The 47,683-nt window shown below is 75.6% G+C and carries 39 protein-coding genes and 1 pseudogene; 17 read left to right on the forward strand and 23 right to left on the reverse strand.

Annotated elements, in window-relative coordinates:
* The 3 genes from ABD353_RS18415 to ABD353_RS18425 all read right to left on the reverse strand — a co-directional run.
* The coding region (locus ABD353_RS18415) for a PAS domain-containing protein (RefSeq protein WP_344624713.1) at window positions 1-722 on the reverse strand (722 nt) is incomplete at its 3' end.
* Window positions 723-854: 132 nt separating this feature from the next.
* Window positions 855-1,370 carry a hypothetical protein gene (locus ABD353_RS18420; protein WP_344624714.1) on the reverse strand — a complete coding sequence of 172 codons (516 nt, stop codon included), beginning with the start codon at window positions 1,368-1,370 and terminating at the stop codon, window positions 855-857.
* Window positions 1,371-1,446: 76 nt separating this feature from the next.
* The gene (locus ABD353_RS18425; RefSeq protein ID WP_344624715.1) at window positions 1,447-2,964 is read right to left on the reverse strand and encodes an alkaline phosphatase; all 1,518 of its coding nucleotides are present in this window, start codon (window positions 2,962-2,964) and stop codon (window positions 1,447-1,449) included.
* Window positions 2,965-3,510: 546 nt separating this feature from the next.
* Here ABD353_RS18425 and ABD353_RS18435 point away from each other — a divergent pair.
* The 6 genes from ABD353_RS18435 (at window position 3,511) to ABD353_RS18460 (ending at window position 8,757) form a co-directional block, all read left to right on the forward strand.
* Window positions 3,511-3,804, forward strand: a complete 294-nt coding sequence (locus ABD353_RS18435) for a hypothetical protein (RefSeq protein ID WP_344624716.1) — start codon at window positions 3,511-3,513, stop codon at window positions 3,802-3,804.
* Between the two features lie 123 nt (window positions 3,805-3,927).
* Window positions 3,928-4,143 (forward strand): helix-turn-helix domain-containing protein, encoded by a 216-nt coding sequence (locus ABD353_RS18440; protein WP_344624717.1) that lies wholly within the window; start codon window positions 3,928-3,930, stop codon window positions 4,141-4,143.
* A 133-nt stretch (window positions 4,144-4,276) separates the two neighbouring features.
* The gene (gene gadC, locus ABD353_RS18445; protein WP_425555187.1) at window positions 4,277-5,758 is read left to right on the forward strand and encodes a glutamate/gamma-aminobutyrate antiporter GadC; all 1,482 of its coding nucleotides are present in this window, start codon (window positions 4,277-4,279) and stop codon (window positions 5,756-5,758) included.
* Window positions 5,755-6,195, forward strand: a complete 441-nt coding sequence (locus ABD353_RS18450; RefSeq protein ID WP_344624718.1) for a hypothetical protein — start codon at window positions 5,755-5,757, stop codon at window positions 6,193-6,195. The genes gadC and ABD353_RS18450 overlap by 4 nt, the downstream gene beginning before the upstream one ends.
* A gap of 59 nt (window positions 6,196-6,254) precedes the next feature.
* Window positions 6,255-7,610, forward strand: a complete 1,356-nt coding sequence (locus tag ABD353_RS18455; protein ID WP_344624719.1) for a dipeptidase — start codon at window positions 6,255-6,257, stop codon at window positions 7,608-7,610.
* Between the two features lie 25 nt (window positions 7,611-7,635).
* Window positions 7,636-8,757 (forward strand): M24 family metallopeptidase, encoded by a 1,122-nt coding sequence (locus tag ABD353_RS18460; protein WP_344624720.1) that lies wholly within the window; start codon window positions 7,636-7,638, stop codon window positions 8,755-8,757.
* Window positions 8,758-8,870: 113 nt separating this feature from the next.
* Here the strand turns inward: ABD353_RS18460 and ABD353_RS18465 are convergent, their stop codons facing one another.
* The gene (locus ABD353_RS18465) at window positions 8,871-9,497 is read right to left on the reverse strand and encodes a LuxR C-terminal-related transcriptional regulator (protein WP_344624721.1); all 627 of its coding nucleotides are present in this window, start codon (window positions 9,495-9,497) and stop codon (window positions 8,871-8,873) included.
* 218 nt (window positions 9,498-9,715) lie between these two features.
* Between ABD353_RS18465 and ABD353_RS18470 the strand changes: the two genes are divergently transcribed.
* Complete coding sequence (locus ABD353_RS18470) at window positions 9,716-11,452, forward strand: PP2C family protein-serine/threonine phosphatase (protein WP_344624722.1); 1,737 nt, start codon at window positions 9,716-9,718, stop codon at window positions 11,450-11,452.
* 10 nt (window positions 11,453-11,462) lie between these two features.
* Here the strand turns inward: ABD353_RS18470 and ABD353_RS40455 are convergent, their stop codons facing one another.
* Entirely contained in the window at window positions 11,463-13,364 is a 1,902-nt protein-coding gene (locus tag ABD353_RS40455) for a SpoIIE family protein phosphatase (RefSeq protein WP_425555188.1), read from the reverse strand.
* Window positions 13,365-13,531: 167 nt separating this feature from the next.
* Between ABD353_RS40455 and ABD353_RS18485 the strand changes: the two genes are divergently transcribed.
* A complete protein-coding gene (locus ABD353_RS18485; RefSeq protein ID WP_344624723.1) occupies window positions 13,532-13,756 on the forward strand; it encodes a hypothetical protein in 225 nt (74 codons plus the stop codon).
* On the opposite strand, the gene ABD353_RS18490 is transcribed toward ABD353_RS18485, so the two are convergent.
* Window positions 13,735-14,553, reverse strand: a complete 819-nt coding sequence (locus ABD353_RS18490; protein WP_344624724.1) for a peptidoglycan recognition protein family protein — start codon at window positions 14,551-14,553, stop codon at window positions 13,735-13,737. The genes ABD353_RS18485 and ABD353_RS18490 overlap by 22 nt on opposite strands.
* Before the next feature lie 331 nt (window positions 14,554-14,884).
* On the opposite strand from ABD353_RS18490, the gene ABD353_RS18495 reads away from it, so the two are divergent.
* From ABD353_RS18495 to ABD353_RS18505, 3 genes are all read left to right on the forward strand, one after another.
* The gene (locus ABD353_RS18495; RefSeq protein WP_344624725.1) at window positions 14,885-15,880 is read left to right on the forward strand and encodes an endonuclease/exonuclease/phosphatase family protein; all 996 of its coding nucleotides are present in this window, start codon (window positions 14,885-14,887) and stop codon (window positions 15,878-15,880) included.
* 87 nt (window positions 15,881-15,967) lie between these two features.
* Window positions 15,968-16,897 carry an NAD(P)-dependent oxidoreductase gene (locus ABD353_RS18500; RefSeq protein ID WP_344624726.1) on the forward strand — a complete coding sequence of 310 codons (930 nt, stop codon included), beginning with the start codon at window positions 15,968-15,970 and terminating at the stop codon, window positions 16,895-16,897.
* 105 nt (window positions 16,898-17,002) lie between these two features.
* The gene (locus tag ABD353_RS18505) at window positions 17,003-18,484 is read left to right on the forward strand and encodes a S28 family serine protease (protein ID WP_344624727.1); all 1,482 of its coding nucleotides are present in this window, start codon (window positions 17,003-17,005) and stop codon (window positions 18,482-18,484) included.
* A 27-nt stretch (window positions 18,485-18,511) separates the two neighbouring features.
* Here ABD353_RS18505 and ABD353_RS18510 read toward each other — a convergent pair whose 3' ends face one another.
* Entirely contained in the window at window positions 18,512-19,240 is a 729-nt protein-coding gene (locus tag ABD353_RS18510; RefSeq protein ID WP_344624728.1) for a helix-turn-helix domain-containing protein, read from the reverse strand.
* A gap of 210 nt (window positions 19,241-19,450) precedes the next feature.
* Here ABD353_RS18510 and ABD353_RS18515 point away from each other — a divergent pair, with 210 nt between their 5' ends.
* Window positions 19,451-21,838 carry a glycoside hydrolase family 65 protein gene (locus tag ABD353_RS18515; protein WP_344624729.1) on the forward strand — a complete coding sequence of 796 codons (2,388 nt, stop codon included), beginning with the start codon at window positions 19,451-19,453 and terminating at the stop codon, window positions 21,836-21,838.
* A 36-nt stretch (window positions 21,839-21,874) separates the two neighbouring features.
* On the opposite strand, the gene ABD353_RS18520 is transcribed toward ABD353_RS18515, so the two are convergent.
* The 5 genes from ABD353_RS18520 to nhaA all read right to left on the reverse strand — a co-directional run bounded on the left by ABD353_RS18520 (window position 21,875) and on the right by nhaA (window position 27,881).
* A complete protein-coding gene (locus ABD353_RS18520) occupies window positions 21,875-22,726 on the reverse strand; it encodes a YhjD/YihY/BrkB family envelope integrity protein (protein WP_344624730.1) in 852 nt (283 codons plus the stop codon).
* Window positions 22,727-22,839: 113 nt separating this feature from the next.
* Window positions 22,840-23,865, reverse strand: coding sequence for a YihY/virulence factor BrkB family protein (locus tag ABD353_RS18525; protein ID WP_425555189.1), 1,026 nt, complete (start codon window positions 23,863-23,865; stop codon window positions 22,840-22,842).
* Between the two features lie 49 nt (window positions 23,866-23,914).
* A complete protein-coding gene (locus ABD353_RS18530) occupies window positions 23,915-24,280 on the reverse strand; it encodes a hypothetical protein (RefSeq protein WP_344624731.1) in 366 nt (121 codons plus the stop codon).
* A gap of 105 nt (window positions 24,281-24,385) precedes the next feature.
* The gene (locus ABD353_RS18535; protein ID WP_425555190.1) at window positions 24,386-25,882 is read right to left on the reverse strand and encodes an MFS transporter; all 1,497 of its coding nucleotides are present in this window, start codon (window positions 25,880-25,882) and stop codon (window positions 24,386-24,388) included.
* 169 nt (window positions 25,883-26,051) lie between these two features.
* Window positions 26,052-27,881: a Na+/H+ antiporter NhaA gene (gene nhaA / locus ABD353_RS18540; protein ID WP_344624751.1), complete on the reverse strand. Its 1,830-nt coding sequence runs from the start codon at window positions 27,879-27,881 to the stop codon at window positions 26,052-26,054.
* A gap of 299 nt (window positions 27,882-28,180) precedes the next feature.
* Between nhaA and ABD353_RS18545 the strand changes: the two genes are divergently transcribed.
* Window positions 28,181-28,972, forward strand: coding sequence for a hypothetical protein (locus ABD353_RS18545; RefSeq protein ID WP_344624732.1), 792 nt, complete (start codon window positions 28,181-28,183; stop codon window positions 28,970-28,972).
* 94 nt (window positions 28,973-29,066) lie between these two features.
* On the forward strand, window positions 29,067-29,249 hold the full coding sequence (locus ABD353_RS18550) for an antitoxin (protein WP_344624733.1): 183 nt from the start codon (window positions 29,067-29,069) through the stop codon (window positions 29,247-29,249).
* Between the two features lie 156 nt (window positions 29,250-29,405).
* On the opposite strand, the gene ABD353_RS18555 is transcribed toward ABD353_RS18550, so the two are convergent.
* The 3 genes from ABD353_RS18555 to ABD353_RS18565 form a co-directional block, all read right to left on the reverse strand.
* On the reverse strand, window positions 29,406-30,227 hold the full coding sequence (locus ABD353_RS18555; protein ID WP_344624734.1) for an SDR family oxidoreductase: 822 nt from the start codon (window positions 30,225-30,227) through the stop codon (window positions 29,406-29,408).
* Between the two features lie 491 nt (window positions 30,228-30,718).
* Window positions 30,719-31,618: an NAD(+)/NADH kinase gene (locus ABD353_RS18560; RefSeq protein WP_344624735.1), complete on the reverse strand. Its 900-nt coding sequence runs from the start codon at window positions 31,616-31,618 to the stop codon at window positions 30,719-30,721.
* Window positions 31,615-32,667 carry an SPFH domain-containing protein gene (locus ABD353_RS18565; RefSeq protein WP_344624736.1) on the reverse strand — a complete coding sequence of 351 codons (1,053 nt, stop codon included), beginning with the start codon at window positions 32,665-32,667 and terminating at the stop codon, window positions 31,615-31,617. The genes ABD353_RS18560 and ABD353_RS18565 overlap by 4 nt, the downstream gene beginning before the upstream one ends.
* A 239-nt stretch (window positions 32,668-32,906) precedes the next feature.
* Between ABD353_RS18565 and ABD353_RS18570 the strand changes: the two genes are divergently transcribed.
* Window positions 32,907-33,278: a hypothetical protein gene (locus tag ABD353_RS18570; RefSeq protein ID WP_344624737.1), complete on the forward strand. Its 372-nt coding sequence runs from the start codon at window positions 32,907-32,909 to the stop codon at window positions 33,276-33,278.
* 30 nt (window positions 33,279-33,308) lie between these two features.
* Here the strand turns inward: ABD353_RS18570 and ABD353_RS18575 are convergent, their stop codons facing one another.
* The 8 genes from ABD353_RS18575 to ABD353_RS18610 form a co-directional block, all read right to left on the reverse strand.
* Window positions 33,309-34,841 (reverse strand): serine/threonine-protein kinase, encoded by a 1,533-nt coding sequence (locus ABD353_RS18575; protein ID WP_344624738.1) that lies wholly within the window; start codon window positions 34,839-34,841, stop codon window positions 33,309-33,311.
* Between the two features lie 18 nt (window positions 34,842-34,859).
* The gene (locus ABD353_RS18580) at window positions 34,860-35,627 is read right to left on the reverse strand and encodes a serine/threonine protein kinase (protein ID WP_344624739.1); all 768 of its coding nucleotides are present in this window, start codon (window positions 35,625-35,627) and stop codon (window positions 34,860-34,862) included.
* Between the two features lie 262 nt (window positions 35,628-35,889).
* Window positions 35,890-37,119: a PP2C family protein-serine/threonine phosphatase gene (locus tag ABD353_RS18585; protein ID WP_344624740.1), complete on the reverse strand. Its 1,230-nt coding sequence runs from the start codon at window positions 37,117-37,119 to the stop codon at window positions 35,890-35,892.
* A 209-nt stretch (window positions 37,120-37,328) separates the two neighbouring features.
* Entirely contained in the window at window positions 37,329-40,412 is a 3,084-nt protein-coding gene (locus ABD353_RS18590; RefSeq protein ID WP_344624741.1) for an ATP-binding protein, read from the reverse strand.
* 45 nt (window positions 40,413-40,457) lie between these two features.
* Window positions 40,458-41,054: a DUF1349 domain-containing protein gene (locus ABD353_RS18595; RefSeq protein ID WP_344624742.1), complete on the reverse strand. Its 597-nt coding sequence runs from the start codon at window positions 41,052-41,054 to the stop codon at window positions 40,458-40,460.
* A gap of 139 nt (window positions 41,055-41,193) precedes the next feature.
* On the reverse strand, window positions 41,194-41,538 hold the full coding sequence (locus ABD353_RS18600) for a DUF6480 family protein (RefSeq protein WP_344624743.1): 345 nt from the start codon (window positions 41,536-41,538) through the stop codon (window positions 41,194-41,196).
* A 213-nt stretch (window positions 41,539-41,751) separates the two neighbouring features.
* Entirely contained in the window at window positions 41,752-43,716 is a 1,965-nt protein-coding gene (locus ABD353_RS18605; protein ID WP_344624744.1) for a serine/threonine-protein kinase, read from the reverse strand.
* Between the two features lie 303 nt (window positions 43,717-44,019).
* Complete coding sequence (locus ABD353_RS18610; protein WP_344624745.1) at window positions 44,020-44,982, reverse strand: NAD-dependent epimerase/dehydratase family protein; 963 nt, start codon at window positions 44,980-44,982, stop codon at window positions 44,020-44,022.
* Between the two features lie 200 nt (window positions 44,983-45,182).
* Between ABD353_RS18610 and ABD353_RS18615 the strand changes: the two genes are divergently transcribed.
* Window positions 45,183-45,890: a TetR/AcrR family transcriptional regulator gene (locus ABD353_RS18615; protein ID WP_344624746.1), complete on the forward strand. Its 708-nt coding sequence runs from the start codon at window positions 45,183-45,185 to the stop codon at window positions 45,888-45,890.
* A 1,101-nt stretch (window positions 45,891-46,991) separates the two neighbouring features.
* Window positions 46,992-47,683, forward strand: a pseudogene (locus ABD353_RS18620) (M4 family metallopeptidase); the annotation flags it as partial.

Below are 47,683 nucleotides of genomic sequence, written 5' to 3' on the forward strand. Positions count from 1 at the left end.
CCCCCGCGGGCGACGCCGCGGACGCCGCCGTCGGGGCCCTTGAGCGGGTAGAGGACGGTCGTCCAGGCGTGCGCGCCGGCCTCGCCGGGGGTGCGGAAGAGGTGGTCGGCGCGGACGGTCTCGCCGCCGGCGAGCACCCGGTTCATCAGGGCGGCGAGCCGGGCGTGCGGCAGTCCGGACCAGCGGTCGGCGGTCTCCGCCATGAGCAGGCCGACGGGTTCGCCGCCCTCGCCCATCATCCGCAGCACCTCGTCGTTGGCGCCGACCAGGCGGGTCTCCCGGTCGTACACGCCGACGGCGATCGGCAGCTGGCTGAAAGCCCATTCGCGCAGTTCCCGGTGGCCGGTGGTGGCGGGTTCGGCGGCGGCGTCCGGGTCGGGGGCGACGGCGGGTTCGGCGGTGACCGTCCAGGCGGTGCCGGTGGCGGTGTGCAGCGGGGTGGCGCGCAGGTCGGCGGTGACGGGGCGGCCGTCCCGGTGGAGCAGGGCGAGCCGGCCGTGCCACTCGGTGCCGCGGGCGAGTGCGCGCAGCGCCGCGGCGGGCGGCGGGGCGGCGAGCAGGTCTCCGGCGGGGAGGCCGAGAGCCTGTTCGGGGCGGTGGCCGAGCAGGCGTCGGGCGCCGGGGCTCCAGGCGGTCAGCCGGCCGTCGGGGCCGACGACGGCCGCAGCGTTCCCCGGCGGGGAGCCGCGATCACTCTCCGCTGAGCCGCCTGTCTCGTCCATCGGTGCTCTTCTCGCCGTCGCCGGGGCCGCCGGCCTCGCCCGTGCGGGGCCGGGCCCGCGCGTGCACCCTCCAGCATGGCCCGCGGGCGGGGCGGGCTCAAACGGTGCCGGGTGCCCGGCGCGGCGGGGCGGCTACTCGTTGACGAGCACGGGCAGTGACAGGACGGCGGCGGCGGGGGTGCCGGTGAGGTGGTCCGCGCCGACGGTGAGGTCGATGCCCTCGCGGCCGGCGTGCGGGCCGTCGTGCCGGCCGGAGGCCTCCTCCTCTTCCTGGTAGTGGAAGGCGCCGGTGCCGACCAGGGTGCCCTTGGCGTCGTAGAAGGCGGCGCGGAGTTCGAGGGCGAGGACGTCGCTGACGTCGGAGGTGACGGTGAGGTGGCCGGTGACGGCCCTGCCGCCGTCCAGCCGCAGGCCGGTGAGGCGGACGCGGTCGGTGAACGGGCCGTCCTCGACGCGGACCTCGCCGGGGGCGGGCGGTGTGGCGAGGACGGCGGCGGGCGCGGCGGCCTGCTTGGGCGCGGGCAGCGCGACGGAGGGCACCGGGGCCGGCTGCGGGTCGTCCGCGGGCGCAGCGGAGCAGCCGGCGAGCAGGCCGAGGGTGAGGGCGGCCAGGGCAGGGCGGGCGAGGGCGCCGAGGCGGGGGTGCATGGGGCTCCTGGGTGTCGGCGGGGCCGGGAGGATCGTGCCTCCCGGCCCCGGTTCCGGCGTGGGGCGGTGCGGCAGGTCAGTGCCGCGGGGCCTTCCGGAAGAGCGCGCTGTACATCTTCCCGTACAGCGAGGTGTTGTCCTGGCTGGCGGCGAAGCGGTCGCCGCCCGGGCCGTAGGCGAAGATCGGCACGTCGGCGCCGGTGTGGTTGCCGGACAGGTAGGTCAGCCAGAGGCTGGCGTCGGCGGTGCCGTCCTTGACGCCGGCCGGGTCGTCGGGGGTGCGGAAGGTCGCCGGGGCGAAGTTCTTCGGGTCGCCGGCGCCTGCGCCGTTGACGATGCCGCTGGAGCGGGCCGGGTCCTTGGCGCCGCTGGTGGGACGGCTGGGCAGGCTGTTGTTGGCGGGGTTGCCGGCGTCGGTGTTGGCCGGCGGGGCGGCCGCCTCGGCGTTGGTGTAGGAGCCCTTCTCGATGATGTTGAAGCCGGCGCACTCGTGGTCGGCGGTGACGATCACGAGGGTGTGGCCGTCCTTCTTGGCGAAGTCCACGGCGGCGGCGACCGCGTCGTCGAAGGCCTTGACCTCGCCGAGGGTCTGGGCGGCGTCGTTGGCGTGCGAGCGCTTGTCGATCTGGGCGCCCTCGACCTGCAGGAAGAAGCCCTTGTGGTTGTTCTTGCCGAGCAGCGAGACGGCCTTGTTCGTCATCTCGGCGAGGGTGGGCTCCTGGCGCTGCGGGGCGTCGGCGGGCAGCCCGGCCTTGGCCTGCTCGACCGTCAGGTTGCCGCGGTTGAACAGGCCGACGACCTTGCGGCCCTTGGCGGCGGCGAGGTCGGTCCTGGTCGCGACCTTCTGGGTGGCGGCGGTCTGCGCGGGCAGCGCCGGGTCGCCGAAGCTGCCGAGCACCTGGTAGCCCTGGGCCTGGAGGGCCTTCTGGTCGTCCGGCTCGAAGCGGGCGAGGCCGCCGCCGAGGACGACGTCGGCGGTGCCGTTGCGGGCGATCTGCTCGGCGATCGGGGTGATCAGGGTGTGGTCCGCCGGGGCGGACTCGTAGCTGCCGTCGGCCTTCTTCGGCAGGCAGGCCGCGTCGGAGTAGACCGGGCCCTGGCAGCCGCGCAGCAGGGCGTGGCTGAACTGGGCGGCCGGGGTGGCGTCGGTGATCTCCGCGGTGGAGACGTTGCCGGTGGCGAAGCCGGCCGCGTGGGCCTGCTCCATCAGGGTGGCGACCTTCTTCTCGTAGGCGTCCACGCCGATCGCCGCGTTGTAGGTCTTCACACCGGAGGACCAGGCGGTGGCGGAGCTGGCGGAGTCGGTGACCAGGGCCGGCCGGGTGCTGTCCTTCTCGACGGCGTGGGTCGCCACAGCGCCGGTGAAGGGCAGCTTCTCCATGTTCAGGCGGCCGGCGGCACCGTAGTAGCGCTCGCGGCCGGCGGTGACGTGCGTGCGGCCCATGCCGTCGCCGAGCAGGTAGATGACGTTGCGGATGTCCGCGCGGTGCTCGTTCCGCTCGGCCGGCTCGGAGTGGGCGCTGACCGCCGCACCGCCGACCAGGCTGCCCGAGAGTGCCAGCACGGTGGCGGCCTTCAAGGCCTTGCGCTGCATCAGGGTGTCTCCTCGACACATCGGCGCGCCCGGCAGATCGGTGCCGCGGCGCGCACCCGGGAACGACCCCGGGCGGTGTGAAGATAGGAGCACGAAGTGAACCGCGTACGCAGTGGACATGACGTACGGTCGAACACCTGACGCGCGGTCAAGATCCTTCCGTTTCCGATACCGCCGGCGGGTGTCCCGTCCGTCCGGTGACACCCGCCCCGGCGGGCCGCCGGCCCCGCGGCTCGGTCGGTGAAAACACAGCACAGCACGGCCCCGAGTTCGGCGTTCTGCCGCTGCTAGATCTCTGCGGACAGGATCGCCTGCGAGCCGTGGAAGGTGCCGGGCCACTGGTGCAGTTCGACCGACACGCCCGCCTGCAGCAGGCGCAGCCCGTAGGCGAGGGCCTCGTCGCGGTTGGGTCGAACTCCGCGGTGGCAATGTAGGCGGACGGCAGTCCGGACAGGTCGGCGGCCCGCGCGTGCGCGGCGTACGGGGTCGCCGGCCGGGAGCCCAGGTAGTGCCGCCAGTGGCTGGAGCGCCCCGGCCCGCACCACGATGGCCGATCCCGCCCTCGTCGAACTGACCGTCAGCCCGCACAGCGACGAGGCGGACCGGGCCCGGGCCCTGCGCCTGCTGGGCTTCGCCGCCGACCGGCCGGTGCACGCCCTCGCCGTCCGCTCGGAGCTCCCGCTCGACCGGATCGGCACCGCGCTCTGCCCGGCCCACCCGGTGAAGGCCGCGCCGCTCGCGGGTGTCGGCGTCGTCCTCGCCGCCGCCGTCGACCCGGCGCGGATCCCGGCGGGCGTCCGTGCGGGCATCGGCTGCGCGGGCAGCCCGGACGCCTCCTGACGGCAGGCCCGCACCGCGCTGCGCTTCACCACCCCGCGCGAACCGGTCGTCCGCCACGCCGACCTGGGCGCGCTCGCCCTGCTGGCCGAGACGCCCGCGGACGCCCTGCGCGAAAACCCCGACGTGGCGGCCGTCGCCCGGGTCGCCGCCTGCCCGGACGACCTGGAGACCCTGGACGCCTACTGCGCCACCGGTTCGCTGCGCCGCGCGACGGAGTTCCTGCACCTGCACCACGGCAGCGTCGCCCGCCGGGTCGAGCAGATCGGGCGGGCCCTGGGCATCGACCTCGGCGGGCCGGCCGGTCGGCTCCGGGCACGGCCCGTCCCCATGCTGCCCTGACGGGGCCGCCGCCGCCCGTACTGCGCGGCCGTCCGGGAAGGGTCGTCACACGAACGGGCCGAGCCGGATGCGCCGGCCGGGGCGGCCACGAAGGGTGAGGGAGCAGCCCGGCGCTGCCGGAAGGAGAGTGCACATGAGCACGATGGACGTCCCGGCCGGCGAGGGCGGCCGGCAGGTCACCGGGGCGGCTCCCGCCGTACAGCAGGCGGTGTCGGCGCCGCGGATGACCTGGCTGACGCTGGCCCTGATGACGACCAGTTCGGTGGCGAGCCTGCGGGCCGCGCCCACCATGGCGGTGTACGGCCTGGCCTGCGTGTTCCTCTACATCGTCCCGGCGATCGTCTTCCTGCTGCCGACGGCGCTGGTCTCCGCGGAGCTCGCCTCCGGCTGGACGGGCGGGGTCTACAACTGGGTGGCCCAGGGGCTGTCGAAGCCGCTGGGCTTCCTCGCGGTCTGGTGCCAGTTCGCGATGACGATCTTCTACTACCCGAGCCTGCTGGCCTACGTGGCCTCGACCATCGCGTACGTGATCGATCCGGCGCTGGCCAACAGCGGCCTCTACACCGCCATCGTGATCATGGTGCTGTACTGGACCGGCGTCTGGGTGTCCTCCCGCGGGACGGGCGCGGTCGCCGGCCTCGCCTCCTGGGGCCTGGTGATCGGCACCCTCATCCCGGGCACGCTGCTGGTCGTGCTCGGCCTGGTCTTCCTCGGCCAGGGCAACCCCTCGGCCGCGCCGATGAACGCCAGTCACATCTTCCCGGCCTGGACGGGCCTGGCCAGCCTGGTGCTGATCGTCAACAACTTCCTCAGCTACTCGGGCATGGAGATGAACGCCGTCCACGTCTCCTCGCTGAAGGACCCGCCGAAGGAGTTCCCGAAGTCGATGTTCCTGGCGATGGGCCTGGTACTGCTGATCTTCATCCTGCCGGCGCTGGCGATCAGCTGGGTGGTGCCCGCCGACCAGCTCAGCCTGACGGCCGGCGTGATGCAGGCCTTCGACGCGTTCTTCCAGTACTTCGACATCGGCTGGCTCACCCCGGTGATCGCGGTCGGCCTGGTCGCCGCCTCGCTGGGCGGCATGCTGACCTGGCTGGCCGGCCCGTCCAAGGGCCTGCTGCTGATCTCCCGCCAGGAGGGCTACCTGCCGCCGTTCCTGCAGAAGCTCAATGCGCACGGCGTGCAGCAGAACATCCTGGTCACCCAGGGCGTGGTCACCACCGCCATCGCCCTGATGTACGCCTTCATCCCGAGCGTCTCCAGCGCGTACTGGATCTTCTCGGTGATCACCACCCAGGTGTACCTGATCATGTATCTGCTGATGTTCCTCGCGGCGATCCGGCTGCGCCGCAACCAGCCCGACCACCCGCGCGGCTACCGGGCCCCGGCGCTCGTCGTGCTCTGCGTGACCGGCTTCGCGGCCTCCGCCGCAGCCATGGTCATCGGCTTCGTGCCGTCCTCGCAGTTCAGCGGCGGCAGCGTCTGGTCGTACGTCCTGATCGTCGGCGGCGGCCTGCTGCTGCTCGGCCTGATCATCCCGCTCGCCTTCCTGAAGACCCGCAAGCCGAGCTGGCGCCAGCCGGAGGCCGCCGCCGCCGAAGGAGGTGCGGCATGAGCCCGACCCGGATGGCCTCCGAGCACCGCTGGATCTACATCGGCGCGATCGTGCTGCTGCTCGCCATGCTGGTGATCGGCCTGATCACCTACACCCAGCAGCACGCCACCAACGAGTCCTACCGCAAGGCGCAGCAGCTCTCCGACGAGCTGGTCGCGGCCGGCTACCGGGCCGTGCCGGACCAGGAGCAGATCGCGAAGACGCTGGGTACCGACGGCGGCGCGGTCTGCGAGGACCCGGCCGGCACGCTGAACAACGCGCTGTGGAAGGTCAACCTGGCGAACGGCGCGGCCGGGCCCGGCCAGCGCCCGATCGTCGCCAACGCCAGGTCCGTCGAGGCCGAGGCGATCGTCCTGAACGTGTACTGCCCGGACAAGCTGGAGGACTTCCGCGACAAGCTCGACGACCTCGACACCGCCAAGACCGTCAACACCTGACCCGGCCGGCCGTGCCGCCCACCCCGGCGGCGCGGCCCGCCCGCGCCCCGGGAGCCGCCATGTCCGACCCCGCCGACGACCTCGCCGGGCGGATCTCCGCCCTGATGCCCCGCGCCCTGGCCGACCTCGCCGAGCTGGTCGCGATCCCCTCGGTCGCCGACCCCCGCCAGTACCCGCCGGAGCACTGCCGGAGGGCCGCCGAGTGGGTCGCCGCCGCCTTCGCCGACGCGGGCCTGCACGACGTGCACCTCGCCGAGACGCCCGACGGCAGCCACGCCGTGATCGGCCACCGCCCGCCGCCGCCCGGCGCCCCGACCGTGCTGCTGTACTGCCACTACGACGTGCAGCCGCCGCTGGACGACGCCGCCTGGACCTCGCCGCCCTTCGAGCTGACCGAGCGCGAGGGCCGGCTGTACGGGCGCGGCGCCGCCGACTGCAAGGGCAACGTCGTCATGCACCTCACCGCGCTGCGGGCGCTCGGCGAGGACGTCCCGGTCGGCATCAAGTTCGTCGCCGAGGGCTCCGAGGAGCAGGGCACCGGCGGCCTGGAGGCGTACGTGCGGCAGCACACCGACGAGCTGCACGCCGACGCCCTGCTGATCTGCGACACCGGCAACGCCGAGGTCGGGGTGCCCACCGCCACCACCAGCCTGCGCGGCCTCGCCAACGTGGTCGTCACCGTGCGGACGCTGGCCGGCGACCTGCACTCCGGCATGTTCGGCGGGCCCGCCCCGGACGCGCTCGCCGCGCTGATCCGCATCCTCGACTCGCTGCGTGACACCGCCGGCGGCACCCGGATCAAGGGCCTGGACGGCAACGGGACCTGGCCGGGCGTCGGCTACGACGAGCAGCAGTTCCGCCGCGACGCCGGGGTGCTGGAGGGCGTCGCGCTGACCGGCTCCGGCACGGTCGCCGACCGGCTGTGGGCCCGGCCCGCGGTCACCGTCCTCGGCATCGACTGCCCGCCGGTGGTCGGCTCGGCCGCCGCGGTGCCCGCCACCGCCCGCGCCCGGGTGAGCCTGCGGGTGCCGCCCGGCACCGACCCGCAGGCGGCCCGCGACGCGCTCGCCGCCCACCTCACCGACGCCGCGCCCTGGGGCGCCGCGGTCGAGGTCGAGACCGAGGGCACCGGCTCGCCGTTCCGCGCCGCCACGAACGGCAGGGCGTACGCGGCACTCGACCGGGCGATGCGGCGGGCCTACGGCAAGCCGGTCTCCTTCCTCGGCCAGGGCGGCTCCATCCCGCTGTGCAACGTGCTCGCCGACACCTACCGCGAGGCGGAGATCGTCCTGATGGGCGTCGAGGAGCCGCGCTGCCTCATCCACGCTCCGAACGAGAGCGTCGATCCGTCCGAGATCGAGCACATGGCCCTTGTCGAGGCCCTGTTCCTGCGGTACTACGCAGACCGTTCCTGACCGTCCCTCCGGAGAGGCCGCCGCCATGCCCGCACCGTTCACCACCGAGGACTTCACCCGCCGGATGGCGCTGGCGGTCGAGACCGCCGCCCTGGCCGGACTCTCCGGACTGGTCGTCACCCCCGGCCCCGACCTCGTCTACCTGACGGGCTACCGGCCGACCGCCCTGACCGAGCGGCTGACCGCACTGCTGCTCACCCCCGACACCGAACCCGTGCTGGTGGTTCCGCGACTGGAACGGCCTGACGCCGAGGCCGCCCCCGGCGCCGCCGCCGTCCGGTTCACCGACTGGACGGACGGCACCGACCCCTACCGCGAGGCGGTCGCGCCCGTCCTGGACCCGGCCGGGTGCTACGGCATCTCCGACTCGGCCTGGGCGCTGCACCTACTGGCCCTCCAGGAGGCGCTGCCGGACAGCCGGTACGCCTCGCTGACCCAGGCCCTGCCGATGCTGCGGGCCGTCAAGGACCCTGACGAGCTGGAGCGGCTCGCCGCGGCCGGCGGCGCCGCGGACGCCACCTACCGGCGGATCCTGGAGGTGCCGTTCGCCGGCCGCACCGAGAACGAGGTCGCCGCCGACCTCGCCGCGCTGCTGCTCGAGTACGGGCACAGCCAGGTCGACTTCACCGTCGTCGGCTCCGGCCCGAACGGCGCCAACCCGCACCACGAGGCCGACGACCGGGTGATCCAGGAGGGCGACACCGTCGTCCTCGACTTCGGCGGCCTCAAGGACGGCTACGGCTCCGACACCACCCGCACGGTGCACGTCGGGGAGGATGCACCGGACGAGGTCACGGAGGTCCACGAGGTGGTGCGGCTCGCCCAGCAGGCCGCCTTCGAGGCCGTCCGGCCGGGTGTGGAGTGCCAGGAGATCGACCGGGCCGCCCGGGCCGTCATCACCGAGGCCGGGTACGGCGAGTACTTCATCCACCGCACCGGCCACGGCATCGGCCTCACCACGCACGAGCCGCCGTACATGGTCGAGGGCGAGAAGCAGCAGCTGGTGCCGGGCATGTGCTTCTCCATCGAGCCGGGCATCTACCTCCCCGGCCGCTTCGGGGTCCGCATCGAGGACATCGTCACCGTCACCCCGCACGGCGGCCGCCGCTTCAACAACACCCCGCACGACCTGGGCACCGTCGCCTGACGGCCCGGCTCCGGGATGCCTCACGGGGGCGCGTCCTCGGAGGTCGTCGACGCCCCACAAGGGGCGCCCGTACGCCCCCATGACCACGGGCCTCAGGCCTCAGGCCTCAGGCCTCAGGCGGGATCGTGCGGGTCGCCCGGGAGGATGTCGTGGGCGAGGGCGAAACGGGTCAGGTCGACGCGGCGGCGGGAGCCGACCTTGTCGCGGAGGCGGTCCAGGTGGGAGTGGACGGTGTGCTCGCTGATGCCCAGCCGCCGGGCGATGCCGTGGTCGGTCTCGCCGCCGGCGAGCAGCGCGAGGATCTGCCGTTCCCGGTCGGTGACCCGGGCCTCGGCCTCCGGCCAGGGGCGGACGGCGAGATCGGCGGAGACGTAGGAGCAGCCGGCGGCGACCAGGCGGATCGCGGCGAGCAGTTCGATCTCGCCCGCCTGCCGGCTGAGGCATCCGCGGGCGCCGGCCTGCATCGGCGGCAGCACGTCGCGCTGCGAGTCGGAGCACAGCACCAGCACGGCCAGGCCGCGGCCGGCGAGCCGGTGGGCGACCTCGGCGAGCTCGCCGGGCGGTAACTTCAGGTCGAGCAGGACGACGTCGCCCGCTTCGAGGTCGGCCTCGGCCTCGTGCACCGACGCCGCACCGACCGCGCAGACCAGGTCCTCCGCGGCGTCCACGGCCTGGGCCAGGCCGCGCCGGAAGAGCGGACAGTCACCGATGACGGCGACACGTCTCAGGTCTGTGCTCATGGGTGGTCCTCGGCCGGGGCGGCGCACGGTCACGCCGCGGCGCGGGGCCGCGGCTCGCCCGCACAGCTCCAGTGTTCGCCCTGACCGGCGGCCCGGCACCCGGAACCGGGCCGGGTGGTCCCGCGCGGGCCGGGCCGGGCCGGGGCGGCATTGGATGCGCCCGGCTCCGGCCCGCGTGATCCTGGGCAGTGGGGTGCCGACACGGCCGAGGAGGCGCGTTGCACGCGGAGGCTTCGGGCCGGGACGCCGCCGACGACGCCTCGACCGCGGCGCGGGACTCGATCGACCGGGCGGCGGCCGCGCTGGCCACGGGCGGCGAGGAACTGCTGCGGCACGTCCTGACGGACGCCCCGGTCGGCCTCGCGCTGGTCGGCCCGGACCTGCGCTGGCGCTGGGCGAACCCGGCGTTCTGCCGCACCGCGGCGGTCGGCCCGGAGCGGCTGCTCGGCGGGGCGGCCGCCGAGGCCGCGCTCGCCGCCGCGGCGCCCGCACTGGACGCGGTCCTGGTCGACGGCAGCCCGCGCGAACCGTCCGCCGGGCACCCCGCGGTGCCCCGGCTGCGGCTGCGCGCCCGGCGGCTGGTGATCGGCGGCCGGACGGCCGGGCTGGTGCTCGCCGCGCTCGGCCCGGCCGAGGAGCCTCGGCCGCCGGCGACCGGACCGGACCTGCCGCACGAGCTGGAACGGGCCCGGATCCGGGTGGCCGTGCTGGACGCCGCCGCCGGCCGGATCGGCACCACCCTGGACGTCGACACCACCTGCGTGGAACTCGCCGACTTCACGGTGCCCGCACTGGCCGACCTGGCGACCGTCGAGCTGCTGGCGCCGGAGGCGGTCGAGCGCGGGGCGCCGGGCGGCACGCTGCGGCTGCACCGGGCCGCCGCGGTCTGCACGGCCGCCCTGAAGCCGCACCTGGCCCCGCTGGCCCGCCCCGGCGAATCGGTGCGCCACCCGGAGGGCTCGGCCGTCGCCCGGTGCCTGCGCACCGGCCGTCCGGTGGCCGCGCCGGTGCGGGAGGGCTCCTGGCCCGGCTCCGCGGAGCAGGCCGGCCCGGCCGCGTACCGGGCGGCCGGGCTGGACTCGGTGCTGGCCGTCCCGCTGACCGCGCGCGGCCGCGTCCTCGGGGTGCTGTCGCTGGCCCGCGCCGGCGAGTCCGCGCGGGCCTTCACCGAGGACGACACGCTGCTGGTCGGCGACCTTGCGGGGCGGGCCGCCGTCGGGATCGACAACGCCCGCCGCTACACCCGTTCGCAGGGCATCGCCCTGCAGCTGCAGCAGGCGCTGCTCGCCGAGCCGGGCAACCCGCACCCGAACCTGGAGCTCGCCTCCCGCTACCTGCCCTCGGGCACCAGCTCGGTGGTGGGCGGCGACTGGTACGAGACGGTGCGGCTGCCGTTCGGGCGGACCCTGCTGGTGATGGGCGACGTCATGGGGCACGGTGTGGAGGCCGCGGTCGACATGAGCACCTACCGCTCGATGCTGCGGGACGTGGCCGGGATGGACCTGCCGCCGCACCGCATCCTGCGCCAGCTGGACGCGCTGATCTCGGAGAACGAGTCCTCGCGTCCGGCGACCTGTCTGCTCGCGCTCGCCGACCCGGGCCGCAACCGGTGGACGTTCTCCAGCGCCGGCCACCTGCCGCCCGCGCTCGTCCTCGCGGACCGGCCGACCGAGCTGGTCGTGGTGCCGACCGGCCCGCCGCTCGGCACCGGCCTCGGCGGCTACGAGCAGCAGGCCCGCGAACTGCTGCCCGACCAGGTGCTGCTGCTGTACACCGACGGCCTGGTGGAGCGGCGCGGCGAGGACATCGACGCCTCGCTGGCCCGGCTCGCCGCGCTGCGGCTGCCCGCCGCCGGCGACCTGGACGACCTGCTGGACTCGGTCCTCCACGCGCTGACGCCGGAGGCCGCGGAGGACGACGTGGCGGTGCTCGCCGCCCGGGTCCGCAGGCGCTGACCGGTGCGTCTCACGGCAGGTTCTGCTCGGCCCAGATGACCTTGCCGGTGTCGGTGTAGCGGGTGCCCCAGCGCTCGGCGATCTGCGCGACCAGGAACAGGCCGCGACCGCCCTCGTCGGTCGAGGATGCCTGCCGCAGCCGCGGCGAGGTGCTGCTGCCGTCGGAGACCTCGCAGATCAGCGACCGGTCGAAGAGCAGCCGCACCCGGATCGGGCCGGCGGCGTGCCGGATCGCGTTGGTGACCAGCTCGCTGAGGACCAGCTCGGTGCCGGGCTCCAGCAGCTCCAGGTCCCAGCGGCGCAGCTGGGCGGTGGCCGCGGCCCGGCTCTCGGCGACGGCCGCCGGGTCGGGGGGCACCACCCACTCGGCGACCCGGTCGGCGGGCAGCGCGCGGGTACGGGCGACCAGCAGCGCCACGTCGTCCTCCGGGCGGTGCGGCAGGAGTTCCTCCAGCACGGCCCGGCAGGTCTCCTCCGGGCTGCGGTCGGCATGCGAGAGCGCGGCGCGCAGCAGGTCGAGCCCGATGTCGATGTCCCTCGTCCGGGCCTCCACCAGCCCGTCGGTGTAGAGCACCAGCTGGGCGCCCTCGGGCACCTCCAGCTCGGCGGTGGTGAACGGCATGCCGCGCAGGCCGAGCGGCGGGCCGACGGGCGTGTCGGGGATCTCCACCGTGCCGTCCGGGTGGACGAGGACGGCCGGCAGGTGGCCGGCCCGGGCCAGCCGGCACCGCCGGGAGACCGGGTCGTAGATGGCGTACAGGCAGGTGGCGCCGATGATGGCGCCCTCCATGCCGCCGGCCGTCTCCTCCTGGTCGATCCGGCTGACCACGTCGTCGAGGTGGGTCAGCAGTTCGTCCGGGGCGAGGTCGAGCGCCGAGAAGTTGTGCACGGCGGTGCGCAGCCGGCCCATGGTGGCGGCGGCGTGCAGGCCGTGGCCGACGACGTCGCCGACGACCAGGGCGACCCGGGCGCCGGAGAGCGGGATCACGTCGAACCAGTCGCCGCCGACGCCCGCGTGCGCGGGCAGGTAGCGGTAGGCGGCGTCCACGGCGTCCTGCTCGGGCAGGCCGCGCGGCAGCAGGCTCTGCTGCAGGGTGACGGCCATCGGGTGGCTGCCGGTGATCGCGGCGGTGATCTGCTCCTGGGTGGTGTACTTCGCCTCGAACACGCCGTTGTTCCGGCCGAGCCGCAGCACCGCCACCCGGTCGGCCACGGCCTGCACGTCGTCGAGGTTGTGGCTGATGACGACGACCGCGTGGCCCTGCTCGCGCAGCCGCCGGATCAGGTCGAGGGTCTGCGAGCTCTGCTCCAGGCCGAGGGCGGCGGTCGGCTCGTCGAGCAGCACCAGCTTGGGGTCGCCGATCAGGGACCGGGCGATGGCGACGGCCTGGCGCTGGCCGCCGGAGAGGGACAGCACGGGGATGCGCAGGCTGGGCAGCCGCACCGAGAGGCGCTCCAGCAGGGCGCGCGAGCGCCGCTCCATCTCGACCTCGCGCAGCGTCCCGAAGCGGCGCAGCTCGCGGCCGAGGTAGAGGTTGGCGACCACGTCGAGGCTCTCGCAGAGCGCGAGGTCCTGGTAGACGGTGGCGATGCCGAGCTGTTGGGCGTCGCGGGGCCGCCGCAGCTCGACCGGCCGGCCCTCCCACGCGATGACGCCGGAGTCCGGGGCGCTCACCCCGGCGATCGCCTTGATCAGGGTGGACTTGCCGGCGCCGTTGTCGCCGACGAGCGCGAGCACCTCGCCGTGGACGACCTCCAGGTCCACGTCGCTGAGGGCCTGCAGGGTGCCGTACCGCTTGGAGATCCCGCGCAGCGACAGCAGCGGCACGCGGGCCACCCGGCCACCTCCACTCTCCCCGATCCGTCGGCTGGTGCCACGAGTCTGCCGCCTGCCCGGGCGCGGGTGTGTCACCAACGCGCGGCGACCGCCCGAGCGGCCCCGCCCGCAGCCGCGGACGGGGTCCGTCCCGGCGACCGGGAGGCTGCCGCGTGCCCCGGGGCGGGCGCCGGCGGCGTCGGAGCCACCGGCTCGGCCAAAGCCCTCGCACAGCTGCCCGAACGCCTCCTACACTCCCTGCCGTGGAGAACCTGAAGTGCACGCAGTGCAGTGCCGTCGGGCTGGAGCCGGGCTTCGTCGAGGACACCGGCCAGTCGTCCTACGGCTATGCCCGGTGGATACCGGGCGTGCTGGAGCGCGGCATCTTCGGCGTCGCGAAGCGGATGGGCAAGCCGCGCTGGCAGGTCGACGCCTTCCGCTGCCCGGCCTGCGGCCACCTGGAGCTCTACGCGGTCAAGCCGGTCTGAGCCGCCGCCGGGGCCTGCGGTGCGCCGGAGGCGGCCGCGGCCTCCTGCTGGAGGCGGCAGGCCCGGTCGACGATGCCGGGGATCGCGGCGTACAGCGACTCGCCCGGGCAGAGGGTGCAGAAGGCGTCCCGGTGCCCGGAGACCGCGTTGAACGCGTGCCGGGCGCCGACCGGGAACCGGCTGCCGCTGTTGGTGGAGGTGAGTTCGGAGCGGGCGTCGGCGCGCACCCCGTGCAGGCCGAGCTTCCAGGCCGCCAGCCGGGCGATCGAGTCCAGCACGGCCTGCGGGACCTCCGTCCCGGCGTTGTACGTGCCGATCGCCGCGATGCCGACCGTGTCGCGGTTGAAGCCCATGGTGTGGGCGCCGACGACCGGACGGTCGACGCCGCCGAGGCGGCCCTCCCAGATCCGGCCGAAGCGGTCGACGAGGAAGTTGTAGCCGATGTCGTCCCAGCCGCGGAACTCCAGGTGGTCGCGGCGGATCGCCCGCAGGATGTCGGGCACCTCGTCCGCGGTGTAGGAGTTCGGGTCGTCGGTGTGGTGCACCAGCACCGCCCGCACCGCCCGGTCGTACTGCACCTTCGGCACCGCATCCGCGGACTGCCAGGCGGAGCGCAGCACGATCGGCGGCTCGGCCGGGACGGGGAGGGCCGGGGCGGCCGGCGGCACCGCCGCCGCGGGCGGGCCGTCGGCGGCGGCCGAACGGCGCGGGCGGGCCATGGCCGGCAGCGCGGTCACGGCCCCGGCGGCGACGCCCTGCAGGGCGCGGCGCAGCACCAGACGACGGTTGATGTCCATGCCACGGAAGCTACGGTCCGCCCGTCGGCCCCGCACCTTGTCGCCCGCGTGTCCGGTCCGTCCGCCGTACCCCCTACGCCGACCGGGTCGGTCGCGGCTCCTGACCGACCGTCGGGCTGACCCTCCGTCGCCCGCGGCGGGTCCGGGCGTGTCGCGCGGTGCCTCCCGGCCGGCCGTGACGACCGGCGGAACCGTCCGGCCCCGTCCCCGCGTCTCCAGTCGACATCGCCGCCCGGTGATCACCGCGGAGGCGGTGCCCGGCGGTGCGACGTCGGTCGAGCGGCGCCCGGTGCGCGGGCGCGGGAGGCGGGAGTGTCGGATGGTCGGTGTTGTGACGGAGGTCGAGGCCCCTGCTGCGCCGCCGGTCGCGCCCGGGTGGCTGCGTGCGCTGCGGCTCGCCGTGCTGGCCTGCTGCGCGCTGGTGCTGCTGGTGCCGGCCGCGCTGATCGTGGTGCGGCTCGGCGGGCTGGACGACGGGACGGACCTGTCGCTGCCGGTCGCGGGCGTGCCGTACGTGGCGGTGCTGAGCGTGCTGGTGCTGTTCACCACGGCGCTGCTGCGGTCCCGGGCGCTCACGGCGGTGGCCCTCGCGCTGACCGCGGTGCAGCTGTTCTGGCTGGTGCCGCGGTTCGTCGGGGACGGCGGCGGGGTGCCGACGTCCGCGCCGCGGCTGCGGCTCGCCACCAGCAACGCCTACCTGGGGCAGGTGGATCCGGCGGCGCTGGTCCGGCTGGCCCGTGAGGAGCGGGTGGACGTGCTCGCGGTCGAGGAGTCGAACCCGGGGCTGGCGAACGCCCTGGAGCGCGCCGGGATGGCCGGGGTGCTGCCGTACAAGGTGGCGGGCCGGTACTCCGACACGGCGCTGTACTCGCGGCTGCCGCTCTCCGCGGCCCGGGTGGCGGACGCGCCGTTCTCCGACGAGCCGACCTCGGCCGAGGTGGCGGTGGAGGGCCGTACCGTGCGGGTGGTCGCCGTGCACACCTACTACCCGCTGGGCGATTCGCGGAAGTGGGCGGCCGGTTTCGACGCGCTCCGCTCGGACGTGGCGGGGCGGGCCCGCAACGCCGTCCTGCTCGGTGACTTCAACGCCACCCTGGACCACACGCCGATGCGGCGGTTGCTCGACACCGGCCTGACCGACACCCACGCCGAGCTCGGCCGGGGCTTCGACGGCACCTGGCCCGCGGACCGCCCGGTGCTGCCACCGGTACTGCAGCTCGACCACGTGCTGCACGGCGACGGGCTGAAGGCCGTCACCGTCGCCGAGCGCACCCTGCCGGGCACCGACCACCGGGCGGTGGTCGCCGAACTCGCCGTCACCGGCTGACGGCCGCCCGGGTACGCCTACGATCACCGGTACGACCCCGCGGGGCCCGGCCGGGCCCCGCGGACCACGAGGCAGGGAGTCGGCACGGTGGACGTGGGATTCGTCGGTCTGGGCACGATGGGCCGCGGGATGGTCCGTCAACTGCTGGCGGCAGGACACCGGGTGACGGTGTGGAACCGGTCGCCGGAGCCGGTGCGGGAGCTCGTCGCGGAGGGCGCCGAGGCGGCCGACGGGCCGGCCGGGGTGTGGCGGTGCCGGGCCGTGGTGTCGATGCTCGCGGACGACGCCGCGGTGGAGTCGGTGCTGCTCGACGAGAAGGCGCTGGCCTCGGCGGCGGCCGCCCTGCACGTCAACATGGCCACCGTCTCCCCCGCGCTGGCGCGCCGGGCGGCGGAGCTGCACGCACGGCACGGGGTGGCCTACGTGGCGGCGCCGGTGCTGGGCCGCGGCGAGGTCGCCGCGGCGGGCAACCTGGCGATCCTGGCGGCCGGTCCGGCCGACGCGCTGGACCGGGCCGCCCCGCTGTTCGAGGCGATGGGGCGGCGGACCTGGCGGCTCGGCGACCGGCCGGAGATCGCCAACACGGCCAAGATCTGCGCCAACTTCGTGCTGGTCTCGGCGGTCGAGGCGGTGGCGGAGGCGACCGCGCTCGGCGAGGCGAGCGGGCTGGCCGCCGAGGACCTGCTGTCCGTGCTGACCGGCACGGTCTTCCCCGGGCCGGTGTACGAGGGGTACGGCGCGATGATCGCCGAACGGCGGTACGAGCCCGCCGGGTTCCGGCTCGACCTGGGGTTCAAGGACGTCGGCCTGGCGCTGGACACCGCGGCCGCCGCCCGGGTGCCGATGCCGCTCGCCGGAGTGCTGCGCGACGCCCTGCTGGAGGGTGTGGCGCACGGCCGGGGCGGCCAGGACCTGGCGGCGCTGGGCGAGACCTCGCGGCGCCGCGCCGCCCTCCCCCGGGAGGACGCGGGCGCACCGGGCGAAGGCGGCGCGCCGGACCCCGATCCGCGAACATGACATTCCGTCAAAAGCCTTGCGGCCGGGCCGGGCCGCACCTAGGTTGTGCGACGGGTTAAACGCACTTACACCGTCGCTTGACTTCGCCGCCCCGGGAGACCCCTGTTGCGCAGCCGCCTGTGGACCACCCTCGCGGCGGGCCTCGTGTCCGCCTGTCTGCTCCCCGCCCCCGCGTTCGCCGCGGACGGCCCGGCCCGCACCGGCGCGCCCGCCGCCGCGGCCGCGACCCGGGACACCGACCTCAAGGACCGGCTCGCCGCGATCCCGGGCATGACCGTCGTCCAGGAGAAGCCGGTCGACGGCTACCGCTTCTTCGTGCTGACCTACACCCAGCCCGTCGACCACGACCACCCCGGGCGCGGCAGCTTCCAGCAGCGGCTCACCGTGCTGCACCGCGGCGCCGACCGGCCGACCGTCCTCTCCGCGAGCGGCTACGGACTGCCGGCCGACCCCGGCCCGTCCCGCTCCGAGCCCACCCGGCTGCTCGACGCCAACCAGGTCTCCCTGGAGTACCGGTTCTTCCGCGGCTCGGAGCCCGCCACCGGCGGCGACTGGTCGACCCTGAACGTCCGTCAGGCCACCGCCGACCAGCACGCGGTCTTCACGGCGCTGAAGGCGCTCTACCCCGGCCACTGGATCGCCACCGGCGGCAGCAAGGGCGGCATGAACGCCGCCCACTACGAGCGGTTCCACCCCGGCGACATGGACGGCACGGTCGCCTACGTCGCCCCGGACGACGCCGCCCGGCCCGGCGACCGCGCCTACGCGGACGTCATCCGCAGCAACGGCACCCCCGAGTGCCGGGCCGCGATCGCCGGCGCCCAGGTGGAGGCGCTGCGCCGCCGCACCGCGCTCACCGCCCGCTACGAGCAGTACGCCCGCGACAACGGCTACACCTTCTCCGCGGAGTACATGGGCAGCGCCGACAAGGCCCTGGAGGCCGTGGTCGTCGACACGCCGTGGGCGTTCTGGCAGTACGGCACCGAGGCCGACTGCGCGGCCGTCCCCGGCCGGGACGCCACCGACCAGCAGCTGTGGGACTGGTTCGACGCCGTCGACGGCTTCTCCTTCTACACCGACCAGACGCTCTCGTACTACGCGCCGTACTACTACCAGGCGGCCACCGAGCTCGGCGCGCCCGAGGTGGCGTACCCGCAGCTCAAGGGCCTGCTGAAGTACCGGATCTCGGTGTGGGACTACATCCCGGACAAGGTCGCCCGACGCCCCTTCGACCCGGGCACGACCCGGGACGTCGACCGCTGGATCCGCCGGAACGCCCGCAACACCCTCTTCGTGTACGGCGGCCGGGACCCGTGGAGCGCCGAGCGCTTCTCCGTCTCCGCCCGGACCCGCGACAGCCACGTGCTGACGGTGGCCGACGGCAACCACGGCGCCTCGATCACCGCCCTCGCCCCGGCCGACCGCACCCTGGCCACCGACGCCCTGCTCCGCTGGGCCGGCCTGCCCCCGGCCGGCGGCAGCGGCCTCACGGCGTCCCCGGCACCGGCCCCGTACGACGCCCTCCTCGACGCGCCCGACCCGGCCGAACGCCACCGCCTGCCCGGCCTGCCCGGCCTGCCCGGCTGACCGCTCCGGCGGCGCCGGGCCGGTTCCTCACGCCCCGCCCCCCCCCCCGCCCCGGCCCCCCCCCCCCCGCCCGCCGGCCGGTCCGACCACCCGGCCCGTCACCGACTCCGGCACGACGCGGATCCACAGCGTCCGGTGGCCGCCCGCCCACGGCTCGCCGACGGCGAGCTCGACCAGCCGCCGTTCGGCCTCCGGGTCCTGCACCCGCTCCGCCCGGCCGCCGAGCAGGACGCTCCAGCCGCTGCTGCGGTGCTCGTCGATGCGGTCCACCTCGAAGGCGACGCCGTCACCGACCGCGGCCGCCGCGGCGCCGAAGTCGGCGGTGCGGTAGGCGACCGTGGTGCCGTCCACGGTGTAGTTGACCGGCAGCACCAGCGGGAACCGCTCCCCCGGGAGGGCGAGCCGGCCGACGCCGTGGGTGCCGAGCCGGTCCCAGCACTCCTGCTCGGTGAGCCTGAGCATCCGCGCCCGGGCCGCGCCCGGCGCACGGCCGGGCGGCGCGTCCGCGCGGCCCTCGACGAGGTCCGCCCGGCTCACGCCGAGGACCCGGGCGAGGCGGAAGACCGCGCCCGGGTCGAAGCCCGGCCCGAAGTCCAGCAGCTGGCCGAGGTAGCGCGGCGACATGCCGGCCCGGGCGGCCACCTCGTCCTGGCCGAGCCCGAGCTGCCGGCAGCGGCTGACGACCCGCCGGGCGATGTCGTCCGGGTGGCCGGCGGCCTGCTCGGCGGCGGCCGGGGTCCTGGTGGTCTCGTTCATGTCCGGTGCCCGTTCGTGCGGCGACGCTCCGGTGCCCCCTGCTGTCCAGCGTGGGGCCGCGGCACCCCGGACGCCAGGCCGGAGGCCTCCCCGCCGGGGCCGAACGGCCGGCGGCCTGCCGGCGGCGGCCGTGCGCAACCGGATGCGGCCGCCCGAACGGCGGCATAGCGTGGCTGCCCGGGGATGCCGTCGCGAGGGTGAGGTGGAGCGGTGCGCAGTCCCGCGGAGGACTGGCAGCTCGCGTACGAGGGCTTCGACCCGGCCGCGGAGGGCGTGCGCGAGACGCTCTGCGCGGTGGGGAACGGCTACCTGGTCACCCGCGGCGCCGCACCGGAGTCCACCGCCGACGGGGTCCACTACCCGGGCACGTACCTGGCCGGCTGCTACGACCGCACGGCCACCGCCGTCGGCGGGCGGCAGGTCGAGAACGAGGACCTGGTCAACTGCCCCAACTGGCTGCCGCTCACCTTCCGGCCGGCCGGCGGCACCTGGTTCACCGGCCCGCCCGCGGCCCAGCGCCTGGTGCTCGACCTGCGCCGGGGCGTCCTGACCCGGCACGCCCTGGTGGAGGACGGCGATGGCCGGCGGACCCGGCTCGTCCAGCGAAGGATCGCCAGCCAGGCCCGGCCGCACCTGGTCGCCCTGGAGACCGAGCTGCTGCCGGAGAACTGGTCCGGGCCGCTGGAGGTCCGCTCGGCGCTGGACGGCACCGTCACCAACTCCGGCGTGGCCCGCTACCACGGGCTGACCAGGCACCACCTCCACCCGGTGGAGCAGGGCGCCGGACCCGACGGCCTGCTCCTGCTGGAGGTCGCCACGGCTGACCCGCCGCGGCGCATCGCCCTCGCCGCCCGCACCCGCGCCCACCGTGCCGGCGCCCCCGTCCCCGCCGTCACCGCCGTGCACACCGGACCCGGCCGGGCGGCGCAGATCCTCACCGTCGGCGCGGAGCAGGGCGTGCCCGTCACGGTGGAGAAGACCGTGGCCGTCTGCACCGACCGCGACCCGGACGCCGGGGACCCGCTGCACGCCGCGACCGTGCTCGCCGCGTCGGCCGGGGACTTCGGGCAGCTGGCCGACGAGCACGCGCTGCGCTGGGCCGAGCTGTGGCGCCGCTGCCGGATCGAGGCCGACTTCGACGGGATCGGCACGCTCCGCCTGCACCTCTTCCACCTGCTGCAGACCTACTCCGAGCACTCCGTCGGCCTGGACGTCGGCATCCCGGCCCGCGGGCTGCACGGCGAGGCCTACCGCGGCCACGTCTTCTGGGACGAGCTCTTCGTCCTCCAACTGCTCGACCTGCGCTTCCCGGAACTCGCCCGGGCCGTGCTCGACTACCGGCACCGGCGGCTCGGCGCGGCCCGCAGCGCCGCCCGCGAGGCCGGACTGCGCGGCGCGATGTACCCCTGGCAGAGCGGCAGCGAGGGCCGCGAGGAATCGCAGCGGCTGCACCTCAACCCGATGTCCGGCCGCTGGCTGCCCGACCACAGCCATCTGCAGCGGCACGTCGGCTCGGCCGTCGCCTACAACGTCTGGCAGTACTACCAGGCCACCGGCGACCGCGGCTTCCTGGCCGACACCGGCGCAGAGATGCTGCTGGAGATCGCCCGGTTCTGGTCCTCGGCCGCCGAGTGGAACCCGGCACGCGAGCGGTACTCGATCCGCGGCGTGCTCGGCCCGGACGAGTACCACGACGCCTACCCGTGGGCCGACCGGCCCGGCCTGGACGACAACGCGTACACCAACGTGCTCGCCTCCTGGGTGCTGGCCCGCGGCCTGGACGCCCTCGACGCGCTGCCCGGCCGCCGGCGCGACGAACTGCTGGAACGCCTCGACCTCGACCGGGCCGAACGGGACCGCTGGCAGGAGGTCGGCCGGCGCCTGCACGTGCCCTTCCACGACGGCGTGCTCAGCCAGTTCGAGGGCTACGAACGGCTCGCCGAACTCGACTGGGAACGCTACCGGCGGCACTACCCCGACCTGCGGCGCCTCGACCGGATCCTGGAGGCGGAGGGCGACACCGTCAACCGCTACAAGGCCTCCAAGCAGGCGGACGCCCTGATGCTCTTCCAGCTGTTCTCCGCCCGTGAGGTCCGCGGCCTGCTGCGCCGGCTCGGCTACCCGGCCGGGGAGGAACTGCTGCGCCGCACCGTCCGCCACTACCTGCCGCGCACCGTGCACGGCTCGACCCTCAGCGCGGTGGTGCACGCCTGGGTGCTGACCCGCTCGGACCGCCGGGCCTCCTGGCGGTTCTTCCGTGACGCGCTGGCCGCCGACCGCGAGGACCTGCAGGGCGGCACCACCGCCGAGGGCATCCACCTCGGCGCGATGGCCGGCACCGTGGACCTGCTGCAGCGCTGCTACACCGGCCTGGAGATCCGCGAGGACGCGCTCTGGCTCGACCCGCGGCTGCCCTCCGCACTGGGACGGCTGGAGCTGGACCTGCACTACCGCGGCCACCGGGGGGTGACGGTCGCGGTCGACCGGCGCACAGTGACCGTCTCGCTGCGCGAGGGCCGCGAGGAGCCGATCCGGGTCCGGCTGCGCGGTTCCTGCTTCACCGTGCACCCGGGCGAGCGCCGCGTCCTGTCGCTCTGAACCGGCCGGTCCTGTCCGGCGGGGGCCGGGGCTTCCTCAGCGGGGGCCGCGGCGGCGCGGGGTGGGCGGGCGCTGCAGGGCCTGACCGGCCAGGGCGCCCGCGTACACGCAGTAGCCGACGCCGATCAGCCAGGACTGCACCACCAGCACGGTGCCGATCGCCCCGTAGGACACCGCGTTGGAGACGATCATCGGGGCGAACGCCAGCCGGGAGAACACCCGCAGCCCGACCAGGGCGCACACGGTCAGCACCGCCCCCGGGAGCAGCGTGCGCCAGGACGCCCGGGAGCCGAGCAGCAGCCGCGGCAGCCACCAGAAGAAGAGCAGCCCGCCGATCAGGGTCGCCGCCACCCGCAGGGCCGGCTGGGCGCCGGTGCGGTGCCACGGCACCCCGCTCCAGGCCGCCAGCAGCACGTAGCCGATCAGCCCGCCGAGGCCCACCACCTGGCGCCACACCGAGTGCCAGGCACCCGGCGGCAGCTGCCAGATCCGCTCGTAGGCGTTCTGCACCGCCGCCATCAGCGACACCCCGAAGACCGCCAGGGCGGCGAGGCTCAGCCCGGTCGTGGTGGTGACGACCTCGCGGCGGGAGGCGAAGAGCTCGTCCACCGCGGCGGCCGAGCGGCCGGACAGTCCGAGGCCGTCGATCATCCAGTCGGCGATCCCGCTGCCGCTGGTCGGCGAGGCTGCGGCGATCACGACCAGCAGCGGGACCACGGTGACGAAGCAGAGCGCGGCGAAGGCCATCGAGCGGTGCAGCAGTTCGATCTCCCGGCCGCGCCGCCAGGTCTCCCGGGCCGCCTCGGCCAGCCGCGCCCGCAGACCGCCCTGCTGCGGGCCGCCGGACCGCGGCAGCGGCCGCCCCTGGAGGTGCTGGCCGCCGGTCACCGCGGGGTTCCCCCGTCCGGGCGACGCCGTACGGCCGGACGGCGGCGCGCGGGCCGCACCGCCCCTGCGGGGTCGGACCGGCACGCCGCCATCGGTCACTCACTCCCCTGCGCTCAGGGGCCGCCACCGGACTCGGCGTCGTCCCAGGTCTCCGTGGAGCGCGGCTCGACGTACGGCTCGTGCGTCCGCGGCAGGCCGCCCTGGACGGCGCGCGCCCGCGACAGCTCGGCGTCGAACTCCAGCCCCAACAGGATCGCCAGGTTCGTCAGCCACAGCCACACCAGGAAGACGATCACTCCCGCGAGGGTGCCGTAGGTCCGGTTGTAGGAGGAGAAGTTCGCCACGAAGGCGGCGAAGCCGGCGGACAGGCCGATCCAGAGCGCCACCGCGAGCACGCTGCCGGGCGACACCCAGCGGAAGCCGCGGCCGCGGACGTTGGGCGCGGCCCAGTACAGCAGCGTGATCATCAGCGTGACCAACAGGAGCAGCACCGGCCACTTGGCGATCGACCAGACCTGCACCCCCACGTCGCCGATCCCGAGCGCCTCGCCGGCCTTCCGCGCGAGCGGCCCGGTGAACACCACGATCACGGCGCTGCCGGCGAGCAGCAGCATCAGCACCACCGTCAGGCCGAGCCGCAGCGGCGTCAGCTTCCACACCGGCCGGCCCTCGCGGATGTCGTACACCACGTTGGCGGCGCGGATGAAGGCGGCGATGTAGCCGGAGGCGGACCACAGGGCGCCGGCCAGGCCGAAGACCGCGAGGGCGCCGCTGGTGGCATGGCTGCGCTGCAGCTCCTCGACACCGCCGCGGAGGATGTCGCGGGCCGGGCCGGGGGTCCAGGTACGCAGGTTGTCGAGCAGTTGCCCGGTGACGGACTGCCCGACCAGGCCGACCAGCGACACGAGCAGCAGCAGGGTGGGGAAGATCGCGAGGACGCCGTAGTAGGTGAGCGCGGCGGCCCGGTCGGAGAGCTCGTCGTCGAGGATCTCCCGGCCGGTGCGGCGCAGCGCGTCCTGCCAGCCTCGGCGGCGCAGCCGGGTCAGCCGGTCGGGGGCGCGCCGGCGCACCCGGGCGCTGGGCCCGGCCCGGGCGATGGTCCGCCGGCGGGCGAGCGTGTGTCTGCGAAGTCGGTCCACGCCCGCGCGTCTGTCCGTCCGCGGCGGATCCAATCGCCCCCGTACGGGCTCAGGCGTTCTCGGGACCGGCCCCGGTGGCCCCGCCGCGGCGGGCGCGGTGGGCGCGGTGGGCGCGGTGGGCGAGGACGGCGCGGGTGATGCCGTGGCCGAGCAGCCAGGGCAGCACCGTGATGCCGAAGACGTAGCCGCCGAAGTAGAGCAGGTAGTCACCGGGCTCCTTGCCCGGGCGGCAGGCGACGACGCCCAGGGTCACCACCGGCTCCAGCGGCAGCAGCACCGACCACAGCCGCGGCCAGAGCCCCGGTTCCCGGGCGTGCCACACCCCGAGCGCGGCCATGACGAAGGGCCCGAACGGGACCCAGAACACGACCGGGTAGAACAGCAGCACCCACCAGTCGTCCGACGCTCCACCCATCATGAGATCCCCCCGACGCCCGTGGCCGCCGCGTCTCCCGCCCCGGCGGCACCCCTGTGTGACGTACGGGCCCAGCATGCCGTACGGGTGCGACGGCGGGTCCGGTCAGTGCAGGGCCTTCTCGGGCGGCGGCGGGCGGTGGCCGCGGATGTCGGCGGCGGCCACGGCGAGGGCGACCAGGACGAACGCGGCGGAGACGGCGATGCCGAGTTGGAAGGCGCCCGTCCAGGCGTCCGGGGCGCCGCCCGCGTGGCCGAGGAAGACCGAGCCGACCACCGCGATGCCGACGGCGGAGCCGATCCGCTGGGCGGTCTGCAGCACCCCGCCGGCACTGCCCGCCCGGACGACCGGGACCTCCTGCAGGGTGACCGTCTGGTTGGGCGCGATGACCAGGCCGCTGCCGGCGCCGGCGAGCAGCAGCGGCGCGGCGGTGGCCCAGCCGGTGCTGTCGCCCGAGGTCAGGTGGGCCGCGAGCGCAGCGCCGCCGAGGCCGACCAGCACGGAGGCCAGGCCGAGCGCGACCAGCCGCCGCCCGCGGCGGGCGACCAGCCGGCCGCCGACGGCCGCCGCCACCGCGGAGCCCACGGCGAACGGGGTGATCGCCAGTCCCGCGGCGAGCGCGGTGTAGTGCAGACCGGCCTGCAGGTAGAGCGTGAAGACGAAGAAGACCGAGGTGAACCCGGCGAAGTACAGCAATGAGAGCAGGGTGCCGGCGGCGTAGGAGCGGCGGGCGAAGAGGTCCATGCTGACCAGCGGTTCGCGGTGGCGCCCGTACCTGCTCTCCCAGGCGGCGAAGGCGGTGAGCAGCAGGACGGCGAAGGGCAGCAGCAGCCAGCGGGCCCGGTCGTGCCACTGCTCCTGGACGAAGGGCAGCAGGAGGGCGGTGGTGCCGACGCCCAGCAGCAGGATGCCGACCGGGTCGAGGTCGCTGTGGCGGACGCGGCCGGCGGGGCGGGGCGGCGGGTCCGGCAGCAGGCGGCGGGCGACCGGCAGCGCGGCGACGCCGATCGGGACGTTGACCAGGAAGACCCAGCGCCAGCCGTGCTGCGGACCGGCGAGTTCGATGAGCAGTCCGCCGAGCAGCGGGCCGACTGCGGTGGAGATGCCGATGACGGCGCCGAGCATCCCGAAGGCCCGGCCGCGTTCGGGGCCGGGGAAGGAGGTCTGGATGAAGCCGGAGACCTGCGGCACGATGATGCCGCCGGCGAGGCCCTGGACCAGTCGGGCGGTGATCAGCCAGGCCTCGTTCTGGGCGGCGCCGCACAGGGCGCTGGCCGCGGTGAACAGGGCGAGGCCGGTCAGGAAGACGGCGCGCCGGTCCCGGGCGTCACCGAGCCGGCCGGCCGGCACGAGGGCGAGGCCGAAGGCCAGCGCGTAGCCGCTGAGCACCCACTGCAGGCCGCTCTGCGTCATGTGCAGGCCGGTGCGGACGGTCGGCAGGGCGACGTTGACGATGCTGACGTCGAGCAGGGTCATGAAGCCGGCGATCAGGCAGACCACCAGGGCGCGCCAGCGCTGGGGCACGGGCTCGGCGGACGTGTCGGGGAGGTCCGTGCGGGCGTCGGGCTGCGGGCCCCCGCTGCCGGGGCCGGCGCTGGCCACCTGGGGGCCTCCTTCCGGCTGCTGCGGCGGAGGCCGGGCCCCGGGTGTGCCGCGGGCCGACTCCGCCCCTCCGACCAGGGTGCACCCGGGCGGGGCCGGCGCGCCGCCGTGCAGTGGTGGCGGGCGCGTCGCCGTGCCGCGGCGGCGGCGGGGCGGGGCGGGGCGGGTCTCAGCGGACCAGGGCGGCCCGTTCGCGGGCGGCGCGGACCGCCTCCTTGAGGCTGGCGATGTCGTAGGCGCCGTAGTGCCGGCGCCCGTTGACGAAGAAGGTGGGGGTGCCGGAGACGCCGCTGAGGTCCGCCGAGTCGACGTCCTCGGAGACCCGGACGGCACCCGCCCGGGCCCGCAGGTCGACCTCGAACCGCTCGCCGTCCACCCCGACGGTCTCGGCGTACTTCAGCAGGTCGTGGATCTTCAGCGCCCCCTGGTGCGCCAGCAGCAGGTCGTGCATCTCCCAGTACGCGCCCTGCAGCCCGGCGGCCTCCGCCGCCTCGGCGGCCAGCTGGGCGTGCGGGTGGACGTCGTTCAGCGGCAGGTGGCGCCAGACGTAGCGGATGTCCCCGGCACCGGCCAGCAGCTCGCGGACGACGGGTTCGGCCTGGCCGCAGTACGGGCACTCGAAGTCGCCGTACTCGACGACGGTCACCAGCGCGTCGAGCGGGCCGCGGACGTGGTCGCGTTCGGCGTCCACGGAGGCCGCCAGGTCGATGATGGACTCGGAGGTGCCGAGCAGCGCCCGCATCCGGCCGGTCCGCGGCATCAGCGCGATCAGCCGGGTGATCACCCAGGTCACGGCCGAGGCGCAGACCACCGCGGCCAGGATGCCGACCTTGGCCTCGTCCAGCAGCGGGCCGTCGAACGCCAGCGTGGCGATCAGCAGCGACACCGTGAACCCGACCCCGGCGATCGCGCCGCCCGCCGCCACCGCGCCCCAGCCGACCGGGGGCCGCAGCCGGCCGCGGCTGAACGCGGTGGTGAGCAGCGTCGAGCCGAGGATGCCGACCGGCTTGCCGAGCACGTAGCCGAGGACGATGCCGAGCGTGACCGGCGAGTGCAGGGCCCGGGTCAGCTGCTCCTCGGAGAAGGTGATGCCCGCGTTGGCGAGCGCGAACAGCGGCACGATGACGTAGCTCGTCCACGGGTGGTAGACCTGCTGGAGCCGCTCGTTCGGGGAGATCGCGGTGGCCAGGCCGGCCCGCAGGGTGCGTTCCAGCTCCGGGGTGGGCTGCTCGCGGAACAGCCGGAACAGGTCGCTCGCCCGCTCCAGGTCGCCGCGGGACGCCGGGTAGGCGTACGTCAGCAGGCCCATCGCCAGACCGGTGACCACCGGGTCGACGCCCGACTTCAGCAGGGCGACCCAGAGCGCCACCGCGAGCAGCGCGTACACGCCGCCGCGGCGCAGGCCGGCGGCCCTGGCCAGCAGGATCACCGCGAGGATGCCGAGGCCCGCCAGCAGGGCCGGCACCTCGATGCTGCCGCTGTACGCGACGGCGATGACGCCCAGGGCGACGAAGTCGTCGACGACGGCGACGGTGAGGATGAAGGTGCGCAGCGACTCCGGCAGCCGGCTGCCGAAGAGGGCGAGCATGCCGAGGGCGAAGGCGGTGTCCGTGGACATCGCGGTGCCCCAGCCGTGCAGTTCGCCGTCCCCGGCGTTGACCGCGAGGAAGATCGCGACGGGGACGACCATCCCGAACACCCCGGCGATCAGCGGCAGCGCGATCCGGCGGCGCTCGCGCAGCTCGCCCATGTCGAACTCCCGGCGGGCCTCCAGCCCGACCACGAAGAAGAACAGCGTCATCAGGCCGCTGTTCACCCATTCGCGCAGGTCGAGGGAGATGCCGGCGTCACCGAGCCGCACGGCGAGGACGGTCTCCCAGAAGGACTCGTACGACCCGGCGGCGACGTTCGCCCAGACCAGGGCGGCCAGGGTGGCGGCGAGCAGGAATGCGGCGCTGCCGGTCTCGGTGCGGAGGAAGTCCCGCAGCGGGGTGCGCATGTCGGCACCGCAGGACGTCTGGCCGGAGTAGCGCGGCAGCTCTGAGGGGGCGGACACCCGATCATTCTCGCGCCGGAGGGGGTGTCCGCGCGGCGCACCGCCGGGGTCGGCGTGGTGACGGGGGTCACAGGGGGTGGACCGGGTCGGTCGGCCCCCGCCACCCGGCGGGCCGGTCGGGTGGCGCGGGCCGGTCGACGGCGTAGCGGTTCCGGGCGGCGGGTACGGGGGACGGCATGGGACTGCTGCGCAGGCGACGGCCGGAACCGCCGGATGACGGGACGGGGACGGCGGGGGCGGAGATGGGTCCGGAGGCGGCGGCAGAGGCGCTGGCCTCGATGTCGCGCGAGATGGAGGAGGGCTCGGAGTCGAGCCGGCGGCGGGCCGCCCGGCGGGCCGGCGCGCTGGTGGCGTCGACGGTCCGGCTGCTGCTGCGTGGGGGTGCCGCGACCGCGCGGGTGACCTGGGTGGGCGGCCGGGCGCTGACCGAACGGCTGCTGCAGACCGCGCCGCGGATCCCGGTGCGGGACCTGGCCACGCTGCGGGCGCAGCACCCCAAGGCCGCCGACGCCGAGGCCCTGGCGGACCTGCTGGTGGCGGGAGCGCTGCGGGCCTCGGCCTCGGTCGGCGCCGGGGTCGGGGCGGCGGCGATGCTGCCGGTACCGGCGGGGATGGCCGCCGAGGTCGCGGCGGAGACCCTGGTGGTCGCGGCGGTGGAGATCAAACTGATCGCCGAGCTGCACCAGGTGTACGGCGTGCCCGCGGGCGGCAGCCCCGCGCAGCGGTCGGCCGCGTACGTCACCGCGTGGGCGGACCGGCGCGGGCTCGCCTCGGTGACGCCGTCGCATCCGGTGGGCGTGGCGGCGGTGACGGGGCTGGCGGTGGGCACCGAGGTGCGGCGCAAGGTGCGCAAGCGACTGACCCGCAGCACGCTGCGCAAGCTGCCCACGCTCTTCCCGCTGCTGGTCGGGGCGGGGCTCGGTGCGCTGCTGAACCGCCGGGACACCCGGCGGCTGGCCGTCCGGGTCCGGGCCGACCTGCGGCGCCGGACTGATGCCGCACCCGGGTACTGGGCGGCCGCCGCACCGCAGTGAGCCGGTGCCGGACGGCGCCGGGCGCCCTGGAGATGTGGATCTCGTCCGGGTCGGCGATGGTGGGTAGACCGGCAGCTCCTAAGGAGGAAGCCAGATGTCGATGCTGGACAAGCTCAAGAGCATGATGAAGGGCCACGAGTCCACTACCCAGAAGGGTGTCGAGAAGGCCGGTGACGCCGTCGACGCCAAGACCCAGGGCAAGTACCAGGGCCAGGTGGACACCGCCCAGCAGAAGATCAACGAGCACCTCGGCGAGCAGCCGCCCGAACAGCGGTAGCCCGGCCCCGGCCGTGGACGGCCGCCTCCCCCGGTCACCCGGGGAGGCGGCCGTCGGCCGTTGCGGTGCCGGTCCGTCCGCGGCTCGGCCGATCGGCGGCCCCGCTGCCCGGTGGCCCAGTGGCCCCACGGCTCGGTGGATCAGCGGCTCAGTGGATCAGCGGCCCAGGACGAGTGCGCGGGCGGCGGCGAGTTCGGCGCGGGCGGCCTCGTCGACGGCGGCGAGGAAGGCGTAGGCGTCCTCGCCGACGGGCACCCGGACGGGCGTCTCCTCGGCGGCGACCAGGCGGAGCACGTGGCGGGCGAAGTCCTCGGGGCGGCCGAGTTGCGGGTTGTCCCGCATGGCGTGCATGCCGTCGCGCATCGGGTCGGTGCCGGCGGCGTAGGCGGGCAGGCGGGTCGCGGTCTGCGCGATGGCGTCGCCGTAGCCGGTGGCGAAGCCGCCCGGTTCGACGGCGGTGACCCGGATGCCGAGCGGTCCGGCCTCGGCGGCGAGGGCCTGGGTCATCCCCTCCAGGGCGTACTTCCCGGCGACGTAGGCGGAGAGGCCGGGGAAGGCCATCCGGCCGGCCAGCGAGGAGACGTTCACGATGTGGCCGGCGCCCTGGGCGCGCATCACCGGGAGGGCGAGCCGGGCGAGCCGCCAGGGGGCCACGAGCAGGATCTCCAGCTGGTCGCGGAGCTCCTCGTCGGCGACCTCCTCGACGGTGCCGAACAGGCCGCTGGCGGCGTTGTTGACCAGGACGTCCAGGCCGCCGAAGCGGTCGACGGCGGTGGCGACGGCGGATTCGCACTGGCCCGGGTCGCGGATGTCGAGGGCGGCGGTGAGGACCCGGTCCGGGTGGCGGGCGGCCAGCTCGGCGAGGGTGTCCGGCTTGCGCGCGGTGGCCAGGACGTACTCGCCGGCCTCCGCCGCAGCGGTGGCGAGGGCGAGGCCGAGCCCCGACGAGCATCCGGTGACCAGCCAGCGACGTGCCATGTGGGAGGCCTTCCTGTCGGTGGACGGGCTCCGACCGAGCCCCGGCCACTGTGGCAGAGCGGTGGACCGCGACGCGCCGGGCGCGGACCGTCGCGCGGGGTTGCCCGGGGGCTCGCGGGAGCGCAGCCGACCTGCACCGCACGCCCTTCCGCCGGGCCGCGTCCCGCCGCCGAGCGGTGGCCCGCGAACACGGCCGGCCGGACGGCCGGGTCCAGCTCGGGCGGCGCGGACCAGCCGGCGGCCGGAGTGCGGGTCAGGTGAGCAGGCGCAGGCGTTCGGCCGCGACACCGGCGATCAACCGCTGACGCCGGATCAACCGGAGGGCTCCGGACTGGACAACGCTGCCCGCTGCGGGTCAGGTGAGCAGGCGCAGGCGTTCGGCCGCGACACCGGCGATCAACCGCTGACGCCGGGCCAACCGGAGGGCTCCGGACTGGACAACGCTGCCCGCCCAGGCCACCAGCCCGTCTCACCGGGCCGCCCGGTGCGGGTCAGGTGAGCAGGCGGAGGCGTTCGGCGGCCACGCCGACGGTCAGGCGTTGGCCCCAGGCGAGTTGGAGGGCGTCGGACTCGACGCCGTCGCCGAAGACCACCAGGCGGTCGGACTCGACGACGACCTCCAGGCGTTCGCCGCCGGCCAGCAGCCCCTGGACCCGGTCGGTGCCGGTGGCCGGGGAGGGCCAGGCCTCGCGGACGAACCAGGCGACGGCGGCGCCGGTCGGCTCGGGCAGGCGCAGTTCGGAGCGGCGTTCGAGCCAGGCGGAGCGGCACCAGCCGGTCGCGCCCGTCCCGGTGCCGACGAGGATGCCGGAGGACGCCTGGGCCTCGGCGGCGGCGCCCGGCGCGGTGAGCCGGTAGCGGGCGGTCTGGTGGCCGCTCTGACCGAGGTAGACCTCGTTCAGGGCGAGGAGGCGCTGGCTGTCGTCGGCCACCGCCTCGACCATGGTGCGCTCCTCCAGCATTCCGGCGGTGCCCGGTCCGGCGGCGGCGCGCAGCAGCTCGGCGGCGTCGCCGGGCCGGTGCCGGACGAGGACTCCGGGGTTGCGGCCGGGGTCGGTGTCGATGCCGATAACGGGCTGCCCGGTCAGGTACTTGGCGGCGTTGGCGACCAGGCCGTCCTGGCCGACGACGACCACCAGGTCCTCCGGGGTGAAGAGGAACCGGTCGAGGTCGGCGCGTTCGACCCTGGTGCGCCGCCAGTCGCCGGGAATCGCCCCGGCGACGGCGGCGAGCGCCGCGCGGGTGCGGTCGTGGCGCTCCTCGGCCTCGGCGATGGAGCGGCCGCGGGAGTCCAGGAAGAACGCGGCCTGGCCGCGGGAGCCGTGCCGGGCGAGCAGTTCCTCGTACTCGGTGCGCCGGTGGACGAGCACCACCCGCGGGGCGAGGGTCATCGGGCACCGCCGTCGCCGTTGCCGCCGACGCCGAGGCGGCTGAGCAGGCCGGTGAGGACGTCCGGGGTGAGGGTGACGCTGTCGATCCGCGGCAGGTGCTCGGCGAGGCGGATCACGGCGAGCGCCCGCAGCACCTCCGGGCCGGCCTGCTGGTGGGCGGCGAGCCAGGCCTGTTCGGCGGCGGCCTTGGCCTCGCCGAGGGCGCGTTCGGCCTCCGCGCGGGCTGCGGCGGTCAGCCGGTCGGCCTCGGCCTCGGCGGCGGCGAGCCGGGTGCGGCGGACCGATTCGGCCTCGGCGCGGACGGCGTCCGCCTCGGCGTCCTGCTCGGCGCGGCGGCGGGCGTTGGCGCCCTCCTGGGCGACCAGTTCCTCCTCACGGCGGGCGAGTTCGATCCGGTTGGCCATCTCGTTCTCGGCGATGGCGCGCTCCCGCTCGACGGCGAGGGCGCGGCGCTCGTAGGTGGCCCGGTCGGCCTCCTGCTGGACCTGCTCGCGGGCCGGGGTGCGCAGCGCCCGCTCGGTCTCGGCCTCGGGGCGGAGCGCGGTGACGCGGACGGCGATCACGGCGAGGCCGATCTCGGCGAGCCGGGCGTCGCCGGTGAGGCCCTCGGCGATGCGGCGGCGCACCGCGGTGATGCCCTCGGTGAGGGTGCCGGCCAGCGGGGTCGCGGCGACGAGTTCGAGGGCGTGCTGCTGGGCGGTCTCGGTGAGCAGGGTGCCGATCTGTTCGAGCGGCTCGGCCCGCCAGGCGCCGGTGTCCGGGTCGATGCCGAAGTCGAGGCGTTCGGCGGCCACCGCCGGGTCGGTGATCCGGTAGGTGACGGTGGCCTGCACCGCGAGGTCCTGGTAGTCGGCCGTCCGGGCATGGAAGAGCATCGCCAACTCACGGTCTTCGAGCGGGACTTCGGAGATGGCCGCAGTGAGCGGGCGGAACCAGAAGGCGAGGCCGGCGCCCTGGTGGACGGGCCGGCCGCCGCGCAGGTGGCGGATGTGGGCGGTGGGTGCGGCCCGCAGGTGCCGGAATCCGAGTCGCCTGGTGATGTCGGCCATGGTGAATCCCCCTCGCATTGTTTTCGTCGAGATGACGATAACCGGCTCGCCCGGTTGTCGTCAATGCGACGAGAAGAGGGTGGTCCGACGCTCCGCTCCCGCGGCCGACGCCCTGACAGATGTCAGGTACCGGGCAGACCGCTGCTCAGGTTTCCTGGAGTCAGACGGGGGCGGCCACCGGGCCGCCCACCGGTCGGGCCCGCTCCTCGGGCCCTCTCCCACGACGCAAGGAGCGTTCCATGTTCGCTGTGCGCAAGCTCGCCCTCGCCGGAGCCGCAGCCGCCGTCGGTCTCGCCCTGACGGGCCTCGTCCCGGCCTCCGCCGAGGCCGCGAGCGGCTGCTACGGCATCGGCGGCGGCAAGTACAACTGCAACGTCTGGAAGACCGCACCGTCCTACTTCGCCGGCAACGTCCGCGCCGGCACCCTCAACGCGGGCACCAACTACTTCTACTGCCAGGCCGTCGGCAGCGAGGTCGTCGACGGCCCGTACCGCAACCACTGGTGGGCCAAGACCGACGACGACAGCGGCAACAAGGGCGTCTGGGTGAACGTCGTCTACCTCTCCGGCGGCGACAACGACCAGCCGGTGCCCGGACTGCCGAGCTGCTGACGCAGGCTCACCCACCCCGCCCGGGCGGGCTCACCGACTGTACTCGGCGAGGTACTGCTCCACCTTCGCCACGTGCGGCCGGACCCGCTCGGGCACCCCGCGGGCCTCCGCGACGGACTTGTCGCTGGTGCGGTAGCCCGCCGCCAGCAGCCCCGGCAGGTCGTCCGTGAGCCCCCGGCGCTTGAACTGCTGCGCCAGCCAGCAGACGTACGAGCCCATCGAGATGATGGCGTCCGGCGGCGACATGTAGTCCTTGCGGCCGTCCAGGTCGCCGTCCTGCGCCCAGGCGTTGAACACGGCCGGCGTCCACATCGCGATGCCGTACTCCCCGGTCTCCGGCCGGGCGGCCTTCGGGTCGAAGCCGCTCTCCGCCTTCAGCATCGCGGCCAGCAGCACCGGGGTCACCTCCGGCTCGGGGCAGCGCCGGGCGGCCCGGGCGATCGGCTCGCGCAGCGCCGCGGGCACGTCGGCGTCCGCGGGCAGTGCACCGGGCAGGGTGCCGGACGGGCTGCCGGACGGAGTGCCGGAGGGGACCGCCCGCGGACGGCCCGGGCCGGTGCCGTCCGGCGACCCCGGGAGCACGGCCACCGTCGCGGCACAGACCAGCGCCCCCACCGCGGCGACGGCCACCGCCAGCGCCCCGCGCCGTCGCCAGGGCCGGCGGACCGGCGCCGACGCCGGCAACCGGGCGGCCAGGGCGGCCGCGTCCGCCGGACGTGCCGTCCGGTCCGCGGCCAGGCAGTCCGCGACCAGCGCCCGCCACTCCCCCGGCACCCGCTCGTCCAGCCGCAACCGCTCCCGGCCGCGCGCGTACGACTGCGCCGCCAGCGCCCGCGCCCTGGCCGCCGCGCCCGGGAAGGGGTGCGTGCCGCCCGCGAACACCTGGTGCGCCAGCACCCCGAACGCCCAGACGTCGGCGCTCGGCCGCAACGCCACCCCCCGCACCCCGCTCCGCTCGGACCACCACTCCGGCGGCACGTGGTCGAGCGTGCCGAGCGGCGGGACGTAGGCGTGCGTGCCGTCGAGTTCGGCGGTCAGCCCGAAGTCCGCGAGCCGCACCGAACCGTCGGCCATCAGCAGGACGTTCGCCGGCTTGAGGTCGCCGTGCACCCAACCGTGCCGGTGCATGTGGGCCAGGCCCTCGCAGACCTCGGCGAGCAGCCGGGCACCCTCCGCGGGCGGCACCGCCCGGCCCTCGGCGAGCAGGTCCGCGAGGCTCCGCTCCGCCCGCTCCATCACCAGCACCACGGCGCCGTCCAGGCCCGGTCGGCCCGGGTCGCGGAGCACCGCGGTGGCGAACGTCCTGATCAGCCGCGGGTGTTCCGCCCGAGCGCTGAACTCCGCCTCCCGCCGGGCGAGTTCGCTCGCCTGCCGGCACTGGCCGGGAGCGAGCCGGGCGGCCGGCAGGATCTTCACCGCCGCCGGCGCCCCGTCCCGCCGCCGGACCGCCGCGTAGACCGCACCCCAACCGCCCGCACCGATCGGGCCGGTGATCCGGTGCCCGGCCACCCGGTAGCCGGGCGGCACCTCGGGCACCGGCCCGTCCGGGAACCCCGTACTCACGCCCTGCTCACCCCCCGCTCACCCGGCTCCCGCCGGGCGGCCCACCCGGCGCGCGGGCAGCAGCGCCAGGTGCTCCTCGCGCACCAGGTCGAAGCGGAGCGCCAGGTCGACCAGCTCCTCGCGCTTGCGCAGCGGTCCCGCCCCGCCCTCCGAACCCTCCGGCCGCAGGCGGAGTTTGGACTCCGCCAGGTAGTCGATGTGGTAGTTCACCGCGGACCGGCTCGGCCCGGCGGCGCCCGGACCGCCGCGCAGCCGCTCCACCACGTCGCCGACCCCGGGGACGGCCGCGGAGGTGCCACGCAGCCGCGGCTCGCAGAGCGCCACCAGCACCAGGAAGTACTTCGCCGTGGCATCCAGCGCGAACGGGCTGACGGTGTGTTCGCCCGGCGGCCCGGCCTGCGCCCGGTCCAGGTAGGCGTGCTGCGGCGCGAAGACCTTGAAGTGGCAGCCGCCGCCCAGCGAGGGCAGCACCACCCGGGAGAACTCGAACGGCACCGGCGCCCCCAGCCGCCCCGGCGCCACCTTGAGGTGCTCCCCCGCGCCCTCCAGGTTCTCCACCACGTAGGTCGCCGACCGGCTGAAGTTCGACAGTCGCCAGTAATCGGAGGCCGCCGTGAGCTCACCGGCCCGGCGCGAGACGCCCTGGTCGGGCAGCGGGATCGCAACCGGCCGGCCCGGTGCGCCGCGACCGAAGTCCGCACTGTCGTCCGGGCCCATCCGCAGCAGCCGCGGCGCGGCCCGCGGGCCCCCGCCGGTGTCCGGCAGCTGCACGATGACGGTGTCCATCACGCCCCCTCGGTGAATTCCCGCTCCGCCGGCGGCCCTTGCGCACGACAGGACGGACCTGCGCACGCCACGGCGGAGCCCGGAGACACACCTCGTGTGCCCGTAGCGTGACTCAGTGTTCCAGAAAAGGCATGCTGCGTGTGCGATGCTTCAGCCCTCGTGCCGGGCGCCGGGCACGCTGCCGTGCCGGATGTCGCCGCAGGCTGACGTGTCAGCTGCCGCGCGGCCGGCGCCGCGGGGGCCGGTCAGCCGTTGGAACCGGTCAGCCGCGGGGATGCCACTCCACCAGGACGATCGTCGCGTCGTCGACCAGGCGGTGGTCCCGGTGCTCCAGCAGGGCGAGGATCAGCCGCCGCAGTGCCTCGGGGGCCGGCTCGCCGGCCGCGGCCGAGCGCACCACCAGGTCGACCAGCCGCTCCTCGCCGAACAGGTCACCCGCCGCCGACCTCGCCTCGGTCACCCCGTCGGTGTGGACCAGAATGCGGTCGCCCGGCTCCAGCTGCGCGTGGTGCACGGTGGCCGGGCCGCGCGGATAGCCGCTGCCGAGGCCCAGCGGGAGCTGCGCGGGGCGTTCCAGCGCCCCGGGCACGACGTGCTGACGGCGGATCAGCAGCGGGGGCGGGTGGCCGAAGTTCACCCAGCTGAGGCGGCCCGTCCCGGTGTCGAGGTCGGCGAAGACCGCGGTCAGCAGCCGGTCCGGGATCCACCGGGTCAACGCCCCGTCCACCGCCTCGGCGATGTCCGCCAGACCGCCGCCCGCCCGCCGGGTCGACCGGCAGCCGGCCACCGCCACCGCGGACGCACCGCCCGCCGCCAGGTCGTGGCCCATCGCATCGACCACCGTCAGGTGCAGCCGGTCCCGCTGCAGGCTGTGGTCGAAGGCGTCGCCGCCGATCTCGTAGGCCGGCTCCAGCGCGGCGGACGAGGTGACGTCGCGGGTGCCCAGCGTCCGCGGCGGCATGAACGCCCAGGCCAGCTCGGCCTGCAGGGTCATCGGGCGGCTCCGGACGGCCTCCGCCATCACGTCGCTGAACGCCGCCTTCGAGATCACCACCAGTGCCGTCAGCGAGGCCAGCGTGCGGCACCGCTCGTGCACCGCCGGGCCGGGAGCCGCGGCCGCCACCCGCAGCACGCCGATCCGCTCCACCCCGTCGACGAGCGGCAGCCACAGCTCGACCCGGCCGTCAGCGGACGACTCCTGCGGTTTCATCGTCCGGTACGCCCAGCCTGCGAGGGTCCCCTCCACGGGGACGCCCGCTTCGTCGGTGCCGGGCCCGCGCGGCCGGTCGTCGGGCAGCGGCACCAGGCGGACCTGCTGGACGTCGGCCAGGTAGACGGCTGCGCCGGCCATCCCGAGCGCCCGGGCGGTGTCGTCGACCAGGGCGGCGATGTCGCGCGGCCCCACGTCGTGGGACATCTCCAGGAACTCGCCGACCACCCGGCCGACCCCGGCCTCGTCCACCGCCGCCACCGCCTTCTCCTCGGACGGCACCCCTGCACCCCCGCCCGTTGCATCGAACCACCGCCCCACCCCCACGGCGACCGGACGGCAGCGCGGGACGGGCCCGGCGGGCGAGTGCCGCGACGGCGGCGGGAGCGGGGCTGCCAGCTGCTGGCGCGGGCCCTACGGACGGCGGGTGGGAGCGGCCCTACGGACGGCGGGCAGGAGGCGGGTACTACGGCGGCGGGCGCGAGCGGGCACTACCGGCGCCGGGTGGGAGCGGGGCTGCCGATGGCAGGTGGGGGTGGCCCACTACGGACGGCGGGTGGGAGCGGGGCCGAGGTCGGGGCCGGGCGGGAGGCCGAGGGCGGTGAGGGCGGTGGTGGCGGCTGCGGTGTGGCGGGCGCCGGCGAGAACGAGGGTGCGGGCGGACTGGTAGGGGGATCCGGCGGCGGTGAAGGCCTCGGCGGTGGCGAGCAGGCCGGGCAGGTCCCCGTCGAGGAGGGCCTGGGCGCGGTCCACCTGCGCGGCGGCGACCGGATTGCCCGCCACCAGCGCCCGGGCGGCGGCGATGCGGCGGGCGGCCCCGGGGTGACCGGCGAGGACGGCGGCCTCCGCCCGGAGGGCCGCGTACCAGTGCAGCCAGACCCAGGAGACCCACTTCCAGACCTCGTCCGGCTCGGGCGCGAGCCGTTCCAGGGCCGCGTCCGCATCACCTCGGTGGAGCAGGACGATCGCGTCGAAGACCGCACCGTAGCCGTGGCGGTGCTCCGGCTCGGTGCCCGCCCGGTCGACCACCGCCAGCCAGGCGGTCCGGGCCTCCCGGTCGCCCCGCAGACCGTGGACCATGGCGACGGACGCCGCCGCGGGACCGAGCGAGAACGACCGCGGACGGCCGCCGCGCTCCCAGGCGTCGAGGAAGACCGCACTGCCCGCGAGCACGTCCCCGGCCCGGCCCGCCAGGGCGTCGGCGACCAGCAGCCAGGAGGTGGCGTGGTGGCCCACCTCGGCCAGCAGCGGGTGGTCGGCGAGCTGTCGGCCCAGGCGACGGGCCCCGGGCAGGTCACCGGCGCCCACGGCCGTCCCGGCGGCCATCGCGAGGGCGTCGACCAGTTCGTGGGTGGCGGCCGGGGTCCGCGGCGCCGCGGCGAGGACGGTCGTCCGCCGCCCGGCGGCGGGGCGGGGAGGGCGGCCGCCCGCCGCGGGGCGCCCGCCGCTGCGGCGAAGGCGTCGCCGGCCCAGCTCCGGGCGCCGGAGAGCGCGTCGAGGGCGGCGGACTCCGCCACCGGATCTCCCGTACCCCGGGCCAGTGCGACGGCCCGCTCGGCGAGAACCACCGTCTCCTGGGCGGTGTTCTCGGCGGCGCCCTGCACGGACCCGTACGCGTCCGCGAGCACCGCCGCCTCGGCCAGGGCGACGGCCGCGGCCGCGGCCGGGTCGTCGCCGGCGAGGCCGCGCGCGGCGGTGAGCAGCGCCTTCACCTCGTCCGCCGTCGGCAGCTGCGCGAAGGAGCTGGAGAAGCGGTGGGCGACGGTGGCGGCGGTCGCCAGGTCGCGGGCGGCTCCGGCGGTGTCCCCGGCCCGGCGGGCCGCCTCGCCGGCGGCCCGGTGGAGGCGGAACATGTCGTCACCGTTCCTGCGGCAGCCGGCCACCCCGGCGGCGTGCCGAAGCTCCGCCGCACCTGGCTCGCGGTCGGCGGCGGCAGCCGTGTCGGCGGCCTCGGCTGTGGTGGCTGCGTCGGCCGTGTCGGCGACCTCGGCCATGGCGTCACCGGCGAACCCGGCCGCCAGCTCGTAGGTCTGCTGGGCCTCGCCGAGCAGGTTGCAGTCGAAGGCCGCCCGGGCCAGGGCGAGGGCGAGCCGGTGGGCCTCCGCGTTCCGGCCCGGGCGGTCCGCGCCTCGGGGCACGCCGGCCCGGCGCAGCGCGGCCCGGCTCGGCGAGGCGCGGCCGAGGGCGGCGCGGAGGTCCGGTGCGACCGTGTCGAAGCGGGTCCGCAGGTCCGGGTCGCCGGCGGCGGGCAGGGCGGTCGCGGCGGAGGTGCACCAGCGCAGGTGGCGGGCGCCGGTCTCCTCCGACTCGCTGGCGTCGGCGAGCCGTTCGGCGCCGTACTGGCGGATCGTCTCCAGGGCCCTATAGCGGGTGCCCGCCGCGGAGTGCGTCACGGTGAGCAGGCTCTGCTCGGCGAGCCTGCCGAGGCCGTCGGTGACCGCTGCCGGGTCCAGCGGGTCGAAGCCCGCGATCCGGGCGGCCGCGTCCGCGGTGAACGGCCCGGCGAACACCGACACCCGCCGCAGCAGGGCGCGGTCCTGCGGCGTCAGCAGGTCGTGGCTCCAGTCGAGCGCCGCCCGTACCGACCGGTGCCGGTCGTCGGCCCGGGAGCCGCCGGCCAGGATCCGCAGCTGGTCGGAGAGGCCTGCGGCGAGACCGTCCGGCCCGAGCGTGGGCCAGCGCGCCGCGGCCAGTTCGATCGCCAGTGCCATGCCGTCGAGCCGTTCGCAGACGGCGGCGACCCGTTCGCGCAGCGCCGGGTCCGGGGGCGGCCCGACGGCCGCCGCCCGCTCCAGGAAGAGGGTCACCGCCTCCGACTCCGCGCCGCCCGCCCGTGACAGCGGCGGAACGGGGAAGACCCGCTCGAACGGCACGACGAGGCGGGCGCGGCTCGTCGCGAGCACCCGCACCCCCGGGCAGGCCGCCAGCAGCCGTTCCAGGAAGGGCGCCACTCCGTCGCGCACCTGCTCGCAGTTGTCGAGCACCAACAGCGCCTGACGGTCCGCCAGGGCGGCGGGCAGCGCATCGTCGAGGGTGCCGCCGGGCTGCTCGGCCACGCCCAGGGCGGCCGCGACCGCCGCGCCCACCCGCCCGGGGTCGGTGACGGGAACGAGGTCGACGAACCACGCCCCGTCGGCGAAGTCACCGGCCGCCTCCGCCGCCACGGCCAGCGCCAGCCGGGTCTTGCCCACCCCGCCCGGGCCGACCGCGGTGACCTGGCGGTGCTGCTTCACCGCCTCGGCCAACTCCCCGCGCTCCCGCACCCGGCCGACGAACGCCGTCAGCGGCACCGGCAGGGCGGGGGCGGGGACAGGGGCGCGCGGTGCCAGCGTCGGCGTCGGTGTCGGTGTCGGTGGGGCGGGTTCGGGGTGCGGCTGACCGGTGCGGGTGGGTGCGGCCCGCCGGGCGAGTGCCCTCCGGTCCGGCAGGTCCAGCTTGCGCAGCAGGGAGGAGACGTGCGACTCGACCGTCCGGACGGAGATGAACAGCCGGGCGGCGATCTCCGCGTTGCTGAGGTGCTCGCCGAGCAGGGCGAGCACGTCGGCTTCACGGGCCGAGACCTCTGGAGTGGACACCGGGTCATTATCCGTACCGCTCCGCACGGTTCGGGACGCCCGGTCTCAGTCGTCGGTGTGCAGGGCGCTGTCGGCGGTCCCGAAGGTGAACGCCGTGAAGCGCACCCGGAGGCCGTCGCGCTGCGGGGAGCAGCAGTACGGGCCGGCCGTGGCGTGGGCCTCCGGGGCCAGCGGGGCGTACCGGACGAGCCGCCAGGGGCCGTCCTCGCAACGGGCCCGGACGGTGAGGGCGTCGCCGCTGCGGCTGGCCCGGACGGTGACCTCGCGGCCGTGCCACTCGGGAACGGGCGACAGCGACCAGTCGGAGACTCCGCGGGTGACGACGGCGCCGAGGTGGGCCACGCCGTCGGACATCTCGACCCCGGCCTTGGTCCATGTCGATTCGTCGACCCTGACCATCACCCCGGCCTGGTCGTAGAGGGTGTCGAAGTCGGCGACGAAGGACACCTCGACCGCGGTGCCGTCCGGCAGCGGGGCGAGCAGGGCGTGCCCGTCGTCGCGGACGAAGCCGTACCCGGTGGTGCGCCAGAAGTCGCTGCGGTCGCGGGTGGTGACGACCAGGGCCCGGCCCTCCGGGACGGCGGACGCAGGCGGGTTGAGCCAGTGGGCGTCGGGGATGTCGACCGGCTGCGGGGTGTCCATGCCTCTCCTCGGGCCTGCCGCCGCACGGACCGCGACGGGACGGCCCAGCCTGTCACGCTGCGGCCGGTGAGGTGCCCGCGGGGTGGCGAAGCGACGACGACAGGGGCGGCCGACGGCCCATCAGAGGGCGGCGATCCGGTCAGAAGGCGGCGATCCGGGCCACGGCGAAACCCGCACAGGCGATCACCAGCACGGCGATCAGCGCGATCGGGATCCAGCCGGGCCAGGCGTCATGGAGTTCGACGGGCTCCGGCAGGGAGATCCCGTGGCAGGTGGACGCCTCGCACTCGGGGGTCTCGGTCGGCGGCACGGCGGGCACCGGCGCCTCCGGACGGGCGGTGCCGGCCTCGGGTCCGGCGACCGCGGGTGCGGCGACCGCGGGTGCGGCGACCGCGGGTGCGGCGACCGCGGGTGCAGCGGGCCCGGACGGGGCGGATGCGCGGGCCCCGGTCGGGGCGGATGTGCGAGGGAGGGTGGTCGACATGACGGCCTCCGGTGTGTCGGGGGATGACCGTTCCACGGTCACGCCCCGGCATGCCGGAGGCCGGTCGCATCGTTGCCGCACCGGATCCCGGCAGTCGGCTGTGGGTCACCGCGGTCCGTTGCGGATCGCGGGAGTCCGGTGCTGGTTCTGCGGGTCACCGCGGACGGCCGCGGACCTCGGGCGGGCCCGGAGGTGCGCGGTCCGCAGGCGGCGTCACTCGTGCGGGTAGGTCCGGAAGACGTTGCCCTTGGTGTCCGACGAGAGGTAGCCGCTGCCGTAGGCGTCCGAGAGGTAGACCCGGATGGTCGGCGTCCCGTCGAACATGTCCGGGCCGATGATCAGGTAACGGCTCGTGGGGTTGGGGACCTTGAGCGTGCCCTTGGCCTTCTGCAGGAGGCCCGGGATGATGCTCCAGTCGTAGCCGTTCAGGTCCACCGGCTTGTCGTCGCCGATGACGCTGCCGCCCGGGGTCTTGCTGGTGTGGCCGTTCCGGTAGTCGATCCGGTCGTACAGCTTGGGGTTGTCGGTCTTCGGGGTCTCGGCGATCGCGTACTCGGGGTAGACCGTCAGCTCGTTGATCATCGAGGTGCCGGCGACCGGCTTGATCGCGTCGACCACCGCCTTGACGCCGTCCGTGGAGAGCAGGTCCTTGGGCGCGGCGTTCTTGCCGCCGGCCTTGGTGGCGGTGGCCGCCGGCGTGCCGGTACCGGTGGTGCCGGTGGTGCCGGTGGTGCCGGTGGTGCCGGCCGCGGTGCTGCTGCCGGTACTCGTGCCGGTGGCGTTGGAGCCGGTGCCGCCGTTGCCGTCCTGGACGTTGTTCCAGACCAGCACGCCGGCGAGCACGGCGCCGGCCACCGAGGCGGTGAGCAGCACGGTGCGGCCGCGCGACGCGTTGGCCGGGGGGTGGTTCGGGTGGCCGTTCTGCGGTGTCCAGGCGTTGGTCGGGCCGGTGGACGACTGCGGGTGGCCGTAGCCGCTCATGCCGCCGGTCGGGGACTGCGGGAACCCGTACCCGCCGCCGTTCGGGCCGGACGGCACCGGCGGCTGCGCCTGCGGGAAGCCGTAGCCTCCGGCGGGCTGCTGCGGGTGGCCGTACCCGGCGACGGGGCCGGTCGAGGGCTGCGGGTAGCCGTACCCGGCGGCGGGTGCGCCGAACGCCCCGGGGACGGCCGGGACGCCGTAGCCCGCAGGCGCACCGGTGGGCCCACCGGTGGGGGTGCCCGTGGGCGCGCCGAACACCGGCTGGGGGGTGGAGCCCGAGGTCGACTCCGGCGGGCCGGGCTGCTTGAAGGTCTCCTTGACGGTGGGCGCCCAGTGGGCGGGACCGGCGGCCGGTTCGCCCTGCTCGGCCGCGGCGAGCAGCCGGTCGAGCATCTCGGCGTCGGGCCGCAGCGCAGGGTCCCGGGAGAGCAGGGCGCCCAGCAGCGGACCGAGCTGCGCACCGCGGACCGGCGGCGGCAGCGGCTCGTCCAGGACGGCCGCCAGGGTGGCCAGCGTGGTGCTGCGGCGCAGCGGGTGGTGGCCCTCGATCGCGACGTAGAGCATCATGCCGAGCGACCACAGGTCGGAGGAGGCGTCGCCGCTGCCGCCGCGGATGCGCTCCGGGGCGATGTACTCGGGCGAGCCGATGAGCGAGCCGGTGGCGGTGAGCGCCGTCGCGTCCTGCATGGCGGCGATGCCGAAGTCGGTGAGGACGGGCGTGCCGTCGGTGCGCAGCAGGACGTTGCCGGGCTTGACGTCGCGGTGCTGGATGCCGGCGGCGTGCGCGGCACGCAGGGCGGCGAGCACACCGCGGCCGATCCTCGCGGCCTCGGGCACCGAGAGCGGGCCCTGGACGAGGCGGTCGGCCAGGCTGCCGCCGCTGACCAGCTCCATCACCAGCCACGGGTGCGGCTGGTCGGGGGTGTCGACGATGTGGTGGATGATCACCACGTTGGGGTGCTGGAGGCGGGCCAGGGCACGTGCCTCGCGCAGGACGCGCTCGCGCAGCTCCTGCGCGGCCACCGGGTCGCCGGCGAGCATCGCCGGGTCCGGCGGGCGGACCTCCTTGAGCGCGACCTCGCGCTCCAGGGCGTTGTCCCGGGCGCGCCAGACGAGGCCCATGCCTCCGCCGCCGAGGCGCTGCAGCAGTTCGAAACGGCCGTCGATGAGCCGTCTCTCCGGCCCCCCAGTGTTCATGCCCGTCATCGTAGGGGGCGGGACGGACTGCCCGTGCCGCCGGGAGATCACGATCGGGCCGCACGGCCCGGGCCCGCCGGCGATGGCCGGCGGGCCCGTGGAACCGGATCTGGACGAACCGTCCGGGCGGCCGTAGGCGGGGGTGCCGCGGTGGTGGCCCCCTGGCGGTTCGGTGACGGTCCGGGGTGGTCCGGGAACCCGTCCCTGGGGGATCCGGCGGCGGTCCCGGGAGCCGCTGCGGGGTGATCCGGCGGCGGTCGGTGGCGGTCCGGCGGCGTCCAGCTGTGCGGCCGGGCCTTCGGCTCAGGAGCGCGGGGCGTGGGCGGACAGCAGGTCCCGGTACCAGTCGAGGGTCTCGTCGAGGGTCCGCTCCAGCGGGATCGGGGCCGTGCCGAAGGCCCTCTCGAAGTCGCCGGAGTCCACCACCTGGGGCTCGGTGTGCTGGTAGAACATCTCGGCGTACTCGGCCATGAACACCTCGTCGAAGGGGCCGAAGGGCCGCGGCGCGTCCAGTACGAAGACGTTCAGCGGTCGGCCGGTCCGCTCCTCGATCATGGCGTGGATCTGGCGGGGCGTCCGGGCGGGCGCGGTCGGCAGGTGCCAGACCCGGCCGTCGGCCTCGGGGTGCTCGCCGAGGGTGGCGAGCCCGGCGGCGACGTCCCGGATGTCGGTGTGGCTGTGCGGCAGGTCGATGTCGCCCAGGCCCAGCACCTCGCCGCCGGTGAGCGCGGCCGGGAAGACGGCGCCGCCGAGGGTGGAGTTGAGCACGCCGGGGCCGACGAAGTCCGCCGCGCGGCCGAGCACCACCCGGGCCCGGCCCTCGCGGTGCGCGGTCAGGTACGCCTCGTCGAGCTCGGCCCGCATCCGCCCCTTGCGGCTGACGGCGTTCCACGGCGTGCGCTCGGTCATCGGCGCGCCGCCGGTCGGGCCGTACGGGTACAGGGTGTCGAGCACGACCAGGCGGGCGCCGGTCTCCTCGACCGCGCCGAGCACGGCCCGCTGGATCAGCGGCATCAGCTCGACCTGCAGGTGGTAGCCGACGTTGACGCAGTGGTAGACGACGTCGGCGCCCTGCACGGCGGCCAGCGCACCGGCGGGGGTGGAGACGTCGGCGGCGCGGCGCTCGACACCCAGCGGCGCGGGGCCCTCCCCCGAGCGGTCGATCAGGCGGACGGCGTGGCCGCGGCGGGCGAGCTCCGCCGCGAGGGCCGTGCCGGCCGGGCCTGCGCCGAGCACGACGTGCAGCTGCTGCTCCTGGGTGTTCATGGTGTCCCCTCTCCTTCGGTCCGTGCGGCACGGACCGTTCCTTTCACGAGTCACCCTCGCTTCTGTTAGAGACTGTAACTGTTGCGACGGTGACTCGCAAGGGCGATGAAGCGTCAGCGAGATGGGGGCGCAGTCGTGAGAGACTCTCGCTGGAGCGACAACCCATAACGAACGAGACGACACGGAGAGGAGCAGCCGAGATGGCGGACTCCCGCACCACCGGCCCGCGCGCCCGCTACCGCGAGCAGACCCGCGCCGAGATCAAGGACGCCGCACTGCGGCAGCTGGCCGAGGGCGGCACCGCAGCGCTCGCCCTGGTGAAGATCGCCAAGGAGCTCGGCATGTCCGGCCCCGCGCTGTACCGCTACTTCGCCAGCCGGGACGACCTGCTCGGGGCCCTCGTCTCGGACGCCTACGAGGACGCCGCCGCAGCCGTCGCCGCGGCCGAGGACCCGCGCGGCGGCCCGCGCGCCCGCCTGCACGCCCTGGCCACCGCCTACCGCGGCTGGGCCGTCGCGCAGCCCCACCGCTACCTGCTGATCCAGGGCACTCCCACCCCCGGCTACACCGCACCGCCGGAGACCCTCGCGAGCGCCCGGGCCGTCCTCACGCCCTTCCTGCCGGTCTTCGCCGCCGGCACCCCGGCCCCGGCCACCGCCCCCGTGCTCGCCCAGATGCGGGCCTGGCTGGCGGCGGACACGGCCGTCGCCGCCTGGGTGGCCGCCAGCGCCCCGGACGGCCCCGAAGCCGTCGCCACCGCCCTCACCGGGACGGTCCTCGCCTGGAGCACCCTGCACGGCACCATCGGCCTGGAGGTCTCCGGCCACTTCTCCGGCATGGGCCACACCGGGGACACCCTGCTCGCGACGCAGGTCGAGCTGCTCGCCGAGGCCTTCTCGCTGAAGTGACGCACTGTCGCAGGCGCTTCGCGGCCTCGGGGAACCCAAGGGGCCGTCACAAACCGGCGCACCCGTAGCGGATGCGACGCCTCCAAGCGGCCAGCACGCCCCCTCCGTGAGCAAGCCGGAGGGGGTAGCACCGCTGAATCACACCGTCGCGTGCGGGTGCTCGGCACTCGGCAGTCGACGGACTAAGCGAACGAGCCTCCCCGCAACGCAGCTCACCCGCACGCCGGCCCTCCCGGACCACCGACGCGAGCACCCCGCCGACCGCTCCGCCCCCGGGCGGACCGGCGGTGCAGCCTCCCCCGGCCGTGCCGCTTTCGGCACCACATCGCACCGGACCGCGACAACGCGGCGCTCGGCCGGCCACTCCGCCTGCCGCCCGGCTCCCGGCCGGCCACTCGGCCTGCAGCCCGGAGGACACCACCCGAGGCACGTCGAGGCACGTCGAGGCCTGGCCGGCCGCCCGCCCGTCCGTGCGCGGGTGTGACACGCCACGGTCGATCGGCGCTCAGTCAGGTACGGCCCACCCTGCCACCGGCGCCGGGGTGCGAGACCCGGCCCGCGCCGCGGCGAATGTCCTTTAGGCATTCGCCGCCGAGTTATGCCTGAAAAGAATTCATGACACCTGCCGGATTCCACTCCGCCGCATACTGAATCGCTTTCTCACCGACAAGTGTCAATACGTGGCGGGACTGCGCCACCACCCCCGCACACCCTGCGCCCCGCGCACAGCCAGGCTGGATTTCGGCCCACGGGCGGCACGGACGGCTGCGGGCGGATCTGCCAGCAGACATTGGCCCGGCAATTCCCGCCAGAAATCCGACGGGAACACCGTCCACTGTGGCGGAATCCTGCCATTTGTGCGCCCGCCCTTTCCTGCATGCCTGATCCTTCGTCATGATTCCGGCCGAGCACCACGGCGTACTGTCCGGCCCGCTCACCCGCCGGGTGGCGGCTGCCGGCCGATCGCCGGGACGCGCCGCCGGCGCCCGCTCCACCCCCAGCCCGCTCCACCCCCAGCCGGCTCCGTCCTCAGCCCGCGCCGACCCGGCGCCACGGAGCCGGCGCGACCGCGCGACCGCGGTCCACCACGGAAGGAACCGAATGAAGCGAAAGCTCGCCGTCGGAGCCGTTCTGTCCTCCTCGGCCGTCCTGGCCGGCGCGATCCAGGTCGGTGCCGGATCGGCCCACGCCGCGCCGGCGCCCGTCGCAGCGGCCCGCGCCCTGGGCCTGTCCGGTCAGGAGCAGCTGATCGTGAAGGACACGATCACGGACCCCGACGGCACCCGGCACGTGCGTTACGAGCGCACCTTCGCCGGCCTGCCCGTCCTGGGCGGCGACCTGATCGTCCACCAGAGCGCGCAGGGCGCCATACGCTCCGCCGACCGCGCCGTGGCCGGCCGGGTCGCCCCCGCCTCGCTCACCCCGAAGCTCGACGCCGCACAGGCCGCCTCCAAGGCGCACGACGCGGTCGCCGCCACCGTCGGAGTCCCGGAAGGCGACGAGCCCGCCCTCGTCTCGGTCGACCGGCCGGGAACGGCGCAGCTGGTGGTGTGGGCGGCCTCCGGCACCCCGCGACTGGCCCACCGCACCACCGTCGAGGGCGTCCGCGCCGACGGCACCCCGAGCAGCCAGGTGGTCGTCACCGACGCCGCCACGGGCGAGGTGCTGTCCACCCACGAGCAGGTGCAGACCGCCAACGCGACCGGCACCGGCACGGGCGTCTTCGTCGGCTCGGTCCCGCTGACCACCAACTACACCGGCTCGACGTACCAGCTGAAGGACGCCACCCGCGG

Source organism: Kitasatospora arboriphila (assembly GCF_039528095.1).
In the GTDB taxonomy this organism is placed as follows: Bacteria; Actinomycetota; Actinomycetes; order Streptomycetales; family Streptomycetaceae; genus Kitasatospora; species Kitasatospora arboriphila.

Bases quoted from the DNA above. Each gene is read 5' to 3' on its own strand.
- ABD353_RS18450 (WP_344624718.1), top strand. From the start codon at position 5,755: ATGAGCCCGACCCGGATGGCCTCCGAGCACCGCTGGATCTACATCGGC.
- ABD353_RS18545 (WP_344624732.1), top strand. From the start codon at position 28,181: ATGGGTCCGGAGGCGGCGGCAGAGGCGCTGGCCTCGATGTCGCGCGAG.
- ABD353_RS18435 (WP_344624716.1), top strand. From the start codon at position 3,511: ATGGCCGATCCCGCCCTCGTCGAACTGACCGTCAGCCCGCACAGCGAC.
- ABD353_RS18600 (WP_344624743.1), bottom strand. From the start codon at position 41,538: ATGTCGACCACCCTCCCTCGCACATCCGCCCCGACCGGGGCCCGCGCA.
- gadC (WP_425555187.1), top strand. From the start codon at position 4,277: ATGAGCACGATGGACGTCCCGGCCGGCGAGGGCGGCCGGCAGGTCACC.
- ABD353_RS18420 (WP_344624714.1), bottom strand. From the start codon at position 1,370: ATGCACCCCCGCCTCGGCGCCCTCGCCCGCCCTGCCCTGGCCGCCCTC.
- ABD353_RS18570 (WP_344624737.1), top strand. From the start codon at position 32,907: ATGTTCGCTGTGCGCAAGCTCGCCCTCGCCGGAGCCGCAGCCGCCGTC.
- nhaA (WP_344624751.1), bottom strand. From the start codon at position 27,881: ATGCGCACCCCGCTGCGGGACTTCCTCCGCACCGAGACCGGCAGCGCC.
- ABD353_RS18455 (WP_344624719.1), top strand. From the start codon at position 6,255: ATGTCCGACCCCGCCGACGACCTCGCCGGGCGGATCTCCGCCCTGATG.
- ABD353_RS18560 (WP_344624735.1), bottom strand. From the start codon at position 31,618: ATGACCCTCGCCCCGCGGGTGGTGCTCGTCCACCGGCGCACCGAGTAC.
- ABD353_RS18465 (WP_344624721.1), bottom strand. From the start codon at position 9,497: ATGAGCACAGACCTGAGACGTGTCGCCGTCATCGGTGACTGTCCGCTC.
- ABD353_RS18555 (WP_344624734.1), bottom strand. From the start codon at position 30,227: ATGGCACGTCGCTGGCTGGTCACCGGATGCTCGTCGGGGCTCGGCCTC.
- ABD353_RS18550 (WP_344624733.1), top strand. From the start codon at position 29,067: ATGTCGATGCTGGACAAGCTCAAGAGCATGATGAAGGGCCACGAGTCC.
- ABD353_RS18460 (WP_344624720.1), top strand. From the start codon at position 7,636: ATGCCCGCACCGTTCACCACCGAGGACTTCACCCGCCGGATGGCGCTG.
- ABD353_RS18615 (WP_344624746.1), top strand. From the start codon at position 45,183: ATGGCGGACTCCCGCACCACCGGCCCGCGCGCCCGCTACCGCGAGCAG.
- ABD353_RS18425 (WP_344624715.1), bottom strand. From the start codon at position 2,964: ATGCAGCGCAAGGCCTTGAAGGCCGCCACCGTGCTGGCACTCTCGGGC.
- ABD353_RS18580 (WP_344624739.1), bottom strand. From the start codon at position 35,627: ATGGACACCGTCATCGTGCAGCTGCCGGACACCGGCGGGGGCCCGCGG.
- ABD353_RS18610 (WP_344624745.1), bottom strand. From the start codon at position 44,982: ATGAACACCCAGGAGCAGCAGCTGCACGTCGTGCTCGGCGCAGGCCCG.
- ABD353_RS18565 (WP_344624736.1), bottom strand. From the start codon at position 32,667: ATGGCCGACATCACCAGGCGACTCGGATTCCGGCACCTGCGGGCCGCA.
- ABD353_RS18595 (WP_344624742.1), bottom strand. From the start codon at position 41,054: ATGGACACCCCGCAGCCGGTCGACATCCCCGACGCCCACTGGCTCAAC.
- ABD353_RS18530 (WP_344624731.1), bottom strand. From the start codon at position 24,280: ATGGGTGGAGCGTCGGACGACTGGTGGGTGCTGCTGTTCTACCCGGTC.
- ABD353_RS18605 (WP_344624744.1), bottom strand. From the start codon at position 43,716: ATGAACACTGGGGGGCCGGAGAGACGGCTCATCGACGGCCGTTTCGAA.
- ABD353_RS18510 (WP_344624728.1), bottom strand. From the start codon at position 19,240: ATGAACGAGACCACCAGGACCCCGGCCGCCGCCGAGCAGGCCGCCGGC.
- ABD353_RS18490 (WP_344624724.1), bottom strand. From the start codon at position 14,553: ATGGACATCAACCGTCGTCTGGTGCTGCGCCGCGCCCTGCAGGGCGTC.